Origin of the sequence: Rhizobium sp. BK251, from assembly GCF_004345245.1 — a bacterium.
Taxonomy (GTDB): Bacteria; Pseudomonadota; Alphaproteobacteria; order Rhizobiales; family Rhizobiaceae; genus Rhizobium.
Window position 1 is genome coordinate 113,122 of the sequence record NZ_SLUQ01000012.1, and the last position, 54,832, is coordinate 167,953.

Below are 54,832 nucleotides of genomic sequence, written 5' to 3' on the forward strand. Positions count from 1 at the left end.
TACCATTCAGTCAGTTTCAATATCACATCGAGGTCAGAGGTCGAGGGCCAGTGCCGGGTTTGACCCTGGCTCGGTGAATGGATCGCCTCCATCCAGAAGTCGGGTACGGCGCCCGAGACCTTCAGAAGATCGTCGAGCAACCGCGTAAGCGTTGCACTATCAATGCGTGCGCTACGATCGAATGGGGAAGCCGTATGGTGCGAAATGAACCCGAAGCGGATGTTGATGTCGCGCAACTCCTGAAGCATTGCCAGGAATCTTGTGTCGATATCTCCCAGCGTCTGGTCTCCAAACTCCGGCCTGTGCCGTAGCAGCAAGTCATCACGCTCAAAAATGACTAAGCCAACTGAACCCTCTCGTCTTTGAATGCCGCGATCGTCGAGTACGACCGTCTCCATAGCTGCTCTCATACCGGCTTCGCTTCCTTCAAACGCTGCAATCCGCAGTCGGTGGCCGTGGAACATTGGGTTAGTCCGAACCGCGACTGAGTTGCGAGACGCCTTCCAGTTTTTGATAATTGATAAAAACGACGATTACCGCAGATTGCACGATATGATGCGAAACCAACCGAAACGAAACGAAATGGCGCCAGCAAGTCCTTGTTTATATTTTTCGAATTTTTACAGAGACGGCTCGGGGCGTAGAAGAAGATTTCCTTTTTTGGGCCTCGAGTCTGGCCCCCAGATGAAATTCTTGGCTTCCGGGCTTGGCAGGAAATTCGCCGGGTAAGGGGATTCTCCAAAGTTCATGCAAAAGACGGGTCGCTAAAACCAACCTGCTCATGTACGTGGGCGTCTGGACGTCTCAATCTATGATGTAGCGGCGCGCGACAAAAAACGCTTCAGGCTCCAACCTGCCAAGAAAATGTACGGGGGCGTCGCGAGCGAATAGTGACCGCAGTTCAGCTTCAGAACGCTCGGCTTCGCTCCTGCTTGTTGCAGTTTTCGGATGAAGCTTTTGGTTAGCGCGGGCAACACTACTTTGTCTCTTGTTGCGAAGACCACGTGAAGCGCGAGTTCGGGCCGTGCCAATTTATGCGTGAAATTCTCCAAATTCAGCGGACCCCATGCCCTCCGCAGATCCGTGAGTCCAATGGCCGGTTCTAAGCTCTCGCGGATCGAGCGCGTCGCGCGTCCAGTCCAAACCATGTCTGCAAGACTTCCAGCCGTCAAAAACAGCGAAGCTTTCGATACGGCCGGTTCATGCGCTGCGATCAGACCCGCCACCCACGAACCCAGACTCATGCCAAGAACCGAGATCTCTCCGTAGCCTTCGCTCTTCAGCCACCGGATGAGTTTCCGCCCATCCCATACAGCCTGCCTTACAGATTGGATCGTGCGGCCGAGATTTGAGCTGAGCATATAATCGGCGTACAGCGCGCCGGGTCGGCTGCGTTCGAAATGATAGGGCATAGCAATCTCCACGACCGTTACCCCACGTTTCGAGAAGAATCCGGCGATCTGGCGTTGTCGGGCGCGGGCATTCCAATGATGGAAAATGACCAGAACCTGATCGCGCGAGCCACTTTCGGTGAGTTTTGCCCAAACGGTGTTGTTCTCGTCCACGTCGGTGGCGATCTCCGAAGGGAACGTGAGCCACCCGTCGTGCCTTTCAAACCCTTGCACGCTCCGTCCCGGCTCATCGTAAAAGCTTGGATCGGACACAGCGTGGTCCGCAAGGACACAAAACTCCTCGAGAGAGTCTGCTTCCTCCGCGCCGGGGAAGGCGCGGCCGGAGTCGAGGATGAAATCCGTTGCTTCCTTAACTTCTTCACCGCGTTGGGCTCGACGTTCGTCCCAACGATCCAGCCACCTATGATACACCCTGATTGCTCTCCGATTTGCGCGATCGCGGCAGCCCGAACTCTGGATCAAAGAGGCCGTATGTCGCAACCAGCACTCCCGCGATGAGAATGATTGAAAAGCCGTCAAAGGCATCGATCAACAAATAAGTGGCGAAGAGCAGGCCAACGACCGCCGACATCTTCCACAAAGCCTCACGGAACCGCGCTCCGACATTCAGGCGGATGGAGCCGTAGAGAAAAACGACACAGGCCGAAATGGCGACAAGGAGACTGCTGTAGTGCGTCGGCATTCTGTAGCCGAAGGTGTTGGCGGCGTGATGGTCACGATATACGACCGAAAACAAATCGTGGACTATCCAGTCTACAATATCCGCTCCGTCCGAGCTCAGGTATGAGCTTTGAACTTTCATACATATGGCAACCAGGATACCAACGATGGTGCACCGGAAAATTCCCCGCATGACTCTGATGCGGACTACGCAGTCTGGACGATGCTCCCCTCCAAGCCGCGGCATCAATCCTTCTTCTATTCTCCAGAAATCGTGGATGATCGTGTGGAGCAAAATAAGACCCGCGAAGAACAGATAGAAGCAGAGGCACATGTACAGGTATGCGAGCCCAGTGAAAACGATCTCCACCGGCACTGATATGAGATCAGGTTGTACGTTTGCCACCGTGCCCCAACTCGTGGCGTAGTCGCCACCACCTTGCAACAGTGGGATCAAGCACACGCCAATCCATTGAAAAACACCGGCGAATATCACGCAAATCACGAAAACCGCCGCGTACGAGTAAGAATAGGCCTGGACGTTGCGTGCCCAGGCGACCTTGCGTTCAAACCGGTTCGTTTGCGCCAACAGCCTGTAGCGCGCGTCCTGTTTCCAAAGGAGTAGCAGCTCTGTCACAAACGAAAAAAATAGCGGTAAAAGTACCATGAACAGGAACGTCCAGTTCGGAGCCCACAGGAAGCCGACCTGCTTTACGACCCCATCTGGCCGACTGTATGTTACGCTGTGTATCCCGACGATGTACGACAAAAATCCGAGGGCAGAGGCGCCAGCGAATGTGGACGCGGGAAGGTTCAAGGGAGATCCGCTACCAAAAAGCGCCTCCGTTCGTTGGGCCAAGCTGAAGCCCTTTTTTTGCGGAACGCGCTCGCCGTCTTGTCCCTCGTCGTCCGCATGTTGCATTTGAATTTGCCCGGTCACCGGGCCGGGATTATCTGGTGCCGCTGCAGCAGAAGTCGCTTTCTTTGAATCTCGTCTCTTGGCAGTGAGGCGGGCTTGAGCTGCGCTAAGCTCCAGGAGCCATTCGCTCGTCGCTTCCCTATCATCGCAGCCGAAGATCCGAGCCAACCAGTTGATATTGGAAGGGCTGATCCCCTTGTCGTTCTCTTGAAACCATAGTTGGACCGTCCGTAAATCGACTCCGGCCCGATTGGAGTCGATCTGCGTAATCGCCTCTGCCAGGAGCTCCGGGGTCCATGGCCCCTGCGGAAAGCCGTCAATGCCGACCGGACGGCCCGCACCCACAGCAGCTAACTGCTTAAACAGTTCTTTGAAGTCGCTGCCGTCCTTGGGCGGGGCGACAAAAATCTTCCCGTTCTTTTCCAATGGTTCAGACGCTCAAATGTGTTCAGTTTTCCCATATGCACAGCGGGGCCCTCCGCCTATGTGAAGCCCTTCCGATCGATGACGTGGAGTCCCTTCTCGTCCTCATCGAAGCCATGGGGAAACTGCCACAGAGCGACGGTTAGTCTCCGCGTCCGTCAGGGCGACGTCGGCGCTGCTGATGACAACTTTATATACGGGGAATGCGCGGGCGAAAAGAAAAAACAGCTCTTGCGTGTGCAAAATGCGCGGAAATTTGTTCCAAAAATGGTAAAGAGATCGTGATTAAAGAATAGCTTACGGCGCTTGTCGAATTTCGCGCCGCTAAAGCATGAGCGGTCGTATTTCAATCAAAGATTGAAAATCGCATAATCCTGTTTATGGAACTTGACTCCGACAACAGAGAACTTTGCCGACGAGACAGCTTCAGGCTGCAGTTACCACGATCTTCATTTCGTTTCGAGAGATGTCAGCCAGGAAGATGGTATCGGCCTTTACGGCGTCCTCCAACCTCTTGGGAATGACCGTGGCCCCGATCGCAGCCGCAGCAGATGCAATGCTCTCTGGGTCGGGCTTGGTTGCAACGGACACTTCGATGTCCTTACGGGCAAAGGCCCTCGCCAGAGCCTGCCCGATGTTGCCGAAGCTAATGATTGCGTAGCTCATGTGTCTTCCTTCAATTTCATCGCCCAGGGCGCTCCAAAAGTTTGAGTGGAGCGCCTCACCGGGCGGGGCCCCTAGAGTTGGGCGAGGCCGCCGTCTACGGCGACTTCGCTGGCGGTCATGAAGCTGCTGTCCGCCGAAGCGAGAAAGGCAGCCACGGCTCCGATCTCGGCCGGATCGGCCATACGCTGGAGCGGGGTCATCGCGCCGTAGGCCTTCTGACCCTCCTCACCAAGCGCTTCCTTCGCGAGTTCGGTGGCCGTCGCTCCGGGCGACAGCACGTTGACCCGGATTCCGGTGCCCTTCAGATCCTCCGCCCAGGTCCGCGCGAGATTGCGCACGGCCGCCTTGCTTGCGCTGTAGGCAGTGAATCCCGGGGCGCCCGTGGTGCCGGCGCTCGATCCGGTCAGGATGATCGAACCCCCTTCGCGCATCAGCGGCAGCGCCTTCTGAACCGTGAAGATCATTCCCTTCACATTGGTGTCAAAGGTTTCGTCGATGTGCTCGGAAGTGATCTGGCCGAGCGGAAGCGGGCTTCCCGTCCCAGCGTTGGCAAAGACGATGTCGAGGGTTCCACGTTCGGCCTTGACCGCCCCGTACAGGCGATCGAGGTCGGCCTCGTCGGAAACCGAGCCCTGTACTGCTCGGGCATTGGGTCCGAGGTCGGCCACGGCGGTGTCAAGCGCTTCCCGCCGGCGGCCAAAGATGAAGACGAAAGCGCCCTCCTCGACGAAGCGCTTCGCCGCAGCGCGGCCGATGCCGGTCGCACCGCCGGTGATCACGGCAGTCTTTCCATTCAGTCTGGTCAAATCTTGTCTCCTTCGTGTTTTGACTTGCACGAAGATCGGGGAATGCTTACCTCATGACAAGAATGCACCTTTTGGTAAGTATGGAAAAAATGACCGACTGCTCTGAAGTTTGTGGTGGCCGCTACTCCCACGGGCTCGCCGCCACGCTCCGCGTTATCGGAGGCAAGTGGAAGCCGCAGATCCTGTACTTCCTGCTTGATGGACCCAAGCGTTACGGCGAGCTCAAGCGGGTGATCCAGGGCGTTAGCCACAAGGTGCTGATCCAGCAATTGAAGGAACTGGAGGCGGATCGCGTGCTGACGCGCACGGACTACAAGGAAGTACCCCCACGGGTGGATTACGCGTTGACCCCGCTCGGCCGTAGCCTGGCCGATGCGATCGTTCCGCTGTGCACCTGGGGAACCGAGAACATGGCGGAGATGGTGAGCATCTTCGCCGAGCGAGACAGTTCGCCCCAGGTGCCTGCCGATGACCGCACGGTCGCCGTGGACGGATAGGGCCAAGCAACGCCGCATTCAGCCGATATCCATCTTGAGGGCGAAGTCCCAGGTGCCGGCGCCGTTTTTCGCCAGACCGATCATCATCAGACCTACCGCTTCGAGCGACTGCGCCATGTGCAACCCGCCGACGTGCAGCGGACGCAGCCCGACACTTTCCAGAAAAGTCGAGACGCGCTCTTTCACCTTCGCGTCGTCGGCTGCGAAGAAGGCATCGAGGCGTCCACCCTTGGCAAGCACGTGCCCGAAGATGGTGTTGAACGCCTTCACAACTTGTGCGCCGGCGGGGAGGGCCTTGGCGATTTCCTGCGCACCAGAACTGCCGCTTGGGCTGAGGAGGCCTGAGAGGTCGGGAGCGGCCGAGTTGGTGATGTCGATGATCACCTTGCCGTCGAGTGCGGCGCCGTAGTCGGCCGCCACCGCGGCCGCGCTGGAGTACGGTACAGCGAGGATGACAATGTCGCCGGCGGGGACCGCGCCATACGTCCCTGTCGTCACTCCGGACGCGAGCTTGTCGACCAGCGCCTTTGCCTTGGCCATGTCGCGCCCGATTACCTCGACAGTGTATCCCGCCTTGGCGGAGCGGCCGGCGATCGCAGCGGCCATGCCCCCTGATCCAATGATGCTGATAGTGCTCATATGCTATATCCTCGTGGTTGTTGTTTCGCCGAGGTCCTGATGACCTGGGGCTCTCCCGTCGGCATCAGGCGGCAGGGAAGTAATGACCGTTGTCCAGATCGGCGAGCAGGCGGGGCTGTGTGGGCTCCCAGCCGAGCGTCTGCCGAGTGATGAGGTTGGACGCCGGAAGGTCCAGCGTGACCAAATTCGCGAGGAACCCGAAGTACCCCGGCAACATCAGTACATCCAAGGGAATGCTCACGGCGGGCACGCCGAGGCGGGCGCCGATGGCCTCGGCGATCTCGCGAAACTGGATACTGTCGCCTTCCACCCCGTGCCAGGATTTACCGGCCGGTCCCTTCTCCAAGGCCAAGCGGAACAAGGAGGCGAGGTCACGACTATGCACTGCCGGCCACAGGTTCGTGCCGTCGCCGGGGTAGCCGACAACGCCCTTCTCCTTCGCCAGCCCGATCAGCACCGGGAGAAAGCCGGCATTGTCGGTCGTGCTGTGCGCAATAGGAGAAATCCGAACGACCGAGGATCGCACGCCCCGCTCCGCGAGGCCGATTACAGTTGTTTCTACGATATTACGAACCCGCAGAGTGCCCTTGTACCGATCCCCACCCGGAAGGGCCGGATCTTCCTCAGTGGCTGGCCTGCCCAGCCCTTCCCAGCCAGGCGATCCAATGCTTCCCGACACGACCAGCGGCTTTCCTGTGCCGGCCAGCGCGTCGCCATATGCGAGCATGATCTCGGTTTCCGCAGCGGCGACGGCGTCCAGGCCGCCGGACGGGAGCAGGTCTTGCCGGTGCGCGACGTGAATGACGCCATCGGACTCCTCCGCCGCCGACTTGAGGCCATCGAGGTCCGAAATATCCCCGCGACGTAACTTAGCGCCTTGGGCGGATACCGCCGCCGCCGCCGTGGCCGACCGGACCAAGGCGGTAACTTCATGGCCGGCTGCGATGAGATCGGAGATGATGTACGGACCGATGTGGCCGGTCCCACCAGTGACGAAAACGCGCATATTCATTGTTCCTTTTGGGCAGAGTGAGAAATGGGACGGGGTTTGGTCAGCCGGGAAGGCTGACACCGATCGAGAAGTTGGTGTGCTTGATGGAGTGGGTCATAAGGCCCAGCCACAACATGCAGGCGTGCTCTAGCGTCCACGCCATGGTCAGCGGTCCGACATCCATCGGGCGCAGTCCCAGGCTCTCAGTGAAGGCCGACACGCGCGCCTTCGCTTGTGGGGCGTCTCCAGCGATGAACACGTCCAACGGACGGCCCCCGACCGAGCCGACAGCCAGGGCCTGCGAAGGCACCGTGTTGAACGCTTTGACGACTTCCGCACCTGCGGGGACCGCCTTGGCGATCTGCTGCGCGCCGAAACTGCTTTTGGGGAACAGGAAGCCCGAGAAATCGGATTTGATGGGGTTGGTGATGTCCACCAGGAGCTTGTCAGCCAGCCCTTCGCCGTAATGTTTCACCACGTCCAGAACGGCTAAATAGGGAACTGCCAGGATGACGATGTGCCCGGCTGGCTCGGCTCCAAATTCGCGCGTCAAAGCGCGGGGTCCGATCCGCTCGGCCAGCGCCTGCGCCTTGGCAGGGTCGCGGCTCATCACCTCGACGATGTGCCCGGCCTTGGCGGCAAGGCCGCCGATGGCAGAGGCCATCCCGCCTGATCCGATGATGCTGACAATGCTTGTATTGGGCGTCCCTATTTCCATTGGCACACACACGCTCTATATCTTGTGGATCACTGATCCGAATCAATTGGATCACTGATCCACATATACGGATCACTGATCCGATTATCAAGAGAGCCCATGCGAGCTGACGCCAGAAAAAATTACAGCCATATCCTCACAATCGCGCGCGAGGCCGTGGCCGAGCACGGTAGCGACGTGTCGATGCGCGACATCGCCCGCCGAGCTGAAGTCGGGCTGGCCACGCTGCTGCGCCACTTTCCAACCCGAGAAGCATTGTTCGAAGCGCTTGTATGTACGGACCTGGACGCACTGACGCAGAGGGCGGACGAACTTGAAAAGTCGAATGCACCTGACGCGCTTATGTCCTGGTTCCGCGAATGGATTGCATTCGCCCGAGGATATCGGGGCGTTGTCGCGATGATGGCGAGCGCCCACGCAAACCCGGACTCCGCTCTTTATGCCTCTTGCGCAGCGGTGCATTCAGCAAGCGCACGGCTACTTCACCATGCACAGGCCGAAGGTACCGCGCGCGGCGACATGAACGGGGACGACCTGTTCGCCCTGATGACGGCTATCGGCTGGGCGGTCGACCAGCCCTCATTCGCGCCGCGGGCGGACCATCTCGTCCACCTCGTTATGGGGGCCATCCTGATTGAGCACATCGGCATCAATACGTAGGCAGCGCTATGACTCGACCGGCGTTGGACCATATTGGTGGTGCAGACTTTAACCGATATGCTTGCGCGCACCTCGCACAGTCACGTGGGTAGCACATAGATGAACGATTGGGATGACATACGTTATTTTTTGGCTGTAGCCCGCGAGGGCTCAGTCCGGGCGGCCGCTGAGCGGCTTGAGGTAAATCACTCCACCGTACTTCGGCACATCGCCCAACTAGAAGATCGGCTTGGGACGCAGATGTTCGAGAAGCTGCCCTCCGGCTATAGGCTCACTGATGCGGGCGAGGAAGTTCTTGAATTCGCCGAACAGATGGCGGCGTCGTCAAATCAACTGCAAACTAGGGTATTTGGTCGCGACCAAGGCGTACGCGGCCGCTTGCGTCTCACAATGGCCCCGACGGTGGCGTCGCATCTCCTTATGCCTGACTTCGTCGCATTTGCGGGGCTTTATCCTGATGTCGAGATGGAGATTCTGTCCTCCTATGAACCGGTCAACCTTACCAACCGGGAAGCAGATGTTGCGATCCGTGTGGTCGTTGATCGCAACACGCTCCCACAAAACCTGCATGGCCTGAAAGGGCCGGAAATATCGTCCGGAGTGTATATGTCGCGCAAACTGCTGGCTTCGTGGCGGGCCGATGCAGACGTGCCGATCCGCTGGATCGTAAAGAATAGATATGGTGATCTCGACAAGTTCCATCAAAGCAATATTCCGGCATCGGAGATACCGTTCCGGACCACAGATGCCGCAGCTCAGATCGTCGCCGTCCAGCAGGGGCTGGGTATGACCTCGCTGCCTTGCTTCGTTGGTGATACCGACCCATTGCTGACGCGCGTTCCCGGATCCGGCTTGGAGCGGCATGGCACTTTATGGCTGCTGACGCACGGCGAAACCCGCAAGACGAAGCGAGTGCGGCTTTTCACCGAGTTCCTGTCCCGGCGGCTTTCTGCCTATGCGCCGCTCCTCGCGGGCCTTGTACCCAACAACTGAGGAGTAATCACTAGAGGGTCAGTAATACTCCCTGCCCAGCAAGCGTGCTGACACGGGATGTGGTGCATATATGCACAACCGATGTCGGGAATTTGGGAATCCCGCCAATCTACGCGTCATCCCACATATCGACTCGTCAGCGAGCCGGCCTGCCATCCCGTCAGCGGGAATTGCAGCGATCGCCTCTTGATCACGAGCAATAAGAACATCGAGATCGATATGTACGAAGCAATCAAATGGCCGCCGGATATGGCCCCTAGCCGGTCGCCGATCCATTTTACAAATGAACTGGAGGTCGCGGCCTCCCCTGACACGATCTGGTCCCTGCTCGTGGATCACACCGCCTGGCCCAGCTTCTATCCTGGTGTTGAGCATGTCGAGCTACTCGACGGCCATGAGTCACTGCATCTCGGCACACGGTTCGAGACCAATCTCGCTGGCCAGGACGTCTATGCGTCGGTCCAGGAATTCGAGCCGATGACCCGCATCGCCTGGGGCGGCGGCCCCAAAGCGTCTCTCGACTCCAAGGCGTATCACGCCTGGATCATCACCCCCACGCCGACTGGCACGCATCTCTGGACCGAAGAGACGATGCAGGGGCCGCTATGGATCGAGCAGGCCAAGCAGGCGCCAGACATCTTTTGGCGCACGCACCAGAAGCTTCTGGAAGACCTCGCCAAGGTTGCAATTAAGCGCGGCAGATCCTCCGCGAAATAGATCCCGAGCCGGTGAAGATCGGCGCAATCAACACCAACACAGGTCAAAGAAGAACCATGAGTTACGCTATTATCGGTTTTGGCGCAGTAGGTCAGGCCCTCGCCACTATGTTCGCCCGTAAGAGCATAGAAGTCGCTGTCGCCAGCCGGCGATCGCCCGAGGCGCTGGCGCCGCAGGCGAGCGCAATCGGCCCGAAGGTCGTTCCTCAGTCGCTGGAGAAAGCCCTTGAAGCTGACATCATTTTTCTGGCGGTCCCGTTCTGGGAGCACCGGGAGGTCGCAAAGGGGCGAGCAAGCTGGAAAGGCAAGACGGTGATCGATGTCACGAATGCCTATGGCGTTCCCGTCGAAGACTTGGGCGGTCTTCCTTCCTCGGCCGTCATCGCACGGACACTACCCGGCGCTCGACTGGTCAAAGCGTTCAATCATCTGCCCGCAGCGGCCTTAGCGGCGGACCCGGCCATTGGCGGCGGCCGTCGGGTCATTTTCGTTTCGAGCGACGATGACGCGGCAGCTACCCCCGTGCGCTCCTTGGCAGAGCAACTGGGGTTCGCACCGGTCTGGCTGGGAAAGCTAGCGGAGGGAGGATCGCTCGTACAGGCGCGGGACAAGAGCTGGGCGCCGCTGATCTTCCAGGATCTGTTCAAGAAGGGGGCGTGAGCAATGTATGACCATGTCATCTGGCCTGAGCGATACGACCCAAAAATCTCGGCCATCTACGCACTCAACGACATCGACGTGAAGGCGCCGCCCGAAGTGGTCTGGAAGCTGCTTGTCGATGCGGAGAACTGGTCGCGGTACTTCCCCGCCGAAGATCAGGTCAAAATCCTAAGCGGCGAGCGGGAGTTGGCCCTAGGGACACGATACAGTCGGGTAACAGTCGGTTTTCCGATGAGCCTCGTCGTGACGGAATGCGTGCTTGGCCACAGGCTCGCCTGGGCAACGACGGTTGATAGCGACGATACAGGTTCGAGCGCCTACCACGGCTGGGTGATTACGCCCACGGCGGACGGTTGTCATGTGCTGACCGAGGAAACGCAGCAGGGTCCCTGGTTCCTCGAGGAGCTCGGGCGCAAGCATCCGGGCGCGCTCTACCGCTATCACCAGCTATGGGTTGAAAGCCTTGCGGCAGCTGCGGAAGCGGAAGTCGCGCGGAACGCAGGGTGACGCGCCTGTCCGCGCGACCGGGCTAAGCGCCCCAAAAATAGAACGGAGATGAATCACATGAATATCGAACTCAAAGGTCGAAAGGCGATCGTTACGGGCTCAACGGCGGGCATCGGCCGTGCCACCGCCGAAGGCTTGGCGCGCGCCGGCGCATCGCTCGTGATCAACGGCCGTGGACGCGCCCGTGTCGACGAAGCGGTGCGGCAGATGCGACAGGTCTTCCCCGACAGCGACATCACCGGCATCGCCGCCGATCTCTCAACGGCGGCGGGCGCCGAGACCGTTTTCGCGCAGGCACCCGAAGCCGACATCCTCGTGAACAACGTCGGGACAGCATACATCCGCGAGTACAACGGCATCGAGGCCATCGCGAAAATCCCCGACGAGGACTGGCTCGGCCTGTTTCAGTTGAACGTGATGAGCGGCGTCCGCATGGCGCGCCAATACCTGCCGCGCATGGTGGCGAAAGGCTGGGGTCGTGTCGTGTTCGTCAGCAGCGAATCCGCAGTCAACATCCCTAAGGAAATGCTCGACTATGGCATGACCAAGACCGCTCAGCTCGCGGTTTCACGTGGGCTTGCCGAGGCGGTCGCCGGGACGGGCGTCACTGTCAACGCGGTTTTGCCGGGGCCAACCCGGTCCGAGATCTTGTGCGACTTCATAGCGAAGCAGGCCGAGGCGAACGGAATAACGCAGGAGGAAGCCGAGCAGGGCTTCCTGGCGGCGCTGCGCCCAACCACGCTCATCAAGCGCTTCACGACGACCGACGAGGTCGCCAACATGATCGTCTACGCGTGCTCGGAGCAGGCCTCCGCGACGTCCGGCGCGGCGCTGCGCGTGGATGGCGGCGTGGTGCGCTCCATCGGTTGATACCCTGCGTTCGACCGGCTCACAATCACATCAGCACAAGCCTCAAACAAATGGCAAAGGAGAAGTTTTCATGTCGAAGAATAGCGAGCAAATCATTTTGGTGACAGGCGTCACCGGTAGGCAAGGAAGCGCCGTGTACCGGCATCTGCAGAAGAAAGGGTTCAAGCTGCGCGCGCTGGTGCGGGATCCCAATAGCGACAAAGTCCATCAACTGAGGGGACAGGGGACGGAAGTATTTCAGGGAAGTCTCGACGACCCCGACAGCCTAACGCGCGCGATGGATGGTGTGTATGGCGTATTCTCCGTGCAGCCATATTCGGCCAATGAAATTCAACAGGGAGTGGCGGTCATCGAGGCCGCGAAGCGGCAGGGCGTCACCCATTTCGTTTACAGCTCAGTAGGTTCGGCCGACGAAGAGACAGGCCTTCCCCACTTCGAAAGCAAGATCAAGGTGGAAGAGCATCTGCGATCGAGTGGCTTGGCGTACACGATCGTGCGACCCGTTTTTTTCATGGAGAACTGGTACCGAGGCTTCGGCGAGTCGATCAGGAGCGGGCAGCTCCAGCAGCCATTAAGCTCGACAGCGCGCTTGCAGATGGTAGCTGTGGATGACATTGGCGCGTTTGTAGCGCTCGCGTTTGAGCACCCCGACAAATGGAAGGACAGAATATTTTCCCTGGCGGGCGATGAATTGTCGATGCAGCAGATTGCCGATGCTTTTGACCGCGCGAATTCGCGGGAGGTGAAGTATGTTCAGGTTTCCTGGGATCATTTCGAGAAGAACATGGGAGGGGAACTGACGATGATGTACCACTGGTTCGAGGAAAAAGGATTTCACTTCAACATTGATGAGGTGCGACGAGAATATCCGCTGACCCACACCTTTGATCAATGGCTGGATACATATTGGGATAAGGCTTCGGGAGAGTAAAAGACATGTAGCTGATCGCTTTCTTTTTCGATCAGTCATCGCAGAACCTAGTCTCGAGGAGGCGCCAATATGACCGTCGACATCAAACTCCTCCCAGCCACGAAGCTTTGACGCCTGCTACTGCCCATCTCGAAATGACGGGCCCGCAGCAATTTCGCCAGCGTCATGGATGTGGCTGCTGTCCCATGGCGCTATCGCGGACTAATGAAAATTCCGTGCCTTGATCTTGAGGGTGTCGATGTGGAGATCGGGGACATACATGTCCCTGGTCTTCATCACGGATTTATCCCGCGCGTCCGGACTTCCAGGCGATCCGTGTGCGAACTCGTCGCCCCGACCAGTCGGGATCCTGACGTCGAGATCACGGTCCGCCAAAGCAGACAGATCGCCGGACAGGTCGAAAAGCTGCCGCGCGATGAGATGGACGACCTCTCCCTCCCGCTGCACTTTCCCGTGGATGCCCATCAAGGACGCCCCAAGGACGATCCGACGCTGCTTCTCGAACAATGTCGGCCAGACGACGACGTTCGCTGGCCCAGTCTCGTCCTCCAAGGTGATGAACATCACGCCCTTCGCCGAGCCCGGCTTCTGGCGGACGAGGACGAGGCCGGCGATCATCATGAAGCGGCCGTCTTTTTCATTCATGGCGTCAGCACATGTGACGATCCGGCGCGCTTCCAAGTCCTTGCGGAGGAAAGCCATCGGATGCTGGCGGAGCGTCAGCCCCGTGTGACCATAGTCCTCGATCACATTGTGGCCTTCCGTCATCTGGCGAAGCACGACCTCCGGCTCCTGCTGTTCGGCCACGGCGTTCTGCTCGCGTTCGGACGCCGCGGCGAACAATGGCAGGGGTTCGTCCCGTAAGGCTTTGATCGCCCATAGCGCATCGCGTCGCTCGAGCCCGAAGGCGGGCTTGAAGGCGTCGGCCTCCGCGAGTTGGTTCAACGCCTCAGCCGGAACCTCCGAGCGGCGCCAGACGTCGTCTACGGATTCGAACGCGCGGTCCATGCGGGCGGCGGCGATCCGCGCGGCGTCGAGGTTGGCGAGGCCTGCAACAAGGCGCATGCCCAGCCGGACGGCATGACGCTCGGTACCCGGAATGGGTTCAAGGGTGCAGTCCCAGCGCGAGTGAACGACCGATACCGGTCGGATTTCGACGCCGTGTTTCTGCGCGTCCTGCACAATCTGGGCGACCGCGTAGAAGCCCATCGGCTGGCTGTTGATCAGCGCGGCGCAGAACGCGTCCGGGAAGTGGCACTTGATGAAGCAGGAGGCATACGCGATAAGCGCGAACGACGCCGCGTGGCTTTCCGGAAAACCGTAGCTTCCAAACCCCTCGAGCTGTTTGAAAGTGCGTTCGGCGAAGTCTCTCGAGTACCCGTTGTTGACCATTCCCTCGACGAGCTTGGTCTGAAACCGCGACACGCCGCCGGTGAATTTGAAAGTCGCCATGCTCTTGCGGAGTTGGTCCGCCTCCCCGCCCGTAAACCCGGCGCAGACCATTGCGACTTTCATGGCGCTTTCCTGGAAGAGAGGTACGCCCAAGGTCTTTCCGAGGACGGCCTCCAGTTCGGGCGTCGGATATTCGACCTTCTCCTTGCCCTCGCGACGTCGAAGATAAGGATGGACCATATCGCCCTGGATGGGCCCCGGCCGAACGATCGCCACCTGGACAACGAGATCGTAAAACGTTCGTGGCTTTAGTCGCGGCAGCATGCTCATCTGGGCGCGGGATTCGACCTGGAACGTCCCCAAGGTGTCGGCTTTTCGGATCATCGCGTAGGTCGCCTGATCCTCGTGGCGGATCTTGGCGAGATCGAGATCCTCGCCCTTGTGCTCGCGGATAAGGTCGAAGGCCTTGGACATGCATGTCAGCATGCCAAGCGCCAGGACGTCAACCTTCATCATCTTAAGCGCCTCGACGTCGTCTTTGTCCCACTCGATGACCTGCCGGTCCTCCATGCGCGCCGGCTCGATGGGAACGAGGTCGTCCAGGCGCGATCGCGTGAGGACGAAACCACCGACATGCTGGCCGAGATGTCGAGGGGCCCCTATCAGCTCGCGGGCCAGCCGGAGCGTCATGACGAGCCGGTAGTCGTCCGGATTGAGATTAAGGTCCCGAACGTTCTTCTCGGTAATCTCCTCGCTCCACGACCATAGGCCTGCCGACAGGGCCTTGGCCACGTCCTCAGGCAGGCCCATCGCTTTCCCGACATCGCGGATCGCGCCTTTCGCCCGGTAGCGTGTGACGGTGCAGACGAGGGCGGCGCGCTCACGCCCGTATGTCTTGTAGATCCACTGGATGACCTCTTCACGTCGGGCGTTTTCGAAGTCGACGTCGATGTCCGGCGGCTCGTTACGCTCTTTGCTGACGAAGCGCTCGAATAGAAGGTCATTCGTCTCTGGGTCGATACTCGTGATACCGAGGATGTAGCAGATCGCTGAGTTCGCAGCACTTCCTCTACCTTGACAGAGAATGCCCTGGCTACGGGCGAACTTGACAATCGAGAACACCGTCAAAAAATAGGGCGCATAATCCATCTCCTTGATCAGGTCGAGTTCGTGCCGGACGGCGCGCAACACCTTTTGCGGAAGACCCTCCGGGTATCGGTCCGGAAGATATTCGCGAACGTAGTGCTCAAGCGACTGCTGGGCGTCCATCCCTTCGACGATGGCTTCCTCCGGATATTCGTAGGTCAGTTCTTCGAGTGAGAACTTGCAGCGGTCGACGATCTCCATCGTGCGTGCGAGTGCTTCCGGGTAGCGGGGAAACAGGCGCTCCATCTCCTCCGGGGGCTTTAAGAAGCGGTCGGCAAACCGCTCCCGGTCGAATCCAACCTCGTCGATGGTTGTCCCTTCCCGGATGCAGGTGACGACATCCTGCAGTTGGCGGCGAGACGGCTCATGGAACAGCACGTCGTTGGTGACGACCGTCTTTACCTTGTATCGCGTCGCCATGTTCGCCATCTCGTGCAGTCTCATCTGATCGTTCGGCCGACGGCGAAGGCAGAGCGAGACGTAGGCGCGGTCAGCGAACACGTCCTTCATGCGCCGCAGATGCACCGCGCAGAGGTCGTCCGGCATGTCGGGAACGAGGATGCCGATCAGGCCCTCGGCATAGGGCGGCAGGTCGGCGAAGTGCAGGATGCAGTTGTTTTTGCCACCCCTCCCCTTGCCGAGCGTGATCAGCCGCGTCAGTCGCGAGTAGGCCGCTTTGTCGGTCGGATAGACGAGAATGGACATGCCGTCCTGCAGGTCGAGTCGGCAGCCGACGACGAGGTGCAACCCGGTTGCGCGCGACGCTTCGAGCGCGCGAACAATGCCCGCCAACGAGTTGCGGTCGACGACGCCGAGCGCTTCGATGCCCAACTCCTTGGCGGTCGCGAACAGTTCGTCGGCAGACGACGCGCCTCGTAAGAAGGAGAAGTGGGTGGTCGTCTGGAGCTCGGCGTACCTCATGCGAACAGCCCGTGCATGAACCACTCGTGGCTGCCGGTCTCGAGGTCGACGCCGTCGCCCGCGCGGAAAATCCAGAAGCGCTCGCCGCGCTCGTTCTCGATCATGAAATAATCTCTCACCGCTTCTAGCTCGGCCGGCCTGCGCCACCATTCTCCGAAGATGCGCTCGGGCCCATCGGCGCGCACGACCTTGTGGCGGTTGCCGCGCCAGGTGACGCTGCGCGGAGGATGGTCGGGCATTAGGGCGATCGCTTCGATCACCTCCGGCCGAGCAAGCAACCGGACGGGACGACGCCAGTGGCCGACCCAGGTCTCGGCCGTCTCTTCCGCCGCCGCGGAAATGCGCTGGACGCTGCGCTCAGGGACGTCCGACGCGATCGGGGCAACGCGGAACACGCGCTGGCCGCGGTTGCCGAAGGTGTCGATCAACGGCGTTATGTCGGTCGTCTCTTCTTCAACGAGCGAGGACGACCGCTGCTCTTCCTCGAGGAGTTCGGTGGCCGCGGCGGTGAGCGTCAGCTTCTCGATCCCGAAGCCGGGTTCGATCTTCTCCGTCCTATCCTTGAACAATTTCGTCAGCCAGGCGACGTCGCGGGCTGGCTTGGCAGTTCCAGCCCGGATGACCTGCCGGGTATTGTCGACTTTCTCGACGAAGAGATCGGTGCGCCGGACGCCCAGTCCTCTTTTTTCGAGTTCCGCGACGAGCTGGACGACCAACCTGCCGACATACTTGTCGATGGTCTCGGCGGCACCGATCGGTTCCTGAAAATTGCGGGAGACCTCGACGATCTCGGCAGTCCGGATCGGGTCGATCGGTTCCGGCTTCAAGCCGCGCATCTGGTCGAGACGACGGCCGGGCTCCGGTCCGAAACGCAGGGCGAGCGGTGCGCGCGGCGTCGCCGACAATTCGCCGATGGATTGAAAGCCGAGCACGCGAAGATCAGCGACGGTCTTTTCCGGGAGGCGGAGGAGCGAGATGGGAAGCTTTTCGACGGCGCGGAACGTCTCGCCTGAAGGGACGATGACGGTTTCGCGCTTGATCGCACGGGCGCAGGCATGTGCGGCACCCCAGGTGCCCGCGACGGCGACGCGGGCTTTCAGCCGTTTCGCGTGGAAGCTATTGAAGATCTTCGTCACCATAGGCTGCTCGCCTCCTTGCAGATGATCTGCGCCCTCAGTGTCGAGAACCAGACCATCGGTGCCGTCGAGGGCGACAATCGGCGAGTAATGCTGCAGCGCCCAGAGTGCGATCCGCTCCAGCGTCAGCGCGTCGGCGGCGGGATCGGCGTCGACGAGCTTCAGGCCGCGAAACAAAGCCTGAGCTTTCGCCGCGGGCATCCCTACGCGGACGCCGACTTTCCTTGCGGCGGCGTCGGCCGACGTCACCCAGCGCTTCGATCCGCTCTTCGCGATGACGGCGAGCGGCTGATCGTCAGGTATGGACGGATCGTCGCGACGTATCCGATCGGTCGGCAGATCCGGAAGAAATATCGATACGACCCTGCTCATCACATGCTCCTACGCAAAACTCAGCACACTCCCCCGCTTTCACTCGCATCAGTTCCACAAGCCACCGCGCCCTGCCGACGCCGGGAACGGGCAGCTCTTCCGAAGGCAGGACGCTGACCCGCCAACGTGTCGTGCTGGCCGTAGGCTGACCGAAATCGTTGGCTTCCGTTTGCCGTCTCCAGCGCCGCACGACGATACCCATCGTGCCGGTCCTCTCGGCCGCAAGCTGCAGCCGGCGAGAGGCGACCATGGGAAGCCGGACAAGCTCTCCGACCACCGCGCCTAGGCCTCCATACGAGAGGGCCTCCTCCATACTTGCCAGGACGTCCTCTTCCTTGTCGCCTTCCACGAAAACGACCCGCTGCGGATGGAGGCCAACCTGGGCAAGGGCTGGAAAGAAGAGGTCCGGTCGCGTCATGCACCAGACGACGGGACCCTTCGTCCGCGCGGCTATCCCCGCTGCAAAGAGCGCGGCCGCCGCGCCGTCGACCGTCCCGGATCCGCCGCCCGCGATTTCATGCAAGGCGCCGTGAGCGAGACCGCCCGCGGGAAGGACCGCATCAATGGCCGGCGTACCGAACGGCAGGCACTCCCTTCGCTTCGCGACGCCGCCTTCCAAAGCGGAGATGCGTTCGCGCAGTTCGGCGATGGCTAGCTCGCGCGCAGCCGAAGGCATTCACGAATCCTTTGAAATCGCGGTGGATGGGACGACATCATGTCGCTTGGAAACTTGATTGTTCTCTTTCTGTTCCGTATGGATCTTGGCGTCAAGGTACCCTTCGAACAGGAATCTATTCCTGAAGATTAGTGATTCGAAAGATTAGCGAGATGAATCAAAACCGTAGCCGCGAGTCGTAAGTAGTTGCCATCATCGAAAATATTTTTGTCATGGTGGACGCCTTGCCTGTGGAAGACCCCTTGAATATTGAGCCGCGCCCGGCCTCAAACGGGAGCATCGGAGAAGAGATTGGGAAGACGACGACCGCAACCGGACAATTCTTCCGGCCCCAAACTGAAAGACGTCACTCTGCCGACCATCGAGGTCGAATGCAAAGCTTGCGGATTAAAGGGCGCGTACGACCGCGCCGTATTGGTGAAACTTCACGGCGCGAGCCTCTCATTTGCGAGGCTGCGAAGGCAGGCCGCGCTGGGGTGTGAAAGAATGACCGGCCCTGACGGCGACAGGTGTCAGACCCGATTTCCGTGCCTTGAAACCCGATCGGTCGAATGAACCAGTCTCGAATTTGCGCATAGAGAGGTAGGACAATCCATGGAGAACACGGAGGATTGGATGGACGGCGCACAGGTGATCGCAGTCGCGACGGACGAAAGCCATCGCTTCTCGAAGGTGACGGCGGACGAAATCCATGTGCTTGCTGGTCTGGGGGTCGCAGGTGACGTGCACCAAGGGGTGACGGTCAAGCACCGCTCACGCGTCCGGGTTGACCCGACCCAGCCGAACCTTCGACAGGTTCATCTGATCCAGGCCGAATTGCTCGACGAGCTTGCCGACCATGGTTTCGACGTTGGTCCTGCCGACCTGGGAGAAAACGTCACCACCCGCGGCGTCGACCTTCTCGCGCTACCGCGCGGCACGGTTCTTAAACTGGGCGCGGACGTCGAGCTTGAGGTGACAGGCCTGCGAAATCCCTGTTCACAAATCGAGAAGTTTCGGCCTGGCCTCCTGAAAACTGTTCTCGGGAAAGGGCCGGATGGTGAGCTTGTGAAGAAGACCGGCGTCATGACCATCGCCCTCAAGGGTGGGATCGTTTCGCCAGGAGATACCATTGTGGTCAAACTTCCCGCTCCGCCATTGCTCTCGCTGGAAGTCGTCTAAGCCCCGACATGAGATCCCGACTACCTGGTCTCGCCTTCGTTCATGTCGGCTGGATCGTAGTTGATGTCCCAGTCCTTGACGGGCTTTTTGCCAGGGGGCGTCTTATGCTCCGTCGCATCTTCCGATCCGGTGACGACGGTCGGCTTGGCGCTGGCCACGCCAGTTGCCTTCCGGTCGCCGACCGATTTGGCGTACTGACCCTTCGCGTCCTTTTCGACATCCGTCATCTCATTCGCCTTTCTGTTTGAGGCCGTCGGAAATTTTTTTGACCTCAGGGTCGGCGTTGGTCTCGCCGTTCGCATCTTTAGTCCGGTCTGGATCATCCTTTGCCGGCATGTATCCCGGCGGCGTGTTTTCTTGTGGACCCTCCCAACGGGGAGACTGGTCGGTGGTGCCCGGTGCACCGTCTTTCGGCTTGTTCATTCCCATGATGCTTTCTCCTTCTGCGAGGCTAACCCTCGTCGCGAGGGGATGTTCCGTTCTCTCGCCTACGTCGGGCCTTCGAAAATGACTGGCCACACCACGATTTCTTCTGGATGCGACGGCCGAGACGGAACTTCGGCCCTTCGGCGGACTTCCTGAGCACACAGGAGAACGACAATGCCCCACCCGAAGAATTCCCCGGCAGTGCAGTCCATTGAAATCGAACAAGCCGAACAGCGCGAGGGCCCTGCTAAGGACGATCTCGACACCGGACTTGAAGACAGCTTTCCGGCATCGGATCCGGTATCCTCCACGCATTCGACGGTTCCCTCCGGCAGAGCCGACGCCGACGAAGCCGATCGTGTCCGACAGCAGCGGTCGGAGACCGACGAAGAATTCCCGCTGGTTGAAGAGGCCCTCCGATCGACCGGGGAAGGCAGTCACTCGGATCGCGTCGACGACGGTCGCAATGCGCTCGGCGCGCTTCGACGAGATGTGGACCGCATGGCCGGCACCGCGTCGGAGGTCGCGTCCGGTGCGACGTCTCTCGCCAAGTTCGGGGCCAGCACATTTGTGAAGAGCGTCGAGGACAAGATCCGCGAGAGGCCGATTGCAGCAGTTGCCGTCGTTGCAGCTCTCGCCTTCGTATTTGGTGCGACACGCTAGAACCGCTCGCATCACAGGGACGGTTGTCACTTCATCGCGGCCGGGAGGTCTGCCTCCAGGCCGTCTTACAAGGTAGGAGGTGGCGATGGCGGAAGACCTGCAGCTCGGCGCAAGTGGTTCAAGACGCTCCAACCCGTGCTGCCGGAAGAGATGATCGGTCTCTGGCGCGGATCCGAGATCGCCGCCGATCATCCGCTGGATGGCGTGCTCGAGAACCTCGCGTGGTTCGGCAAACGCTTCCAATCGGATCTGAAGGCCGACGCACTGCTCTTCCAGTTCAAGCCCGGCAGCCTGGTGCCCCTCGAGCCCGCGGCCTTCCCTGTAAGACTGGCAATCCGTCTCGCGCCGCTCGGGCGGGCCAAGCTCGCGCGGGCCATCTTCCCGCATCTGCAGCAAGTTCTGCATGCTCGTAGGACGACGGCGATGCTTACCCTGCGCATGATCGACGGCGAGGAGACTGCGGCGATGGTCTATGACAAGCAGCCGATCGCCGACTACTTCCGCAGGATCGATGAAACCGAAGTCGCTGGAATGATGGTCGTCGACGACGACGAGCGCCGCTATTTCTTCCGGCTCCGGAAAGTTGACCCCTCGAACCCGAGCTCGGTGTTTGACGATCGGGCGGCATCCCTTGACGCGGGCTAGCCGCAGTTATTGTCGGCACTCTAGCCGACAAGCCGAGGCCGAATGGAAGTGTTCGAAAGAGGTTTGACACGAAAGGTGCCAGCGGGAAGAGGCCGGAGAATTTCATCTTCGGGCACGAGCCCGTCTAGCCAATCCATCCGGCGATTGCGCTCCAGCACTGCCATCTGCCGGTCGTGGTAGGCCGAAATATCGGCATTGGCTTCGATCGTCAGGATGGCATAGGCTTCCGGCCAAGAGTCCGTTGCGGGTCGCCAAATTCCTGCGAAGTAAAACCAGTCACCACTCGCCAGCGAAAAGCTGAAATTTCTCCCACCACTGCGGTGTCGAAACTCGGATGCCGGCACCAGGCAACGGTGGGTCGGAAATGTCCTTCCTTCAAAGCGCACCACGTTGACGGCACGGGGACCGCCATCGAGGGGGGCGCAGCCCCCAAGGCAGTTCCACCATCTCCACATCGCTTTCGTGTCGTCTTATGATGACACGGCGCTCGTCGAGCGGGGCGTCGGACTGGAAAACCTTTGCGTTCATCATATGTAGAACATAGCAAGAACCAAGCTTCACAACAAGAACTGCGAGAAACGCATGTGCAATGATTACCGCCTGATGGTGGACGTGGCATCGATCGTCGAGGACTTCGCCCATCTCAAGATCAAGATCCGTTTTGGTGAGGGTGCGCCCAATCTTGCCGTGCGCGAAGACATCAAGATCACCGATATGGGTCCGATCGTGCGCGCGATCGATAGGGGTCGCGAGGAAGCGGAGCTTGTTCAACGTCGATGGAGTTGGCCCCAGAACAAGCGGCCGGTCTATAACTTCCGTTCCGACGGACGCGATTTCAACTCCAACCGCTGCCTGATCATCGCCGACGGATTCTACGAGTTCACCGAACCGACGGATTCGAAGAAGAAGCGCAAGGACAAATGGCTCTTCACCAAGAAGGACGAACCAATCTTTTGCATCGCCGGCATCTGGCGCGAGACCCCGGACGTCGGAGAAGCCTTCACGATGCTGACGATGGAACCGGGGCCTGACATCGCACCCTATCATGATCGACAAATCGTCATCCTCGAACGCGACAACTGGGCGGACTGGCTCGACCCATCTGTCTCGGCGAAGTCATTGATCAGGCCGCTTCCCGCCGGCACGCTGAATGTCGAGCAGGTCGGCTGACCGGTACGTAAGCTGCTGCGGGAGTCGATCGGGAACAAAATATCCGCTGGACGCTTCTCCGTTGCGAGGTCGCGTGCCGTGTCAACCGGACGTGACAGGGATGACGAACGCGAGGATTTTTCCGGTTTCTCCTTGCGGCCAACGAAACGGCAGTCGAGCGTCCCACCTGTCCGCCCGCGACCTCAGCTCCGTCGTCGTTCGACGCGGAAGGCGGATATGTACCGGGGACTGCCATGGCCAGCGACAAACTCTCGACCTACAAGCAAAAGCGCGACTTCCAGAAAACGCAGGAGCCGAGCGGCCAGGCGAGGCTGAAGGCATCGAACCGCCGCCGCTTCGTCATCCAGAAACATGACGCAACGCGCTTGCATTACGATCTCCGGCTTGAGCTGGATGGGGTGTTCAAATCCTGGGCGGTGACCAAGGGACCGTCGCTCGATCCGCACGACAAGCGGCTGGCGGGCGAGGTCGAGGATCACCCGCTCGATTACGGCGACTTCGAAGGCACGATCCCGAAAGGCCAGTATGGTGGCGGCACGGTGATGCTCTGGGATCGCGGCTACTGGGAGCCGGAAGGCAACAAGACCCCTGAGCAGGCACTGGCCAAAGGCGATTTCAAGTTTACCCTCGAGGGCGAGCGGCTGCATGGCAGCTTCGTGCTCGTTCGAATGCGCAACGACCGTGACGGCGGCAAGCGCACTAATTGGCTGCTGATCAAGCATCACGACGACTTTTCCGTCGAAGAGAATGGCGCTGCAGTCCTTGAGGACAACGCGACGTCTGTTGCGTCCGGCCGGACGATGGAAGTGATCGCCGCCGGCAAGGGTAAGAAGCCGAAAGCGTTTATGATCGAAAGTGGCGAGGTCCAGGCGGACGCGGTCTGGGACAGCAGCCACGGGCTTGCCGCTGACAAACGCAAAGCCGAAACGAAAACCAAAAAGAAGCCGGCATCGACCAAGGCTGCCAAGTCCACCATGCCCGACTTCATCGCGCCACAACTTTGCGAAACGCGCGAGCGTCCACCTTCCGCCGATGGCTGGATTCACGAGATCAAGTTCGACGGCTATCGCATCCAGATGCGCATCGACGGCGAGGTCACGCTCAAAACGCGAAAGGGCCTCGATTGGACGGCCAAATATCCGGCCATCGCAGCCTCGGCCGCAAGTTTGCCCGACGCCATTATCGACGGCGAGATCTGCGCTCTCGACGAACACGGCGCGCCGGACTTCGCCGCGCTGCAGGCGGCGCTGTCGGAGGGCAAGACCGACGCTCTGGTGTATTTTGCGTTCGACCTTTTGTTCGAGGGCGACGAGGATCTCCGGCAACTGCCGCTGACCGAGCGCAAGGAACGGCTGCAGAAACTGCTTGAGGACGCTGGCGAGGATCCACGTCTGCGGTTCGTCGAGCATTTCGAGACCGGCGGCGACGCCGTTCTGAAGTCGGCCTGCAGGCTCTCGCTTGAAGGGATCGTTTCAAAGCAAGCCGACGCGCCCTATCAATCCGGTCGCACCGAGACCTGGGCCAAATCCAAATGCCGCGCCGGCCATGAAGTTGTCATCGGCGCCTATGCCAAGACCAACGGCAAGTTCCGATCGCTGCTGGTCGGCGTTAACCGTGGCGACCACTTCGTCTATGTCGGCCGCGTCGGCACGGGTTATGGCGCAAAGGTCGTCGATACGATTTTGCCGAAGCTTCGCGAACTGGAAACCAGCAAGTCACCGTTCACGGGCATCGGCGCGCCGAAGAAGGATCCCGATATAGTCTGGCTCAAGCCGGAACTCGTCGCCGAGATCCAGTTCGCCGGCTGGACGACCGATGGTCTCGTGCGTCAGGCGGCGTTCAAGGGCTTGCGGGAGGACAAGCCGGCAGGGGAAGTCGTCGCCGAGAAGCCCGCCTCGCCTGTAGAAGCTGACGTCGCTGATCCCGAGGTCGAGGCCAAACAGCTGTCGCCGCCCAAATCTTTCCGGAAGGGCGGAAAGGCAAATGTCATGGGCGTTCTGATCTCCAATCCGGAGAAGCCGCTGTGGCCGGATGCCGGCGACGGGAAAGCCGTCACCAAGCTCGACCTTGCGCAGTATCACGAGGCGGTCGGCTCATGGTTGATTGAGCATATCAAAGGGCGCCCATGCTCGATCATTCGCATGCCCGATGGGCTTGGCGGCGAGCAGTTCTTCCAGCGTCACGCGATGCCGGGCGCGTCGAACCTGCTTGAGCTGGTCACAGTGTTTGGCGACAAGAAGCCTTATATCCAGGTGGATCGGATTGAGGGCCTCGTCGCCATTGCGCAGATTGGCGGTGTCGAACTTCATCCGTGGAACTGCGAGCCCGGGCAACCGGAGGTTCCAGGCCGGCTGGTCTTCGATCTCGATCCTGGCCCGGATGTCCCCTTCTCCACCGTTATCGAAGCCGCGCGTGAAATCCGCGATCGTCTCGACGAACTCGGCCTCGTCAGCTTCTGCAAGACAACAGGCGGCAAAGGGCTGCATGTAGTGACGCCTTTGGCCGTCACGAAAGGCAAAAAAATCGGTTGGGATACAGCAAAGGGATTCGCGCATGATGTCTGCTTGCAAATGGCCCGCGACAATCCCGAGCTCTACCTGATCAAGATGGCCAAGAACCAGCGCGAGGGTCGCATCTTCCTCGATTACCTTCGCAACGACCGCATGGCCACAGCGGTGGCACCCCTCTCGCCGCGGGCGCGGCCGGGGGCGACGGTGTCGATGCCGCTTACCTGGACCCAGGTGAAAGCCGGGCTCGATCCAATGCGTTTTACGGTTCGAACCGTTCCTGGGCTTCTCGCCAAGACCACCGCCTGGCAGGACTATTGCGACGGCCAGCGCTCGCTGGAGCAGGCGATCAGGCGTCTGGCCAAGTCCATGAAGGCGGCGGCCTGAACGCGCCGGCGATCAAATACCGTAGCGCCGATCGAGTTCGTCGAGAGCAGCCTGCACCTCATCGATTGAAACCGGCTCGGTCATTCCGGGCAGTTGACGAAGGACGGGATTCGATTCCACAGCGTAAAAGTCCGAGGCCCAGGCCGCCAGGATCGCCCGCTTGTCGTCAACTGAAAGCGTAGGTGCTCTCACTAACTCGATCGGCCGCCGAAGCTGCATGCCCTGAAGAAAGACCGTTGGTCCCATCACCATCGCGCTGCTGACCGCCTGCTGCAACATATCGCGCATCATCGATCCTCATCTCACGTGCGGATCTTTGTCTCGCCGCAAGCGCGAGGCGGCGATCACGTTGGTTTCCGGCATCAGCAGGTCGTGTTTTTCGGCAAAAGCGGCAAACAGGCCGCGAGCTGTCTCCGCTTCGATCTCACCGCGCAGCGCGGCACTGCAGGCCTTGAGCGCGACCGAGTGCGAGGTGTCTCGAAGGGATTGCGGCCATTCGACGAGATGTCGGTACGCGTCCATCAAGCCGCGAACCTCTGCCGGAAAGCCGAGGCCGACAAGAATGGAAACAGGCTGTCTGAACATATCGGGTTTCATCGCTCTCTCCTTCCCAACCCAAAATGTTGATGGGCGCCGTCGCCACGGCGCCCTCGTTCTGCAGTCAATGCGAGTTACGCTGCCTTCTGCGCTTCGATCTGCGCCGGAGCTGCAGATGTCAAAGCTGGAGCGCTTTCGATGGTAATTTTTCGCGGCTTCAGCGCCTCCGGGATCTCACGAACGAGATCTATCGACAGAAGACCGTTGCTTAGATCCGCCCCGTTCACTCGGACATGATCGGCAAGCTCGAACCGGTGTTCGAACGGCCGGCCGGCAATGCCGCGATGCAGGTAACCTTCATTGGCTGTCTCCTGCTTCTTGCCCGTCACAGTCAGCAGATTGGACTGGAAGGTGATGTCGAGATCGTCCTGGGCGAAGCCTGCCACAGCAATCGAGATCCGGTAGCTGTCATCACCGGTCTTGACGATGTCATAGGGCGGCCAGTCGCTGATCGAGCGGGCGCGCTGGGCGTTTTCGAGAAGATTGAAAACCCGGTCGAATCCGACGCTCGAACGGTAGAGCGGTGCATAGTCGTAAGATGTTGCCATAGCCATATCCTCCTTGAAGCAACATGGGTACGGAAGCGCCGAAAGACGGCGCCTCCAGCAAGGCCAGCCCTTTCACCAGCGGCTGGCAGGAATGGATTTGGTTTCTGAGATTTTCGGTTTCAAGAGTACCGTCAGGAAAAAATTCTGGCCTTTTTTGGGGCTGCGGAAGCCAGTTAATCTAGCTGATAAACCGCAGCATTATCCTGGACTTCGCGAAGCCCTTTGTAGGAGGCGTGACGGAGGTTTCCGTCGTCCGTCCAGCCGCGGAACTCGATCTCGGCGATCAGCGTCGGCTGGGCAAATACGTAGTCCTTGCCCTTGAGCGGCACGACGGGTGTTTTCGTCTTCAGTGTATCGAGCGTCTTCTTCAGGTATGCGGCGTCCTTTTCCTTGAATCCCGTGCCGACGGCGCCGACGTAGATCCAGCCATGGCCGTGACGAGCTGCAAGAAGCAGGCTACCAATGCCGCCGCGCGCAACGGCCGACTGCTCGTAGCCGACGATCATGAAACTCTCGCTTTGGACGCACTTGATCTTCAGCCAGTCGCCGGTCCTGCCGGAGCGATATGGCCGATCGCGATGCTTGGCAATGATGCCTTCCAGTCCAAGCGACCGGGCGTTTTCGAGAAGCTCTGCGCCGTCACCCTGCACCTCCTCGGAAAGCTGTATCGCGCCAACCGTACCGTCGAGCAGATCCGTCAACAGATGCCGCCGCACCGAGAGTTCGGTTTTCGTTAGATCGTGACCGTCGAAGTATAAGAGATCGAAGGCGAAGAGGACGGATTCCGTCGAAGGCCGTTTGCCGCCGCGCCCGCCGAGCGAGCGCTGCAATGCTCCGAAGTCGGACCGGCCTTGGCCATTGAGAACGACGGCTTCACCATCGAGGATGGCGGTCCCGACCCCAAGCTCTTTGGCGGCCGCCGCAATCGCGGGAAACCGATGCGTCCAGTCGTGACCGCCACGGGTGATGATCCGCACGCCTGATGGTTGGATATGGATAGCGAGCCGATAGCCGTCCCATTTGATCTCGTAGGCCCAATCCGGGCCGACCGGCGGCGCCGCCTTCAGCAAGGCAAGGCACGGTTCGACCCGATCGGGCATCGGATCGAAGGGAAGGTTCGGCTGTGCCGGATCACGCTTGCGTCGCGGCTGGGATTTCGCGGTAAAGGCTTCGTCCTGCAAAAGCGGCTTGGCGGGTCTTTTCATTTGCCGGTCCGGGTTTCAGCCGCCACAGACTTCTTCAGCGCATCCATGATGTTGATGACGTTACTCGGGGCGGGTGCCGAGGCAGGCGCTTTGGCCTTGGACTTCGATGGCTTCTTGAGCGCTTTCTTTTTGTCGGCGATGATATCGAGAAGCCGATCCTGCACCGGATCGATGACCATCTTGGGATTCCAGTGCTGGGTCTGCTTTTTGATCAGTTGCTGCACCAGGGGCATCATGTCGCTATCCGCCGTCTCATCGCCGATCCCGGCGAAATAGGGATCCTCGTCACGGACTTCATCCCCATAACGCAAGGTCCAGAGCACGATACCCTTGCCGCGTGGCTCCAGCATGACGGCGCGCTCGCGGCGGGTGATGACCAGCCGGGAGATGCCGACCATATCCTGCGATTCCATCGCATCACGGATGACCGAAAAGGCCTCCTGGCCCACTGGGTCGTTCGGCGACAAATAATAGGGGGTGTCGAGCCAGATCCACTCGATGCTGTCTCGCGGTGTGAAGGTCGAGATATCGATGGTCTTGGTGCTGTCGAGCGCGACGTTTTCGAGCTCCTCGTCTTCCAGCATGACATAGTCGTTCTCGCCACGCTGGTAGCCCTTGACCTCGTCTTCGTCTTTCACCTCCTTGCCGGTGATGGAATCCACATAGTGGCTGACGACGCGGTTCTGGGTCTCGCGGTTCAGCGTATGAAAGCGAACCTTCTCGTTTTCGGACGTCGCCGGCATCATCTGCACCGGGCAGGTGACCAGCGACAGCTTGAGATAGCCTTTCCAGTAGGGGCGTAGTGCCATCATATTCTCCGATCAACCGGCCCGGCGGGTTGGGGCAACGGCCGGTTTCGCCTTGGCCGCGGCAGCAGGCTTTGACGCCTTCTGCCGGGTAGCACCCTTGTTGGCGTTGGCGGCTGTGGGCTTCGATCCCGCCTTGCCGCCGATGCCGGCGCTCTCGCGCAGGGCCTGGAGCAGATCGCTCTGTTTGGAAACCGCCGGCGCCCTCTTCTTTGGAAGCGACCGACCCTCGATCTTGGCCTTCACCAGTTCGGCGACGGCCGCCTCATAGCGGTCGTCGAAGGTGCTGGCATCGAAGCTTCCCTTCTTGGTGCCGATGATATGCTCGGCAAGCTCCAGCATTTCGCCTTCGATCTTCAGGTCGGGCAGCTCCTCGAAGGCCTCCTGAGAGGAGCGAACTTCGTAGTCGAAGTTCAGCGTCGTGGCGATCAGGCCCTTGCCGTGCGGCCTGATCAACACGGTGCGCATGCGGCGAAAGAGGACCGTGCGCGCGATCGCCGCGACCTTGGCCTTCTTCATGCCGTCGCGCAAAAGCACAAAGGCATCGGTGCCCATCTTGTCCGGCGCCAGGTAATAAGGCTTGTCGAAATATACCCCATCGATTTCATTGCAGGGGATGAAGGCGTCGATCTTCAGCGTCTTGTCGCTATCAGGAACGGCTGCTGCAACCTCGTCCGGCTCAAGGATGATGTACTGGCCGTTTTCGATCTCGTAGCCTTTGACCTGGTCGTCGCGCTCGACGGGATCGCCGGTCTCGCTATCGACGAACTCGCGCTTGACGCGGTTTCCGGTTTTGCGATTGAGCGTGTTGAAAGCAATGCGCTCGGAGGATGAAGCCGCGGTGTAGAGGGCCACCGGACAGGCGACCTCTCCGAACTTGATGAAACCCTTCCAATTCGCACGCGGGGCAACCATGACGCAGACTCCTGACACAACCAATGCGATTCAAGCGAATCGACATGTAATTGTTCCGAGTCGAAACGAATCATTTTTCAATGACTTAGCCGCCCGCCCCTGCCCGTTTTGCGAGTCATCCCTAGGCATCTGATTCACATGCATCTTTTGGTGAAGACGCGCGTTTCTTCCAGCAGCAACCACAAAGGAGTCCTGCCGTGAGCAAGCGCGAACTAATCGATATCGGGACCGACAAACGTTACGTCCGCCGCGATGAGGCGGGTAAGTTCAAGGAGAGCGTCGACGTATCCCGGTCTCTATCGGCCGATGCCCGGCGTGACGCGAAGAATGATGCGAAACCCGGCCAGGGCGACAAGGGCGACCACAAGCGCCGGTAAAAGCGGTGAAGCTCGCCACCTACAATGTCAACGGCATCAACGGCCGCCTGGACGTGCTGCTGCGCTGGCTTGACGAAGCGCAGCCTGATGTCGTCTGCCTGCAGGAGTTGAAGGCGCCGGATGAGAAGTTTCCGCGCCGCGAGATCGAGCGTGCCGGCTACGGCGCGATCTGGCACGGTCAGAAATCCTGGAATGGCGTTGCGATCCTCTCCCGGGATCAGGAGCCACGCGAGACCAGGCGCGGACTTCCTGGCGATCCCGATGATAGCCACAGCCGCTACATCGAAGCGGCAATCGACGGAATAGTCATCGGCTGCCTCTATCTCCCGAACGGCAATCCAGCCCCTGGCCCGAAATTCGATTACAAACTCCGCTGGTTCGAGCGGTTGCACTCCTATGCTGCCGAACTGTTCGAACTCGACGTGCCGGTCGCCCTTGTCGGCGACTTTAACGTCATGCCGACGGATCTCGATGTCTACGCGCCGGATCGGTGGCGAGACGATGCCCTGTTTCGTCCGGAGGTGCGCGCGGCCTATGCCGAGCTGATCGTCATGCGCTGGACCGACGCGATCCGTCTGCTGCATCCCGAGGCGCGTATCTATACGTTCTGGAAGTATTTCCGGAATGCCTTCGTGCGCGACGCCGGCCTGCGCATCGATCATTTCCTGCTTAGCCCTTCCCTGCGTGAACGGCTCCAGATCTGCGGCGTCGATAAGTTCGCCCGCGGCTGGGAGCACACCAGCGATCATGCGCCAGTCTGGATTGAACTCGATGACGACTAAGTCGTTATCGCTGAAAGCACATGAGGAACGAAACGCCATGGCCGAGCGACAGGATTTCGATGCAGCGGACTTCGCGGACGACCTTGCAACAATGACGGATGATGAGCTGTTTGCTCTCATGCAAACGCTCGAACAGGAGAGCGAGGACGTCGCGGTCGATGTGCGGGAGACAAGCGACGTGTTCGCCAAGATCGCGCTCGTCGAGACCGCGATCGAAGATCGCTTTGCCGGTCAGTTGCTGGCACCTTACAAGGAATGGCAACAACGGCGAACCACGGTTTGAAACGGGCGGTCCATGACCAACGATCCTGACACCTCCGAACGACTGTTCAAACAACTCGACGATCTCGTGGCCGATGTCATCGATCAGTTTGCCAGCGAGGGACATGGGACGGCCGTGGTGATCGAGACGCTTCAGGACGTGCTGGCAAAGCGCCAGCTTGCTTATGATCGGGACCCCGACCCAGAGGAAGACTCAATTGATGAGCCCTCTAATGACTGGCCAGCTGCCGATCGACCGCGTCCCGACCAGAAGGGATGACCGCATGCTCGACACCGAACACCTCAACGCAAGCGAAACAGTCAAAGCCCTCACCCGGGCGCAGCGCGAAGCGCTTGCGGCCATCGGCTTTTTCCGCCGGCAGCGCAAAGCCGGCAGGGGCTGGCTGGTCGGCGACAAGCGGCTCTCCGAAAAAGTTATCGAGCGCTTGGAGCAGATGCAGCTTGTCGAAGAGAGCTTCCTCGGTGGCGAGCCGAGGTTGCAGCTTACGATCGTCGGTCAGGCGATTGAGGCGAAGATGCAGTGATCTAACGCACCGCTCCTGTACTAGCCCATCTCGCGCAGTTCGCGCGTTGCACTCGCGAACACGGTCGGGACTTCCTGCGGCACGTTGTGACCGACACGCGGCAGCATGCGACGGGTGTGTGGCCCCGTGAAATGCTTGGCCTCCTCGTCCTGTGATGGGGGAGGATCGACGCCGTCGTCTGCACCGAGCAGCACGATGGTCGGAACCGAGATCGGCGGCTGCTTCGCCAATAGCGCTTCGAGGGGCGCGTAAGCGGGATCACCCGGCACCACGCCGTAACGGTGCCGGTACGAATGAATCACCACGTCAACATAGTCAGGGTTATCAAAGGAAGCCGCGCTTTGCTCGAATGCGTCCGCATCGAAATGCCAAGATGGCGACCATGTCTGCCAGAGAAGCCGGCTATCTCGCTTCGCTTTTGCTCAAGGCCCTTCCGCCCTCGATCGGTATGGAAATAGTACTGGTACCAGTCCCGCGCCTCCTGATCCGGCGAACCCGGATTCGCGGCGCCGGCGATATCCTGGATGTTATAGGTAGCCCCGGCGCTGACCAGCCCCAACACCCTTTCCGCCCGTAAGGCGGCAACGATGCAGGCAGCACGTCCGCCCCAGTCGTATCCTGCGAGGATCGCCTTTTCGATCAACAGACTGTCCATCAATGCCAACAGATCCGCCCCAAGCGCCGCCTGCTCCCCGGAGCGCATCGTGTTTGAAGACAGAAACCGGGTTTGACCATAGCCGCGCAGGAACGGCACGATGCAACGATGGCCAGAGCCGGCTAGCCGAGCCGCGACCTCGTCATAGGCGTGAGCATCATAGGGAAAGCCATGAAGCAGGATCGTCGGAACGCCATCCGCGGAACCTGAATCGTAATACGCAATATTCAGGACCCCCGCGGAGACATGTTTCAAAGTTGGTGCTTGCGCCATGGACAACCTCGAAGTTGGTTCGATCAAGCGACGCCCTTACCGCCGGTGACACCGTAGACCTCGCCGTTGATGAAGCTCGCTTCCTGCGAGGCGAGGAGGACGAAGACCGGAGCGAGCTCGACCGGCTGGCCGGGGCGACCGAAATCGCTGTCCTTGCCGAAGTTCTTGACCTTCTCGTCCGGCTGGCCACCGCTTGGCTGCAGAACCGTCCAAACCGGACCGGGCGCGACGACATTGGCGCGAATGCCGCGCTCGATCAGTTGCTTGGCGAGCGCCTTGGTGTAAGCGACGATACCTGCCTTGGTGGTGGCATAATCGAGCAGGATCGGCGACGGCTGATAGGCCTGGATGGAGGCAGTCGTTATCACGGCGGAACCCGCCGGCATATGCGGTACAGCGGCTTGAGCGATCCAGTGCAGCGCATAGAGATTGGTCTTCATCGTCTTGTCGAAATCTTCGGTCGACAACTCTTCGATCGTCTCGCGATATTGCTGCCGGCCGGCATTGACAACGAGGATGTCGATACCGCCAAGGCCAGACACAGCTTTCTCGACCAGTTCGCGGCACCAAGTTTCGTCTTTGATGTCGCCGGGGAGCGCGACGGCCTTGCGCCCCTCGGCTTCGATCAAGTCAATGACCTCCTTGGCATCCGCTTCTTCGTCCGGGAGGTAAGCGATGCCGACATCGGCGCCCTCGCGAGCAAAAGCGATAGCGGCGGCGCGGCCGATACCCGAATCTCCACCAGTGATGAGCGCCTTGCGGCCAGTGAGCCTTCCCGATCCGCGATAGCTTTGTTCACCATGATCCGGGATTGGATCCATCTTACGGGCAAGGCCGGGCGCCGGCTGCGGTTGGTCCGGAAAAGGCGGCGCCGGATAAAGCTTGCGAGGATCGTTCAAGGACGTTTTGTCGTTCATGGTGACACCCAATGGTTTCGCGGTTGCGTGGAAATGCATGTCTGCGAACGCCCGCTTCCCCCCATTGTTCCTGGAAGCCTGCTGCCCGAATGGATTTTCTGAGCCGTTACGCTCAGTCCTGGCTTCGACAAAGGCGGAATGTCATGTCCGCATAGACAAGCAGGAACCTACAGGCTGCCAAATTGGCGAAAAACTGTGAAGACCGGAGCGTTTAAGCAAGGAGGCCGAAGACCGAGCGTGCCTGCTAGGCGGCGAGCAAATGCAGTAAATCCGGAGTAGCGGAAGTCGGCACGTACCCAGCCCATCATCAACAGACACTGGATTTCGGCGCGGGGTCATAAGGCGCCAGAGTGCGGTCGGGCCGGTACAAGCGGCGACAGTATCAGGAGTAACCAGGAAGCGAAAACACCACGTGGAAGGATGGAAAGTGGAGTGGCGCGCCTGCACCCGGAGCACCTCCTCGAGCCAATTCTTCTACGATCTTATACGTTCGAAGGATCCAAAGGGGAACTTCGACGCGCCATGGGTGTTATTCGGGTCCCCACTCTCGAAATTGTGATCGGAGCCCAACCATGGCCACTGAAAAGACCTTGAATGACCTTTTCCTCGACACTCTGAAAGACATCTACTTCGCCGAAAAGCAGATCCTGAAGGCTCTGCCGAAGATGGCCCGCGCTGCCCAGTCCGAAGAAGGCAAGGCCGGTTTCCTGCAGCATCGCGACGAGACCCAGGGCCAGATCGAACGCCTCGAACAGATCTTCGAGCTCATCGGCAAGCCGGCGCGCGGCAAGACCTGCGAAGCGATCCAGGGCATTCTCGCTGAGGGCGAGGAAATCATGGAGGAGTACAAGGGCACTGCGGCGCTCGACGCGGGCCTTATCTCCTCTGCGCAGGCGGTCGAACATTATGAGATCGCTCGCTACGGTACGCTGAAGTCCTGGGCCAAGCAGCTCGGCCTCAAGGATGCCATTCCGCTCCTGGATGCTACGCTCCAGGAAGAGATTGCCACCGACCAGAAGCTAACCGCCCTTGGTGAAGCCTCCGCAAACCCGAAGGGTTCGCAGAGGAAAGCCAGCTAAAACATCCGTTGTCACTCACCAGGCCGCCCTTCGAGGCGGCCTTTTTGCTTTTCGGTCTGCTGACCCTTCTCCATTCACCAGGAGCCACACATGGCCAAGAAAATCACTCCGGCGTCACCCGCCCCGAAACTTGAAACTGCGACCATCCACGACCAGAAGCTCCAGCGCGGCGCTGGAGGAGAACTTCACCAGTTTGCGGAAGGCGATACACCGGTGCTGACGACCGCGCAGGGCGGGCCGGTGGCCGATGACCAGAATTCGCTGCGTGTCGGGCCGCGCGGCCCGCTTGTCGTTGACGACTTCCACTTCCGCGAGAAGATCTTTCATTTCGATCACGAACGTATCCCCGAACGGGTCGTCCATGCCCGGGGTTATGGAGCTCACGGCTATTTCGAGACGTATGAATCGCTGGCCAAATACACCAAAGCCGACCTTTTCCAGCGGGCGGGTGAAAAGACGCCGGCTTTCGTGCGGTTCTCCACCGTTGCCGGCAACAAGGGTTCGGCCGATCTGGCGCGCGACGTCCGTGGTTTCGCCGTCAAGATCTATACGCAGGAAGGCAACTGGGATCTCGTCGGCAACAACATCCCGGTCTTCTTCATCCAGGACGCCATCAAATTCCCCGACCTGATCCATGCCGCAAAACAGGAGCCGGACCGGGCGTTCCCCCAGGCGCAGACAGCCCATGACAATTTCTGGGACTTCATCAGCCTGACACCGGAAAGCATGAACATGGTCATGTGGATCATGTCGGACCGTACCATCCCGCGTTCGCTTCGCTTCATGGAAGGTTTCGGTGTCCACACCTTCCGCCTTGTCAACGCCAAGGAAGAATCCACCTTCGTCAAGTTTCACTGGAAACCGAAGCTGGGCCTTCAGTCGGTTGCCTGGAACGAAGCAGTCAAGATCAACGGAGCCGATCCGGATTTCCACCGACGCGATCTATGGAATGCGATCCAGTCCGGCAATTTCCCGGAATGGGAGCTGCAGGTCCAGCTCTTCGACCAGGCCTTCGCCGACAGCTTCGACTTCGACGTGCTCGATCCGACCAAGATCATCCCCGAGGAAGTCCTCGCACCGATCGCCATCGGCCGGCTGGTGCTCGATCGCATGCCCGACAATTTCTTCGCGGAAACCGAGCAGGTGGCGTTCATGACCCAGAACGTGCCGCCGGGCATTGATTTCAGCAACGATCCGCTGCTGCAGGGCCGCAACTTCTCCTATCTCGATACGCAGCTGAAGCGACTTGGCGGCCCGAACTTCACGCATCTGCCGATCAATGCGCCGAAGTGTCCCATGCACAACTTCCAGCAGGACGGCCATATGGCGATGCGCAATCCGGTTGGACGGACCAACTATCAGCCGAACTCGCGTGGCGAAGGCCCGCGGGAGTCGCCGACGCGGGGTTATCGCCATTTTCCGGCCGATGAACAGGGCACCAAGGCACGCCTGCGCCCGGAAAGCTTTGCCGACCATTACAGCCAGGCCCGGCAATTCTACATCAGCCAGACAGGCGCCGAGCAGCGCCACATCGCATCTGCTTTGACCTTCGAGCTGAGCAAGGTCGAAGCACTCGTTATCCGGGAGCGGATGGTCTCACATCTGATGAACATCGATGAGACGCTGGCAACCACGGTTGCGCAGAAGCTCGGCTTCAAGTCCATGCCCAAGGCGGCCGATGCGGCGATGCCGACCCGCCAGGACCTGGAACCGTCGCCGGCGCTCAGCATCGTCGAACGCGGTCCCAAACGCTTCGAAGGGCGCAAGCTCGGCATTCTGATCACCGATGGTGTGGATGCCAAGCTGTTGAAGGGGTTGACCGACGCCATCACCAAGGAGAAAGCAGTCTTCGAACTGATCGCGCCGAAGGTCGGCGGCGTGACGGCGTCTGACGGTACATTGATAGCGGTACATCATATGATCGATGGCGGTCCCTCGGTTTTGTTCGATGCTGTTGCCATTCTGTCTTCGGCCTCTGCCATAGAGGATCTCGTCAACGAGGCGGCGGCGCGCGACTTCGTGGCGGACGCCTTCCAGCACTGCAAGTTCATCGGCTACGATCACTCAGCAGTCCCGCTGTTGAAGAAGGCCGGGATTGCCGATTCACTTGATGAGGGCGTTCTTTCCCTGCCGGGGGAAGAAGGACTTTCCGCCTTCGTTGCCGAACTTGGCAAATTGCGTGTCTGGGGCAGGGAGCCGTCGGTCAAGCTCGGCAAGGCATCGCCTCCGATCAAATAACATTGAAACAGTGCGTGGGAGCAATTCCACGCGCTTTCACCTCTCCGATCACCTTTCAATGCTACAAAACGCCTCGGCAGCACGCACGCTCGGAGCCGGTACCCATGGTTGACACCTAGCCGGGCCGTATTTCGAGCGTGACCGCCAGGCTGTCGTCTCGCCAATCGCGGGTAATCGAGCCTCGAAGTTGTTTTTCGATAAGCGCTCCAACGATAATGGTTCCGAAGCCTTTGATTAGCTCCTGCGGCCTGGGAGCACCCCCACTTTCGGTCCATATCATGATGAGGCGACCGTCCTCCGGGCTTGGCTCCCACGCTATCGCGAGACGTCCGTGACCGTGCCGTGACAGAGCTCCATGGGTTACGGCGTTTACGGCGAGCTCGTGGATGACCAGCGACAGCGGCTGGACGGCTTCGGGAACAACGAGATACTCTGGTTCACTCATTGTGATGTGGCTGTTTGGATAGCGTGAGATCTGCGCCTCGATGACATTTCGTATGTCGATCGCCTTCCAGGAGTTCTCGGACAGCAGCGCGTGCGCCCGCGCCAGCGATTGAACACGCTCCTGTACGGCGGAGGCGTAGGCCGCAGGATTATCAGCGTTGCTGAGCCGCACGATACTGTCGACGATCGCGAGAACATTTTTGGCTCGATGGTCGACTTCCATCAGCAGCCGATGTTCAGAGGCTTCCAGCGCTTGGACTTTTCGGTACTTCGTCACGTCGATCTGAGACGCGAAGAAATAAGCGACTTCTCCGTCGTCGTCGAGGATAGGGCTAACGTGGAGCTGGTTCCAAAACGAAGACCCGTCCTTCTTGTAATTCAGAAGCTCTACATCCACGCCCTTGCCGGCCGTCAACGCGTAACGGACTTCGGCCACTGCAGCAGGCGAGGTCCCCGTCCCTTGCAGGAACCTGCAGTTTCGACCGACGATCTCGTCCGCTGCATAACCTGTCAGATCGAGGAATGCCTGGTTGGCGAGAACGATCGGATATTCGGGTTGTCTTGCGTCGGCAACGACCATCGGCATCCTGGTGCGCTCGAACGCTGCCGCGCTAAGCTCCTTGTGATCCCGCTGGCCCGTAGGGGATGCGACGGTCGGCTGATCACCGTGGACCGGGGTCTCTGATACTGCCAACTGCTTACCTCATTGTCTCGGTGAGCAGGTAACATCTTTGTCGGGTAAAGGTTTCACTGTGCAGATGAATGGCGATCCGGCTTGGGAATAGCTGACGCCGTAATATGCCCGCTGCACGCCGACCTCATGCCGCGCTGTTTAGTTCGCGGAAGGTGATCGAATAACGAAGCTGATCGACCGGTGGGATAGAATGCTCCCAAAGGGTCCTGGCCTCGCCGGCCATCACATAGGCCGATCCTGGTTCGACTATGACCGAGCTGCGCTGCCACTTGCCGCCCTGGCGCCGCCTTAGTCTGAACGTGCAGGGTGAGAGAAGCGAAATACCGACCACGCGACCGAAGACGAATTTGTCTTTGTGCCAACCGATCGGAGCGCCGGGACCATATTCGGTCACCAAGGCCTGTTCCAACCGGTTGGGGTCGATTCCAGCGAAACTGCCTGCCATCGCGCGGACGGGAAAAAGAAACGGCGGGATGTCTTCGCCTTTTCGGACACGCTCCGTATCGAAGTCGTATTTCCAGCCATACGAAACTGTCCTGCGTTTGCCCTCGAAACCGTGGAAGTCGAAAGCTTTAAACGGCAGCCCAGGCATCTTTTCGAGAAGCGCCTGCTGCAGATCGTCGGGGACGACATCGGGTGCATAGCGAAAACCGTCCGGAAGTGCCGGCTCGATCGCGCCGAAGAGGTCATGCTGTTCCATCTCGCTCATATCTGGTTCTCAAGCTACCTGTCGTCTCAATGCACGCTCGGCGTTTTCATCACGGTCGCAAAGTCCTCGGCGACCAGTTCGCTGACCGCAATCAGGATTTCTTCGCGCGAGAAACCCGCCCGCAGCGCATCCCGGATCAAATCCTGCAATTCGGGTTCGATGACGTCACGACAATCCTCCAGGCGCTCTTCGGAAATTGTTATGCTGGTAAGCTCTTCCATCTTTTACCCTTCACGGAATCCCGCTCCGCCCATGGCAGAGCGATTTCGAATGTACTAACGCACGGAGGCTTTCCGCTTTGGCGCGGCGATCAGGCCTTCGCGCTGGATCTTCTTACGTGCGGCCTTTCGGTGGCGGCTGATTGCGTGCGCCTTTTCCCGCACGCGCCGTTCAGACGGCTTTTCGTAAGCGCGCCGTTCCTTCATTTCTCGAAACAGCCCTTCGCGCTGCATCTTCTTCTTCAGCACTCTGAGGGCCTGGTCGACATTGTTGTCTCTGACGAGCACTTGCATCGAATTCTCCTTTTTGATCCAGCCTTCTCCCGTCAGCCGAGCTGCTCAGCGATCAGCTCCTGCAGTTCGCGACGGGTGAGGAGACAGGGAGAGATTTTCCTATTCTCTGTCGGCCGAGTGACGGCCTCATCGCGCTCGCGCGGCTTCGCCGCCGCGGGCGCGGAAGCGATGTTTGTTGTGTTCAATGGGTTTCCTTTGCCGGCCAGCCGGCTGGCATCATCAATTTGATTGGGATTCGCCCGTCACAAAACATGGAGGGCAAGCGTTTGCTGCTGCAGGCAAACCCTGCAGACAAACCCTAGGGCTTGCTCAGCAAGTCTCGCATATGGGGATTCGCAATGACTATTACAATCTTCCGAGGAATGTAGCTCCAGCGAAAGCGGCAGGGAGCCTCAATCAGGTGAGGCCCTCAATTGCACCAGACCTCCCGAAGCCGAGCAGTTGGCGTCTGCTCAGTTCTTTGCCGTTCCCGGCGCCGCCATCTTCGCATGCTGAGCTGCCAGAACTGACGCCGGCGTGACGTTGGCCATCGCCGCTTGGAATTTGTTCTTCCAACCGGCCACCACATCGCCCGCCCCATCCATCATGGCATCGAACCCGACCTTGGCAACGTCGGCCGGATCGTCCTTCTCGGCCTGGCCGACGTCCGTATCCAGCATATCGGCGCGCTCGAAGAAGCGCGTGTCCGTCGGGCCCGGCATCAAGCACGAGACGGTCACGCCGGTATCCTGGAGCTCGTTGCGAAGGGCAAACGAGAAGCTGTTGAGGAAAGCCTTGCTGCCGTTATAGACGGCTTGATAACTGCCCGGAATGAACCCGGCGATCGATCCGGTGATGAGGATTTTGCCAGCGCCCCTTGCCCGCATCTGGTTGCCGATCTGCTGGATCAGATAGACCGTACCGACGACGTTGGTATCGATGACCCTGCGAGCCTCTGCGAAGTCCTGGTCGAGGAAGCCCTTGCCCAGCCCCCGCCCGGCATTTGCGAGCAGCAGATCGACGGAACGGCCGTCGGCCTCGATGCTCTCGGCAAGCCGATCGACGCCCTCGACAGTCGAGAGGTCCGTGACGACAGCATCGACGTTTGCTCCCATCCGGCGGAGTTCCGCCGCCGCGTCCTTGATCTCCTCCTCGTCGGCAGCGATGATCAGGTCGTAGCCCTTCGACGCAGCGATCTTTGCGAGTTCAAAACCAATACCGCTCGAGGCGCCGGTGACGACGGCAAGGCCGGTTTTCTGTTGTGCGCTTCCCATGATCATGCTCCTCTTCCTCAGGGTTTCAGAACGACCTTGATGCAGCCGTCCTGTTTGTCGCGGAATGTCTTGTAGAGATCGGGGCCTTCTTCGAGTGTGGCCCGGTGGGTGATGATGAAGGACGGATCGATCTCGCCGTTCTGGATACGCTCCATCAAAAGCGGCAGATAATGCTGAACCGGCGTCTGGGCCATGCGGAAGGTCAGGCCCCGGTTGATCGCCGAGCCCATCGGGATTTTGTCGAGGAAGCCGCCGTAAACGCCGACGATCGAGACCGTGCCGAAGTTACGGCAGCAGTGGATCGCCTGACGCAGCACATGCGGCCGATCAGTGCCCATAAAGGTCGCGACCTTGATGCGATCGAGCCGCGAATCCCAGCTTGCGGAGGGCTCGGCTTCAGTTCCGACGGCGTCAATACAGGCGTCTGCACCGCGGCCGTTGGTCAGCTCCATGATTCTGTCGTAAATATCCTTGTCCATGAAATCGAGCGTGATCGCTCCGGACTTTTCGGCAAGCGCTAACCTTTCCGGAACAGTGTCGATGGCGATGACCCGCTCGGCGCCGAGAATGAACGCGGACTTGATCGCCATCTGTCCGACGGGACCGCAGCCCCAGATGGCGATCGTATCACCCGGCTGGATGTTGCAGAAATCGGCCGCCATGTAGCCAGTCGGGAAGATATCGGACAGGAACAGAACCTGCTCGTCGGTCAGTCCCTCGGGCACTTTGATCGGACCGACATCGGCATAGGGCACGCGGAGATATTCCGCTTGCCCGCCGCTATAGCCGCCGAGCAGATGCGTGTAGCCGAACAGCCCCGCAGGTGAGCTTCCCCAAAGCTTCTTCGCTTTCGATGGATCGGGATTGCTTCGTTCGCAGCCAGAAAAGAACCCGCGTTTGCAGAAGAAGCATTCGCCGCAGGAGATGGTGAAGGGAACGACCACGCGGTCGCCGACCTTTAGCTTCTTATTGTCCTTGCCGACCTCGACAACCTCGCCCATGGTTTCGTGTCCCATGATGTCGCCGCTGTGCATGTCCGGCATGATGCCGTTATAGAGGTGAAGGTCGGAGCCACAGATTGCACAGGCTGTAACCTTGATGATCGCATCGCGACCTTCCTCGATTTTCGGATCGGGGACGCTTTCGCAGCGGATGTCGTGCTTGCCGTGCCAGGTTAATGCTTTCATGTCTTCCTCCCGCGGGGGCGATCATTGCAGTCCTGCGACGGAAACCACGACTTCCAGAAGTTGTTCCCTTTTTGAATGGGTGTAAGTGCGCGAACCTGGAGGTAGCCTGCGCATTCTCCGCCCATGGCCGGACGATCACGATTTCTTCGGATATCAGAGAGAGCCGTTGCACTCGCGGGACATCGTCATGATGTCGCGGCTGCGGTCTTGGTGGCAGCGTGCTGGTGCGCGGTCGGTGTCGGGCTTGATTTTCCGGAGGAATGGTTTCTTCTCACGAACCTGCTCTGCACGCTTGTCGTTTTGCTCCTCCTGCTTCTGATGCAGCATTTCCAGAACCGAGACATGCGAGCGCTCCGGGCCAAGGCTGACGAACTAATCCGTTCAACCGATGGCCAACGCAACCGAATGATCGGCGCAGAGCAGCGTGAAGCGCATGAGATCGACGGGAATTGGGGTTAGACGGATTGCAAAAACTCCTCCGTCATGAGGAGTTCGAGCTGCACCGAAAAACGGTCGCCCAGCAGTTCGAGCGACGCATCATGAGTGTCGTCGGCGCCGGAACAGACGGCGTCACGAAGGACAACAACCTGGTAACCCAGGTCGATTGCTCCTAGTGCCGCCGATAGAACGCAGACGTCAGTCTCGCCGCCGGTCAAAACCACGGTGCCGACGCCCTCGGCCGAAAGTATCCCATGAAGCGTGCCGCCCATCCACGGCGAATAGGTCATCTTGTCAAAAACGCGCGCGGGAGGGACCAGTCGTTGCAGGATGGGCAGAAGATCGAGCATCTGGGGGTCTAGACGCTCGCGCGTCATTTGCGACCACTTTTCATAATAAACCCGCCACATGCCGGGCATGTCACTGGAGCGCGAGGGGGTAATGAACCGGGTGAAGATGGTGCGCTCCGGGAAGCGCCCTGCAAGTTCCTCGATTTGCGCACAAACTTCCTTCATCCACGGCACGTGCCAGGGCGTTTCCTCTCCAAAGATCCGTTGCATGTCGATGCAGAGATGGATCCAGGGCCCTCTCATTCGGGTCTCCCTACGCAGCCATCGCCACAAGCGTTTTTGTGACAGCAATTGAGTCACAGGGTTTGGCGAAAAATACGCCTCGCGACGGCAGGTCGTCTGGGCGCGGCATTTTCATGCCGGAGCCCACGATGATCTCCATCGGCGGCCAGCAGTCGCGGACGGATACGGCGAGGTTCAGGCCGTCCATCCCGCCCGGCATGTCGATATCGGTGAAGAGTATACAGACTTCTGGGACAGTCTCCAGGATCGGCACCGCATCCGCAGCGTTCGATGCCTCAAGCGCCTCGAACCCGGCTTCTTCGACCAGATCCACGGCGGCCAGAAGCAAGAGGGGTTCGTCTTCGACGACCAGGACTTTCCGCTTCATGCTACTTCCTAATTTTACAATTCTACGGCAAAATTCCCGTCGGCGGCACAAGTTCCGGAGCCACTTTTTACAGCCCCGGCCTCATATGTACGTATGGCGGTGTCAGGAGATTCATATGTCCACGATCCTCATCCTCGAAGACGAACCGTTTATCGCGCTGGACCTTGAGGAGACGCTGGTTGAAAGCGGCCATCGAGACCATGTGACACTTTCGACGTGCAAGGACGCCTCGGCCTGGTTGGACGCCCACACACCAGTCGCCGCGATCATCGACCCGCGACTGTCGGACGCGATCTGCACCACCGTCGTTCGACGCCTTTCAGATCTTGGCGTTCCCTTTGTCGTCTACTCCGGAGAACCGGATTCGCTGATCGAAAACGAGCCGGTCTTCGGCAAGGGCGAAATGCTCGGAAAACCGGCCTCGCCCGACCAGGTCATTGCGGCCGTTACCCGAGCTCTACAAACGGAATAGCCTCTGCACAGATCCATCGATTGAGGTGCCAGATGGCCGTGCCAGGACGTGGTCTCATAAACACTACCCGTCGCTCTTTCCGGGAAGCACTGAGCTCAATACCTGCCGCACCGTGCCGCGGATAATGCCTCCTTCATTGGGATCACCTTTTACCAGCGCCGACGTGAGGTTCTTGACCTGCTCGAACGTCAGATGCGGCGGCATCGGCGGGACTTCGGGGTCAGTCTTGACTTCGAGTAGCACGGGACGGTCGGAGGCAAGCGCTTCCTCCCAGGCAGGCCCCAGGTTTTCCGGGCGATCGACAAACAGACCTTTGAGGCCGATGAGTTCGGCGAACCGGTGGTATGGCACGTTTGGAATGCCTTGCGAGGCCTCGAACTTCGGATCACCCTCCATGACCCGCTGCTCCCAGGTCACCTGATTGAGATCCTCGTTATTGAAGACGCAGATGATGAAGCGGTGGTCGGCCCAGTCTCTCCAGTATTTTGAAACGGTGATCAGCTCTGCCATGTTGTTCATCTGCATGGCGCCGTCGCCGACGAGACCGATCACCGGTCGGTCTGGATGGGCATATTTAGCGGCGATGGCATAGGGAACGGCGGCGCCCATCGATGCCAGTCCGCCCGAAAGGGACGCCATCATCCCGGGCCTAATCTTGATATCGCGCGCATACCAGTTTGCACACGAGCCGGAATCGCTCGTCAAGATGACATTGTCAGGCAGGCGTGACGACAGCTCCCAAGCGACCAGTTGCGGATTGACGGGATTGGCTTCAGCGTGGGCGCGTTCCTCAAGGAGCTTCCACCAGGCGGCGACGTTCTTTTCTACGCGGTTGCGCCATTTGCTATCTTTTTGCTCAAGCAGGGGAAGCAATGCGTTCAGCGTTTCCTTGGCGTCGCCGACGAGATTGACGTCCATGGGATAGCGCAGCGAGAGCATGCCCGGCTGGATATCGATCTGGACCGCCTTCGCCTGTCCTTCCTCGGGCAGAAACTCCGCATATGGAAAGCCGGAACCGATCATCAACAACGTGTCGCAGTCGCGCATCAGGTCCCAGGAGGGCTCGGTTCCAAGAAGACCGATCGACCCGGTAACCCAGGGCAAAGTATCCGGAAGAACGGCTTTCCCGAGTAGCGCCTTGGCAGCCCCTGCCCCTAGCCGATCGGCGATGGCGACCACCTCGTCGGTCGCGCCGAGCGCGCCGGCACCAACCAGGATGGCAACCTTTTCGCCGGCGTTGAGGACATCCGCTGCGGCTTGCAGGTCCTCTTGATATGGCACGATCTTGGGTGCCCGATAGCCGAAGCCGGAATGGAGGGTTCCGTGCGCCCGCGCCGGTTCTTCATAAGGCATTTCCTGCAAGTCGTTGGGCAATATCAATGCCGTCACCGTCCTGTTCGCCAGCGCGATCCGCACCGCACGATCGACAAGATGTCGGACTTGCGCAGGCGTGGAGGCCTGATGGACGAAAGCTCTGGCGACATCCTTGAAAAGGGCGGCGAGATCGACCTCCTGCTGATAATGCCCGCCAAGCGCGCCGCGCGCCTGTTGCCCGACGATCGCCAGAAGCGGCTGATGGTCGGCGCGGGCATCATTCATGCCGGTTACGATGTGCCGCCCCTGGGCCTGAGGTCGCGATACAGACGCCGAGCTCGCCGGAAAATTTCGCGTAGGCAGACGCCATGAACGCGGGCATCTCCTCATGGCGTGACTGGATGAACTCGATCTTGTCGCCGGCACGGTTTAGCGCGCCGAAGACGCCGTTGATGCCATCGCCGGGATAGCCGAACATGCGGCGCACGCCCCAGACGTGAAGACGGGAAACGACGAAATCGCCGACTGTCTGTGTCATATCGATGCCTCTTGGGTCACATCAAAATAGGTCTGAACAAACCCTTGTTTCCGGGTGTTGGTTCCGCAATTGCGGCAGATCTCTTCTGCTCTGAAGAGCCGATCTGGAGCGGTTCGATCCGGACGTCCTGAGCGTCGGTCGCAGAGACGCGATCACAATTCAAAGCCAGCGGAACTTTGGTCGAAAACCACAGTTTTCCCTGCGTCAAATCTCATGCCAGTCAAGGAGATGTTCCATGCCCCAGGGTGACAAGTCCGCCTATACCGACAAGCAGAAGCGCACGGCCGAGCATATCGAGGAAGGCTACGAAGATCGTGGCGTTTCTGAAAAGGAAGCCGAGCGCCGCGCCTGGGCCACCGTCAACAAGGAAAGCGGCGGTGGCAAGAAGTCCGGGTCCGGTCGCGGTCATGCCGAAAACCATGAGTCCTCCGAAAAGGGAGGGCGCAAGGGAGGTGCCGCTGCTGCCTCGCGGACGAAGGAAGAGCGTTCCGCTTCGGCCAAAAAGGCCGCTGCCACTCGCAAACGCAATGAGCACCACGCCCATCATTGACCCCTGATACGGCGCCCGACCCAGGGCGCCGCTTCCCAGGCGGAGGATCCGATGCCGAAAAAGAAACCCAAGCAGAAATGGTCGCAGGACGTGACCGACAACAGCGATGCGATGGACCTCGAAGGCCGGGTCTTCAAGCAGCGCAGCGCCAAGAAGATCGCGGATTCGCTCAAGCATTCCGCGGAGGAAAGCCCCCGGCGAAAAGCCAGCCCTTTCCAGTCTGCGATGTCGATGCTCACCTTCTATATCAATCGTGCCGGCAAGCAGCTGTCACGATCACGTCTAGCGACCCTCAATCGCGCCAAGGACGAGTTGCGCAAGGACTTTGGCAAGCAGCCGAAACGCTAAAGAGCGTCGGCTGATGCCTGCGCTAGGACCGACACGGCGATTTTGAACGATGCGCCGCGGACCGAATTTCTGCGGAACACTCAGGTCGAAAATCCGTTTTTATGCCGAAATCAATCCAGGAGATTCCTATGAAACAGCTCGCTATTTTATCACTGGCCGTAGCGCTCGCAGGTCCGGCATTCGCACAGTCTGCGGCGGAAAAGACCGGCGTCAACTCCCTGATCGGTGTTGCGCCCAAAACCGAGGATTTCGTCCAGGAGGCTGCGACAAGCGACATATTCGAGATCGCGTCGAGCAAGCTTGCCCTGGAGCGTGGTGACGAAGCAACGAAAGCCTTTGCCGAGCAGATGGTCTCCGATCACCAGAAAACCACGGATGAACTAAAGGGCTTGGTGACCAGCGGCAAGGTCAAAGCACCGCTTCCGGCAGCGATGACATCCAGTCAGCAAAGCATGCTCGACAAGTTGAACGGCCTTCAGGGCGCCGACTTCAACAAGCAATACCACTCTGATCAGGAGTCCGTGCATGAAGATGCGGTCGATCTGTTCAAGCGGTATGGCGACGAAGGCGACAATGCCGATTTGAAAGCGTGGGCCGCCAGTACGCGTCCGGCTCTGGAACACCATCTGATGATGGCAAAGGACCTCAACAAGTAGTGCTGTGAAAAAGTCAGGAGGCAAGTCATGATCGACGAAAGGAAAGAAGACTGCGCGCCTATCAGATCTGGGAAAGCGAGGGGCGGCCGGTAGGACGGGATCTTGCGCACTGGTATCAGGCGGCAGACGGCGAGGCCAGCGCTACCGGCGAAGGAGCTCACTACATGCTTTACTCTGCTTGCGCGGCGTCTGCCGGGTCACTGGTGATCAAGTTCTATCGTTCCGGCGATCAAGTTCGCGGATATGTCCGCAAGATCGCCGAGACCGGCGAAGACGATTCGATATTTCCTGGTGAGGAGATGGAGCCGGAGGCTGCTTTCGATCTGGCCCAATCCCACAATGGAGGTAGCGGCAAGCCGATCTTCGTGGAGCTGACAGAAGGCGTCGAATGGGATCCGTCATGGGGGGCACTCGGAAATAATGATCTCGAGACGGTTCCAGCTGAAACGGATGCTTCTCGCGCTGCGGATAATCCGACCGCCTCCCGGCGTCGCACGCGTCTGGCTCGAGAGGCTGAAAAGGGACTGCGCCGCGCAGTGGGCGAGACGCAGGGTGAGGAGGATGTGAGAAACCGCCGGTCCGACCGCCCAGGAGCCCGATCATGACAACAAATGGCAGATCGTCCAAAGCGCAGATTGCAATGGACGCCAGAGGGCAGTCCGAAAGCAACCATGCAGGTGGCACCAACAACGGTGTCAGCAGTGCCAAGCCGCGCGTGATCACCCATTCCGACGACGCGACGGTTAACAAGAAAACGCCGGGCAAGGGCAAAGACACCAAGGACTGGGACATCAATTACGACGAGCGCGACATGAACGAGGGCGAGTGTCAAGGATAGAGCTGAGAAGCAGAGCTGCGCCCTTCCGGCGCAGGCCGGAACATGGTGCGACATCGAAGGTTTAGTGTGACCGGGGAGCCTCAACCGAGATGGCTCGCCTCGTCGTATCGCTTGAGGCATCCATGACGTCGAAAACACGCTCTCCCAAAATCAAACCCTACTCCGGACCTGCGGGCGGATGGGGTTCTGCAAAATCCGTCGCCGAGATCGCTCTGAAAGAGCATGTGGCGCTGCGTGGGCCCAAGCTGCTATCGACGCAGAACAAGCCGGAAGGCTATATGTGCGTGAGTTGCGCCTGGGCGAAGCCGGCGAAAACCCATCCGCTCGAATTCTGCGAAAACGGTGCAAAAGCGACGGCCTGGGAGATCACATCAAAACGGGCCGACCAGGCATTCTTCGACAAATATCCTCTTTCCGAACTGGAGCTTTGGGACGATCACGACCTCGAGGAACAAGGTCGTTTGACGCATCCGATGCGCTGGGACGCAGCCACCGATCGATATGTTCCGGTCACCTGGGCCGAGGCGTTCGAAGAGATCGGTCGGGAGCTACGCGCTCTCGACCCGCATCAGGTCGATTTCTACACGTCGGGTCGGGCATCGCTCGAAACGAGTTACATGTACCAGCTGTTTGCGCGCATGTACGGCAGCAACAACATGCCCGACAGCTCCAACATGTGTCACGAGAGCTCATCGGTCGCTCTTCCGGAAAGCATCGGGGCCGCTGTTGGAACAGCCGTCCTTTCGGACTTCCAGAATACCGACTGCATCTTCCACATCGCGCAGAACGTTGGTACGTCGTCGCCGCGCTTGCTGCACGATCTCCAGGATGCCGTCGATCGCGGCGTCAAGATCGTCACCTTCAATCTGTTGCGTGAACGCGGCCTTGAGCGGTTCGTCAACCCGCAGTCGCCGACGCAGATGCTCACCGGCAATGAAACGAAGATTTCCTCTGAATATTATCAGGTCAACAATGGCGGCGACATTGCCGCTCTCTTCGGTGTCTGCAAGGCGTTGATCGAAGCCGACGATGCGTTGCGGGCTTCCGGGGAAAGCCGTGTCGCCGGTGACGACGGCAAACCAAAGGATCCAGACAACGCTGCAATGGTTGCCTTTGCGGCCTCGATTGCGGCGGCCGACAAGAAGCATGTCCTCGACCATGACTTCATCAAGGAGCACACCACCGGCTTCGAGGAATTCGCCAACGCCGCACGCGGCCATCGGTGGGAGGAGCTGGAGCGGGTTTCGGGCCTCAGCCGTGATGAGATGACGCGGGCAGCGGCCACCTACGCCAAATCCGAGGCGGTGATGCTGGTTTATGGCATGGGTTTGACGCAACAGCTCATGGGTGTGCAGAACGTCCACATGGTCTGCAATCTGGCACTGTTGCGCGGCAATATCGGCAAGCCCGGCGCCAATATCTGTGCGGTCCGCGGTCACTCCAACGTCCAGGGACAGCGCACCGTCGGCATTACCGAGAAACCGGGCCTGGCGCCGCTCGATAAGCTCTCTGAACTCTACGGCTTCGAACCGCCGCGGTGGACGGGCCGCTCGACAGTCGAGACCTGTGAGGCGATCATGAGCGGGCACTCGCGAGCCTTCATTAGTCTCGGCGGCAATTTCCTAAGAGCCGTCCCCGACACGACTGCCATGGAAGAAGGGTGGCGTAGGCTGCAGCTTAGCGTGCAGATCGCCACCAAGCTCAATCGCAGCCACGTGGTTCATGGCGAAATTGCTTATCTGCTGCCCTGCCTCGGTCGCATCGAACTGGACGAGCAGGCGAGTGGCCCGCAGGCCGTATCGATGGAGAGTTCCATCGCCCATTTCCACGGGTCGCGCGGCAAGACGAAACCGGCAAGCCCGGAGCTCCTTTCGGAGCCGGCAATCGTTGCCGGCATCGCCAAGGCGACACTCGGCAAAACCAAGGTTCCCTGGGACAGCTGGGTCGGGAATTACGCGGAGATCCGCGATGCGATCGAGCAAACCTATCCGGAAACGTTCAAGGATTTCAACAAACGACTGTTTACGCCGGGTGGATTCGTGAGACCGCTGCCGGCGCGCGAACGCAAATGGGTGACGAAGAGCGGCAAGGCGAACTTCCTGACGCCGGAGAAACTGTTTCCGGACTTTTCGACGGCGCAGAGTACCGACGTGCTCCACCTTGCGACTCTCCGGTCGAACGACCAGTTCAATACCACGATCTACGGGTATAGCGACCGCTTTCGCGGTGTCGAAGGCACGCGGAAGGTGGTCTTCATGAACCCGGAGGATATCGTTCGGTTGGGTTTCACGGACGGCGAGAGCGTGGATGTGAGCACCGCGATCGATGCCAACAACGTCCGCAGAGTGACGGGGTTGCGGATCGTTCCCTACGATATTCCCAGGGGCTGTTGCGGGGCGTATTATCCTGAGACGAACCCGCTCTTCCCGCTGGCTCACCATGATCCGAAATCAAAGACCCCATCTTACAAGCTCCTTCCGGTGCGTCTCAGCCGATCGGCGGAAATCCCACATGATTGAGGGGGCCGCTAGGTGAGCACATGATGTTCGGGGGGATCAGGGACGCAAAGTGGCCGTATCTGGCAGCCCTTCTTCTACTGGCCGCCGGGGGCGCCCTGCTCGGTTGGATGCGACAGCCACGGGAACTGCGTACCGATCCACCTGGTACCGCCGATCTTGACCGAATCCGGCTGATGTCCAATGGCATCAGTGGCGCGCCGCCCGAGAGTTATTTTGCTGAAGGGAAACCTTACGAAAGCGACGCTTATAATCTCAGCCAGGGTCAGCGCCTCTATGCCTGGTTCGGGTGTTCAGTCTGTCACGGCGACGGGCGCGGAAACATAGGTCCGTCCTTCCTCGACGGTTGGTGGCTGTATGGTCCGGAGATGGTGTCGATTGTCGTGTCGATCCGGGATGGCCGGCCGCACGGCATGCCGGCCTTTCGCGACCGGATGACGATCGAACAAATCTGGCAACTGGCCGGTTATGTCCAGACCATCGGCGCCTATTCGGCCAAAATGGCGGCGACGGGTCGCAGGGACGACCGCCACACGCGGCCGGCCGAAAACCGGGCGCCGGCGAAGATCCTGTTCAACGAAGGACCGGTCGGCGTCCATCCAGACCAGGGACCCTCCCCTTGAGAGCGGCCCGCATCCTTCTGCTGCCGATCATTGCTGCTGTCGCTGGCTGCAGCGGCAACCAGTCGGCATTGCATCCCCAGGGCGCTCCCGCGATCCATATCGAGCACCTGATCATCGGCATAACCGTCATCTGCACGGTCGTCTGGCTCCTGGTCATGATCGTGCTCGGCTGGGCACTGCTGCGGAAACGGTCCGACGACAGCGGCGAGCCCCGTGAACGGCCCTTGACGATGATCGTTGGCAGTGCCGTTGCCGCGACGGTTATCATTATCGCAGGTCTGACGATCGCAAGCTTTTACACCACACGGGGCATCGGTTTGCCGGAAAACGCAGCGCTGACGATCACCGTCAGGGCACAACAATGGTGGTGGCAGGTCATCTATGCCGACGCCGATCCGGCGCTCAGCTTCCAGACTGCCAACGAAATCCATATCCCGGTCGGTCAGGCTGTTCGGATCCAGCTCGAAAGTGCCGATGTCGTGCATTCGTTCTGGGTACCCAGCCTTGCCGGCAAACAGGATCTCGTGCCGGGCCGCAGGAACAGTCTGCTCCTAAGGGCGGAACGCCCCGGCATCTATCACGGTCAGTGCGCCGAATTTTGCGGGCTTCAGCATACCCATATGGCGATGATGGTCATCGCCGATGAGCCGGCGGACTATCAGCGCTGGATTGCGGCACAACGCGGGAACAGCGTGATGCCGACCGACCCCGACGCTGCCGCCGGAAAGCTCGCTTTTCTGTCAAAACCTTGTGCTGCCTGCCATACGGTGCGCGGTACTCCGGCCACCGGCACCACCGGCCCCGACCTGACCCATATCGGCAGCCGTCATACGATCGCAGCCGGACTTCATGAAACCACACGCGGGTCTCTTGCGGCATGGATTGCCGATCCGCAGACACTCAAGCCCGGTAACAACATGCCGATGGTTCCCCTTACCAGCGTCGAGCTGCGGGATATCTCCGCCTATATGGAGAGCCTTAAATGACCATCAGGGAGGACGGCCAGGATCTGCGCGATACCGGATTGGGCGAGATCGAGCTCGACCACCGTCTTTCAGCGACCTGGTCGACACCCAGGGGATTGTGGGGCGCCCTTTCGACCGTCGACCATAAAATCATCGGCCGCCGCTACATCGTGACGGCCTTCGTGTTCCTGGCGCTCGGTGGAATCCTGGCGATGGCGATGCGGCTGCAACTATCCGAGCCCGAAGCGCGGTTCATTGGTCCGGATCGCTACAATCAGATATTCACCATGCACGGCACCAACATGATGTTTCTGTTTGCCGTGCCCGTGATGGAGGCGATGGCCGTCTATCTGGTGCCGCTGATGGTCGGCACCCGCAACATCGCTTTCCCGCGCCTCAACGCGTTCTCCTACTGGATGTATCTGGCCGGCGGGCTGCTGCTGTGGATCGCCTTTGCGGTCGATACCGGCCCTGACGTCGGCTGGTTTGCCTACGTGCCGCTATCTGGACCGCAATATGCTGCTGGAAAACGCGCCGACATTTGGGCGCAGATGATCACGTTTACCGAAGTCTCGGCGCTGGCCGTCGCGGTCGAGATCGTCGTCACCGTTTTCAAGCAACGCGCACCCGGCATGTCGCTCGACCGCATCCCATTGTTCGTCTGGTCGATGCTGGTCACATCGTTTCTGATCATCATGGCGATGCCAGCGATCATGATCGCCAGCTCGGCGCTGATCCTCGACCGGCTTGTCGGCACCCACTTCTTCAATCCGGCCGAGGGCGGCGACGTATTGCTGTGGCAGCACCTGTTCTGGTTCTTCGGCCACCCGGAGGTCTACATCATCTTCCTGCCAGCGGTCGGTATGGTCTCGACGATCGTCGCGACCTTTACGCGGCGCCCCGTGTTCGGCTACCTCGCCATGGTGATGGCCCTGGTAGCGACCGGGGTTCTGGCCTTCGGGCTCTGGGTGCATCACATGTTCGTCGCCGGGCTGCCGCGTCTCGGCGAAAGCTTCTTTACGGCGTCGAGCATGGCGATCGCCATTCCTGCTGGTCTGCAGATCTTCTGCTGGCTGGCGACGATGTGGGCCGGCAGACCGGTGTTTAAGACCCCGTTCCTGTTCGTCATCGGCTTCATGGTAATATTCGTCATTGGCGGGATGACCGGGGTCATGGTGGCCTCCGTTCCCTTCGACACGCAGGTTCACGACACCTATTTCGTGGTTGCGCATTTCCACTACGTTCTGGTCGGCGGCGCGGTCTTTCCGCTGCTCGGGGCGATTTATTACTGGTTCCCAAAGATCACCGGCCGAATGATGAGCGAGAGGCTCGGTCGCTGGGCGTTCGGCCTGATCTTTACCGGCTTCAACCTGACCTTCTTTCCTATGCATATCCTCGGGCTGCAGGGCATGCCGCGCCGCATCTATACCTATCAGCCGGAAATGCCGTGGTCTGGCTTGAACATGTTCGTTAGCCTGAGTGCCGTGATCCTTGCGGCGGGTTTCCTGCTGTTCTTTATCGATGCCATCCGTAGCGCCGTCTCCGGTGCGGCCGCGCCTGACAATCCCTGGGACGCATCGACGCTCGAATGGTCGACCTCGTCGCCGCCGCCATCCTATAATTTCTCGCGCTTGCCGGTGGTCAGTAGTCTCGCGCCCTTGTCAGAGAAATCAGAAACGCTTCGCGTTGCCTCCGGCCTGTCGGTCGACCGCCGCGAATTGATCGTCAGCAGTGTCGTCGACGCGCTTCCAGAGGCGCGCGAGTCGTCACCTGACAACTCTATCTGGCCGCTCTGGTCGGCACTCGCAACCACGGTGCTGTTGATCTGGTCGATCTTCACTCCCTGGGCAGTCGTCTGGGGATCGATCCCTGTGTCGATTGCCCTGATCGGATGGTTCTGGCCGAAAGGCACTCCGGAGGACGACGCATGAAACAATCCGTCGTACTCGATCTCACGAAACTGCCCCCGCATGGGCTTGGCACCGCAAGCCTGACCTGGTGGGGAACGCTTGCCTTCATGCTGATCGAGGGAACAGGCTTTGCGCTTTCGATCGTTGTCTACCTCTACCTCATGAGCCTGGCACCGCACTGGCCGTCGAATGCACCGCCCCCCGATCTGCTGCCCGGAACGGCCTTGACGGCGTTGCTGATTGCCAGCCTGCTTCCCAACGTCCTGATTGCCCGCTGGGCACGGCAGCAGCATTTGGTGAAGGTCCGTGTCGGACTGATCATCATGTCCCTGCTAGGGGTGGCGCCGCTCATCGTTCGTATCTTCGAATTTCCGGCGATGCACGTCTCGTGGGACCAGAATGCCTACGGGTCGATCGTTTGGGTGATGCTTGGACTGCACACGACCCATATTCTGACCGACCTGATCGACACGCTGGTGCTGATGTGCCTGATGTTTTCCAGGCATGGCGACAATCCCCGCCGCTACGGTGATGTCAACGACAACGCGATGTATTGGAACTTCGTCGTGGCGACCTGGTTGCCGATGTATGTCTGTCTCTACTGGATACCGCGCCTATGACAAGAACCTGGATGCGATATTGCGGACTTGCCGTCCCGCCGCTGGCCTGGGCCGTGGGGACACAGCTTGGGCAGATCACCCCCTACCTCGATTGCCGTCGACAGATGGTTTGGACACCCGCCCTTTGCTCGGCCCTCTCGTTGATTTCGATTGCAGGAGCTGCTGCCTCTCGTCTCGCGCCAAGACGAGTGGGCCGGACTGAGCGGTTTGTCATCGATGCGGGATTTCTGATCGCCTCCGCCTTTGTTTTTGCGCTGGTATTGCAGGGAGCGGCGTCGATGCTGCTGGACCCATGTCAGCGCTGATCTGCACCTTGATCTCACTGATGATGGCCGCTCCGGCGCTGGCCCATGGAGACGATCCTCATACGGCTGCGTCGGTTTGGACATTCGATCCGTTGATCGTGCTACCAATCGC

At 59.8% G+C, this 54,832-nt stretch carries 60 protein-coding genes and 6 pseudogenes (2 of these 66 running past the window's edge); 35 read left to right on the plus strand and 31 right to left on the minus strand.

Annotated elements, in window-relative coordinates:
• The 5 genes and pseudogenes from EV286_RS27315 to EV286_RS27335 all read right to left on the minus strand — a co-directional run.
• Positions 1 to 398 carry the 5' portion of a hypothetical protein gene (locus tag EV286_RS27315; protein ID WP_132960398.1) on the minus strand. It extends 187 nt beyond the left edge of the window, so only the first 398 of its 585 coding nucleotides appear in the window; it begins with the start codon at positions 396 to 398; its stop codon lies beyond the left edge, outside the window.
• Positions 399 to 809: 411 nt separating this feature from the next.
• A complete protein-coding gene (locus EV286_RS27320; RefSeq protein WP_132960399.1) occupies positions 810 to 1,823 on the minus strand; it encodes an alpha/beta hydrolase family protein in 1,014 nt (337 codons plus the stop codon).
• Positions 1,813 to 3,417 carry a hypothetical protein gene (locus EV286_RS27325; protein WP_132960400.1) on the minus strand — a complete coding sequence of 535 codons (1,605 nt, stop codon included), beginning with the start codon at positions 3,415 to 3,417 and terminating at the stop codon, positions 1,813 to 1,815. Before EV286_RS27325 ends, EV286_RS27320 begins: the two co-directional genes overlap by 11 nt.
• A gap of 468 nt (positions 3,418 to 3,885) precedes the next feature.
• Positions 3,886 to 4,080, minus strand: a pseudogene (locus tag EV286_RS27330) (NAD(P)-binding domain-containing protein); the annotation flags it as partial.
• A gap of 71 nt (positions 4,081 to 4,151) precedes the next feature.
• Positions 4,152 to 4,886, minus strand: a complete 735-nt coding sequence (locus EV286_RS27335; protein ID WP_132960402.1) for an SDR family oxidoreductase — start codon at positions 4,884 to 4,886, stop codon at positions 4,152 to 4,154.
• 62 nt (positions 4,887 to 4,948) lie between these two features.
• Here EV286_RS27335 and EV286_RS27340 point away from each other — a divergent pair, with 62 nt between their 5' ends.
• Entirely contained in the window at positions 4,949 to 5,383 is a 435-nt protein-coding gene (locus EV286_RS27340) for a helix-turn-helix domain-containing protein (protein ID WP_245500852.1), read from the plus strand.
• An 18-nt stretch (positions 5,384 to 5,401) separates the two neighbouring features.
• On the opposite strand, the gene EV286_RS27345 is transcribed toward EV286_RS27340, so the two are convergent.
• The 3 genes from EV286_RS27345 to EV286_RS27355 form a co-directional block, all read right to left on the minus strand.
• The gene (locus tag EV286_RS27345; RefSeq protein ID WP_132960403.1) at positions 5,402 to 6,022 is read right to left on the minus strand and encodes an NAD(P)-binding domain-containing protein; all 621 of its coding nucleotides are present in this window, start codon (positions 6,020 to 6,022) and stop codon (positions 5,402 to 5,404) included.
• A 64-nt stretch (positions 6,023 to 6,086) separates the two neighbouring features.
• Positions 6,087 to 7,034 (minus strand): SDR family oxidoreductase, encoded by a 948-nt coding sequence (locus tag EV286_RS27350; RefSeq protein WP_207909936.1) that lies wholly within the window; start codon positions 7,032 to 7,034, stop codon positions 6,087 to 6,089.
• Between the two features lie 40 nt (positions 7,035 to 7,074).
• Positions 7,075 to 7,731: an NAD(P)-binding domain-containing protein gene (locus tag EV286_RS27355; RefSeq protein WP_132960404.1), complete on the minus strand. Its 657-nt coding sequence runs from the start codon at positions 7,729 to 7,731 to the stop codon at positions 7,075 to 7,077.
• A gap of 99 nt (positions 7,732 to 7,830) precedes the next feature.
• Here EV286_RS27355 and EV286_RS27360 point away from each other — a divergent pair, with 99 nt between their 5' ends.
• The 7 genes from EV286_RS27360 (at position 7,831) to EV286_RS27390 (ending at position 13,068) form a co-directional block, all read left to right on the plus strand.
• Positions 7,831 to 8,391, plus strand: coding sequence for a TetR/AcrR family transcriptional regulator (locus EV286_RS27360; RefSeq protein WP_132960405.1), 561 nt, complete (start codon positions 7,831 to 7,833; stop codon positions 8,389 to 8,391).
• Between the two features lie 99 nt (positions 8,392 to 8,490).
• Positions 8,491 to 9,384, plus strand: coding sequence for a LysR family transcriptional regulator (locus tag EV286_RS27365; protein ID WP_132960406.1), 894 nt, complete (start codon positions 8,491 to 8,493; stop codon positions 9,382 to 9,384).
• 219 nt (positions 9,385 to 9,603) lie between these two features.
• Positions 9,604 to 10,101, plus strand: a complete 498-nt coding sequence (locus EV286_RS27370) for an SRPBCC domain-containing protein (RefSeq protein ID WP_132960407.1) — start codon at positions 9,604 to 9,606, stop codon at positions 10,099 to 10,101.
• A gap of 56 nt (positions 10,102 to 10,157) precedes the next feature.
• Positions 10,158 to 10,760, plus strand: a complete 603-nt coding sequence (locus EV286_RS27375; protein ID WP_132960462.1) for an NAD(P)-binding domain-containing protein — start codon at positions 10,158 to 10,160, stop codon at positions 10,758 to 10,760.
• A 3-nt stretch (positions 10,761 to 10,763) separates the two neighbouring features.
• Positions 10,764 to 11,267 carry an SRPBCC domain-containing protein gene (locus EV286_RS27380; RefSeq protein WP_132960408.1) on the plus strand — a complete coding sequence of 168 codons (504 nt, stop codon included), beginning with the start codon at positions 10,764 to 10,766 and terminating at the stop codon, positions 11,265 to 11,267.
• A 57-nt stretch (positions 11,268 to 11,324) separates the two neighbouring features.
• Positions 11,325 to 12,137 (plus strand): SDR family oxidoreductase, encoded by an 813-nt coding sequence (locus EV286_RS27385; protein WP_132960409.1) that lies wholly within the window; start codon positions 11,325 to 11,327, stop codon positions 12,135 to 12,137.
• Between the two features lie 70 nt (positions 12,138 to 12,207).
• A complete protein-coding gene (locus EV286_RS27390) occupies positions 12,208 to 13,068 on the plus strand; it encodes an NmrA/HSCARG family protein (RefSeq protein ID WP_132960410.1) in 861 nt (286 codons plus the stop codon).
• Between the two features lie 201 nt (positions 13,069 to 13,269).
• Here EV286_RS27390 and EV286_RS27395 read toward each other — a convergent pair whose 3' ends face one another.
• The 3 genes from EV286_RS27395 to EV286_RS27405 are packed head-to-tail and all read right to left on the minus strand — an operon-like array spanning position 13,270 to position 18,711.
• Positions 13,270 to 16,527 carry an error-prone DNA polymerase gene (locus EV286_RS27395; protein WP_132960411.1) on the minus strand — a complete coding sequence of 1,086 codons (3,258 nt, stop codon included), beginning with the start codon at positions 16,525 to 16,527 and terminating at the stop codon, positions 13,270 to 13,272.
• Positions 16,524 to 18,035, minus strand: a complete 1,512-nt coding sequence (locus EV286_RS27400; RefSeq protein ID WP_132960412.1) for a DNA polymerase Y family protein — start codon at positions 18,033 to 18,035, stop codon at positions 16,524 to 16,526. The genes EV286_RS27395 and EV286_RS27400 overlap by 4 nt, the downstream gene beginning before the upstream one ends.
• Complete coding sequence (locus tag EV286_RS27405) at positions 17,959 to 18,711, minus strand: ImuA family protein (RefSeq protein WP_132960413.1); 753 nt, start codon at positions 18,709 to 18,711, stop codon at positions 17,959 to 17,961. Before EV286_RS27405 ends, EV286_RS27400 begins: the two co-directional genes overlap by 77 nt.
• Positions 18,712 to 19,326: 615 nt before the next feature.
• Here EV286_RS27405 and EV286_RS27415 point away from each other — a divergent pair.
• Positions 19,327 to 19,872, plus strand: coding sequence for an MOSC domain-containing protein (locus EV286_RS27415; RefSeq protein ID WP_132960463.1), 546 nt, complete (start codon positions 19,327 to 19,329; stop codon positions 19,870 to 19,872).
• 20 nt (positions 19,873 to 19,892) lie between these two features.
• On the opposite strand, the gene EV286_RS27420 is transcribed toward EV286_RS27415, so the two are convergent.
• On the minus strand, positions 19,893 to 20,099 hold the full coding sequence (locus EV286_RS27420) for a hypothetical protein (protein WP_132960415.1): 207 nt from the start codon (positions 20,097 to 20,099) through the stop codon (positions 19,893 to 19,895).
• A 1-nt stretch (position 20,100) separates the two neighbouring features.
• Entirely contained in the window at positions 20,101 to 20,301 is a 201-nt protein-coding gene (locus tag EV286_RS27425) for a hypothetical protein (protein WP_132960416.1), read from the minus strand.
• A gap of 171 nt (positions 20,302 to 20,472) precedes the next feature.
• On the opposite strand from EV286_RS27425, the gene EV286_RS27430 reads away from it, so the two are divergent.
• Both EV286_RS27430 and EV286_RS27435 read left to right on the plus strand, forming a co-directional pair.
• The gene (locus EV286_RS27430; protein ID WP_132960417.1) at positions 20,473 to 20,961 is read left to right on the plus strand and encodes a hypothetical protein; all 489 of its coding nucleotides are present in this window, start codon (positions 20,473 to 20,475) and stop codon (positions 20,959 to 20,961) included.
• Positions 20,962 to 21,075: 114 nt separating this feature from the next.
• Positions 21,076 to 21,606, plus strand: a pseudogene (locus EV286_RS27435) (GXWXG domain-containing protein); the annotation flags it as partial.
• 20 nt (positions 21,607 to 21,626) lie between these two features.
• On the opposite strand, the pseudogene EV286_RS27440 reads toward EV286_RS27435, so the two are convergent.
• A pseudogene (locus EV286_RS27440) lies at positions 21,627 to 22,137 on the minus strand (SOS response-associated peptidase).
• A gap of 51 nt (positions 22,138 to 22,188) precedes the next feature.
• Here EV286_RS27440 and EV286_RS27445 point away from each other — a divergent pair.
• Together EV286_RS27445 and ligD (EV286_RS27450) are read left to right on the plus strand one after the other, a co-directional pair.
• On the plus strand, positions 22,189 to 22,776 hold the full coding sequence (locus tag EV286_RS27445) for an SOS response-associated peptidase (protein ID WP_132960419.1): 588 nt from the start codon (positions 22,189 to 22,191) through the stop codon (positions 22,774 to 22,776).
• 233 nt (positions 22,777 to 23,009) lie between these two features.
• Positions 23,010 to 25,670, plus strand: coding sequence for a DNA ligase D (gene ligD / locus EV286_RS27450; protein WP_132960420.1), 2,661 nt, complete (start codon positions 23,010 to 23,012; stop codon positions 25,668 to 25,670).
• 12 nt (positions 25,671 to 25,682) lie between these two features.
• Here ligD (EV286_RS27450) and EV286_RS27455 read toward each other — a convergent pair whose 3' ends face one another.
• From EV286_RS27455 to EV286_RS27480, 6 genes are all read right to left on the minus strand, one after another.
• A complete protein-coding gene (locus EV286_RS27455; protein ID WP_132960421.1) occupies positions 25,683 to 25,961 on the minus strand; it encodes a hypothetical protein in 279 nt (92 codons plus the stop codon).
• Positions 25,962 to 25,967: 6 nt separating this feature from the next.
• Positions 25,968 to 26,267: a DUF982 domain-containing protein gene (locus EV286_RS27460; protein WP_132960422.1), complete on the minus strand. Its 300-nt coding sequence runs from the start codon at positions 26,265 to 26,267 to the stop codon at positions 25,968 to 25,970.
• Between the two features lie 74 nt (positions 26,268 to 26,341).
• Complete coding sequence (locus EV286_RS27465) at positions 26,342 to 26,815, minus strand: Hsp20 family protein (RefSeq protein WP_132960423.1); 474 nt, start codon at positions 26,813 to 26,815, stop codon at positions 26,342 to 26,344.
• Between the two features lie 173 nt (positions 26,816 to 26,988).
• Positions 26,989 to 28,020 (minus strand): non-homologous end-joining DNA ligase, encoded by a 1,032-nt coding sequence (gene ligD / locus EV286_RS27470; RefSeq protein WP_132960424.1) that lies wholly within the window; start codon positions 28,018 to 28,020, stop codon positions 26,989 to 26,991.
• Positions 28,017 to 28,829: a Ku protein gene (locus tag EV286_RS27475; protein WP_132960425.1), complete on the minus strand. Its 813-nt coding sequence runs from the start codon at positions 28,827 to 28,829 to the stop codon at positions 28,017 to 28,019. Before EV286_RS27475 ends, ligD (EV286_RS27470) begins: the two co-directional genes overlap by 4 nt.
• Positions 28,830 to 28,841: 12 nt before the next feature.
• The gene (locus EV286_RS27480; protein WP_132960426.1) at positions 28,842 to 29,741 is read right to left on the minus strand and encodes a Ku protein; all 900 of its coding nucleotides are present in this window, start codon (positions 29,739 to 29,741) and stop codon (positions 28,842 to 28,844) included.
• Between the two features lie 197 nt (positions 29,742 to 29,938).
• On the opposite strand from EV286_RS27480, the gene EV286_RS27485 reads away from it, so the two are divergent.
• From EV286_RS27485 to EV286_RS27505, 5 genes are read left to right on the plus strand one after another with little or no spacing between them, the layout of a single operon-like run.
• Positions 29,939 to 30,118, plus strand: a complete 180-nt coding sequence (locus EV286_RS27485; protein WP_132960427.1) for a hypothetical protein — start codon at positions 29,939 to 29,941, stop codon at positions 30,116 to 30,118.
• Between the two features lie 5 nt (positions 30,119 to 30,123).
• A complete protein-coding gene (gene xth / locus EV286_RS27490) occupies positions 30,124 to 30,900 on the plus strand; it encodes an exodeoxyribonuclease III (RefSeq protein ID WP_132960428.1) in 777 nt (258 codons plus the stop codon).
• Positions 30,866 to 31,183 (plus strand): hypothetical protein, encoded by a 318-nt coding sequence (locus EV286_RS27495; RefSeq protein ID WP_348633586.1) that lies wholly within the window; start codon positions 30,866 to 30,868, stop codon positions 31,181 to 31,183. Before xth ends, EV286_RS27495 begins: the two co-directional genes overlap by 35 nt.
• 12 nt (positions 31,184 to 31,195) lie before the next feature.
• Positions 31,196 to 31,441: a hypothetical protein gene (locus EV286_RS27500; RefSeq protein ID WP_245500849.1), complete on the plus strand. Its 246-nt coding sequence runs from the start codon at positions 31,196 to 31,198 to the stop codon at positions 31,439 to 31,441.
• Positions 31,442 to 31,445: 4 nt separating this feature from the next.
• Complete coding sequence (locus EV286_RS27505; protein ID WP_132960429.1) at positions 31,446 to 31,706, plus strand: hypothetical protein; 261 nt, start codon at positions 31,446 to 31,448, stop codon at positions 31,704 to 31,706.
• Positions 31,707 to 31,726: 20 nt separating this feature from the next.
• On the opposite strand, the pseudogene EV286_RS27510 reads toward EV286_RS27505, so the two are convergent.
• Together EV286_RS27510 and EV286_RS27515 are read right to left on the minus strand one after the other, a co-directional pair.
• Positions 31,727 to 32,616: pseudogene (locus EV286_RS27510) on the minus strand (alpha/beta hydrolase).
• A gap of 41 nt (positions 32,617 to 32,657) precedes the next feature.
• Complete coding sequence (locus EV286_RS27515; protein WP_132960430.1) at positions 32,658 to 33,551, minus strand: SDR family oxidoreductase; 894 nt, start codon at positions 33,549 to 33,551, stop codon at positions 32,658 to 32,660.
• 572 nt (positions 33,552 to 34,123) lie between these two features.
• On the opposite strand from EV286_RS27515, the gene EV286_RS27520 reads away from it, so the two are divergent.
• Both EV286_RS27520 and catE read left to right on the plus strand, forming a co-directional pair.
• Positions 34,124 to 34,630: a ferritin-like domain-containing protein gene (locus EV286_RS27520; protein ID WP_132960431.1), complete on the plus strand. Its 507-nt coding sequence runs from the start codon at positions 34,124 to 34,126 to the stop codon at positions 34,628 to 34,630.
• Positions 34,631 to 34,720: 90 nt separating this feature from the next.
• Positions 34,721 to 36,868: a catalase C gene (gene catE / locus EV286_RS27525; RefSeq protein ID WP_132960432.1), complete on the plus strand. Its 2,148-nt coding sequence runs from the start codon at positions 34,721 to 34,723 to the stop codon at positions 36,866 to 36,868.
• A gap of 115 nt (positions 36,869 to 36,983) precedes the next feature.
• On the opposite strand, the gene EV286_RS27530 is transcribed toward catE, so the two are convergent.
• From EV286_RS27530 to EV286_RS27555, 6 genes are all read right to left on the minus strand, one after another.
• A complete protein-coding gene (locus EV286_RS27530; protein ID WP_132960433.1) occupies positions 36,984 to 38,006 on the minus strand; it encodes a PAS domain-containing protein in 1,023 nt (340 codons plus the stop codon).
• Positions 38,007 to 38,130: 124 nt separating this feature from the next.
• The gene (locus EV286_RS27535; protein WP_132960434.1) at positions 38,131 to 38,715 is read right to left on the minus strand and encodes an alpha-ketoglutarate-dependent dioxygenase AlkB; all 585 of its coding nucleotides are present in this window, start codon (positions 38,713 to 38,715) and stop codon (positions 38,131 to 38,133) included.
• A 26-nt stretch (positions 38,716 to 38,741) separates the two neighbouring features.
• Complete coding sequence (locus EV286_RS27540; RefSeq protein WP_112445837.1) at positions 38,742 to 38,936, minus strand: hypothetical protein; 195 nt, start codon at positions 38,934 to 38,936, stop codon at positions 38,742 to 38,744.
• 54 nt (positions 38,937 to 38,990) lie between these two features.
• Positions 38,991 to 39,227, minus strand: a complete 237-nt coding sequence (rpsU, locus tag EV286_RS27545; RefSeq protein ID WP_132960435.1) for a 30S ribosomal protein S21 — start codon at positions 39,225 to 39,227, stop codon at positions 38,991 to 38,993.
• Between the two features lie 452 nt (positions 39,228 to 39,679).
• Positions 39,680 to 40,480, minus strand: coding sequence for an SDR family NAD(P)-dependent oxidoreductase (locus EV286_RS27550; RefSeq protein ID WP_132960466.1), 801 nt, complete (start codon positions 40,478 to 40,480; stop codon positions 39,680 to 39,682).
• A 17-nt stretch (positions 40,481 to 40,497) separates the two neighbouring features.
• A complete protein-coding gene (locus EV286_RS27555; protein ID WP_132960436.1) occupies positions 40,498 to 41,667 on the minus strand; it encodes a zinc-dependent alcohol dehydrogenase in 1,170 nt (389 codons plus the stop codon).
• A 123-nt stretch (positions 41,668 to 41,790) separates the two neighbouring features.
• On the opposite strand from EV286_RS27555, the gene EV286_RS27560 reads away from it, so the two are divergent.
• Entirely contained in the window at positions 41,791 to 42,126 is a 336-nt protein-coding gene (locus EV286_RS27560) for a low affinity iron permease family protein (RefSeq protein ID WP_132960437.1), read from the plus strand.
• Here the strand turns inward: EV286_RS27560 and EV286_RS27565 are convergent.
• Positions 42,123 to 42,698: a cysteine hydrolase gene (locus tag EV286_RS27565; RefSeq protein WP_132960438.1), complete on the minus strand. Its 576-nt coding sequence runs from the start codon at positions 42,696 to 42,698 to the stop codon at positions 42,123 to 42,125. The genes EV286_RS27560 and EV286_RS27565 overlap by 4 nt on opposite strands.
• A gap of 10 nt (positions 42,699 to 42,708) precedes the next feature.
• The gene (locus EV286_RS27570) at positions 42,709 to 43,065 is read right to left on the minus strand and encodes a response regulator (RefSeq protein WP_132960439.1); all 357 of its coding nucleotides are present in this window, start codon (positions 43,063 to 43,065) and stop codon (positions 42,709 to 42,711) included.
• Between the two features lie 115 nt (positions 43,066 to 43,180).
• Between EV286_RS27570 and EV286_RS27575 the strand changes: the two genes are divergently transcribed.
• The gene (locus tag EV286_RS27575) at positions 43,181 to 43,537 is read left to right on the plus strand and encodes a response regulator (protein WP_132960440.1); all 357 of its coding nucleotides are present in this window, start codon (positions 43,181 to 43,183) and stop codon (positions 43,535 to 43,537) included.
• 63 nt (positions 43,538 to 43,600) lie between these two features.
• On the opposite strand, the pseudogene EV286_RS27580 reads toward EV286_RS27575, so the two are convergent.
• Positions 43,601 to 45,389, minus strand: a pseudogene (locus tag EV286_RS27580) (thiamine pyrophosphate-requiring protein).
• Positions 45,390 to 45,624: 235 nt separating this feature from the next.
• Between EV286_RS27580 and EV286_RS27585 the strand changes: the two are divergent.
• From EV286_RS27585 to EV286_RS27640, 13 genes and pseudogenes are all read left to right on the plus strand, one after another.
• On the plus strand, positions 45,625 to 45,939 hold the full coding sequence (locus tag EV286_RS27585; protein ID WP_132960441.1) for a plasmid stabilization protein: 315 nt from the start codon (positions 45,625 to 45,627) through the stop codon (positions 45,937 to 45,939).
• A gap of 51 nt (positions 45,940 to 45,990) precedes the next feature.
• Positions 45,991 to 46,287, plus strand: a complete 297-nt coding sequence (locus EV286_RS27590; protein WP_132960442.1) for a DUF3175 domain-containing protein — start codon at positions 45,991 to 45,993, stop codon at positions 46,285 to 46,287.
• Between the two features lie 128 nt (positions 46,288 to 46,415).
• Positions 46,416 to 46,943, plus strand: a complete 528-nt coding sequence (locus tag EV286_RS27595; RefSeq protein ID WP_132960443.1) for a DUF4142 domain-containing protein — start codon at positions 46,416 to 46,418, stop codon at positions 46,941 to 46,943.
• Between the two features lie 50 nt (positions 46,944 to 46,993).
• Positions 46,994 to 47,055: pseudogene (locus EV286_RS32825) on the plus strand (DUF2934 domain-containing protein); the annotation flags it as partial.
• A gap of 52 nt (positions 47,056 to 47,107) precedes the next feature.
• Positions 47,108 to 47,548 carry a hypothetical protein gene (locus tag EV286_RS27600; RefSeq protein ID WP_245500850.1) on the plus strand — a complete coding sequence of 147 codons (441 nt, stop codon included), beginning with the start codon at positions 47,108 to 47,110 and terminating at the stop codon, positions 47,546 to 47,548.
• A gap of 35 nt (positions 47,549 to 47,583) precedes the next feature.
• On the plus strand, positions 47,584 to 47,781 hold the full coding sequence (locus EV286_RS27605; protein ID WP_132960467.1) for a hypothetical protein: 198 nt from the start codon (positions 47,584 to 47,586) through the stop codon (positions 47,779 to 47,781).
• A gap of 122 nt (positions 47,782 to 47,903) precedes the next feature.
• Positions 47,904 to 50,300 (plus strand): FdhF/YdeP family oxidoreductase, encoded by a 2,397-nt coding sequence (locus EV286_RS27610; RefSeq protein ID WP_132960445.1) that lies wholly within the window; start codon positions 47,904 to 47,906, stop codon positions 50,298 to 50,300.
• Between the two features lie 107 nt (positions 50,301 to 50,407).
• A complete protein-coding gene (locus tag EV286_RS27615) occupies positions 50,408 to 50,920 on the plus strand; it encodes a c-type cytochrome (protein WP_245500853.1) in 513 nt (170 codons plus the stop codon).
• Positions 50,917 to 51,906, plus strand: a complete 990-nt coding sequence (gene coxB, locus EV286_RS27620; protein WP_132960446.1) for a cytochrome c oxidase subunit II — start codon at positions 50,917 to 50,919, stop codon at positions 51,904 to 51,906. The genes EV286_RS27615 and coxB overlap by 4 nt, the downstream gene beginning before the upstream one ends.
• On the plus strand, positions 51,903 to 53,816 hold the full coding sequence (gene ctaD / locus EV286_RS27625) for a cytochrome c oxidase subunit I (protein WP_132960447.1): 1,914 nt from the start codon (positions 51,903 to 51,905) through the stop codon (positions 53,814 to 53,816). Before coxB ends, ctaD begins: the two co-directional genes overlap by 4 nt.
• Positions 53,813 to 54,415 (plus strand): cytochrome c oxidase subunit 3, encoded by a 603-nt coding sequence (locus EV286_RS27630; RefSeq protein WP_132960448.1) that lies wholly within the window; start codon positions 53,813 to 53,815, stop codon positions 54,413 to 54,415. Before ctaD ends, EV286_RS27630 begins: the two co-directional genes overlap by 4 nt.
• Positions 54,412 to 54,720 (plus strand): hypothetical protein, encoded by a 309-nt coding sequence (locus EV286_RS27635; protein ID WP_132960449.1) that lies wholly within the window; start codon positions 54,412 to 54,414, stop codon positions 54,718 to 54,720. Before EV286_RS27630 ends, EV286_RS27635 begins: the two co-directional genes overlap by 4 nt.
• On the plus strand, positions 54,708 to 54,832 hold the 5' portion of the coding sequence (locus EV286_RS27640; RefSeq protein WP_132960450.1) for a cytochrome c oxidase assembly protein. Its footprint extends 754 nt past the window's final position; 125 of the gene's 879 nt are visible here — the first part of the coding sequence; its start codon is at positions 54,708 to 54,710; its stop codon lies beyond the right edge, outside the window. The genes EV286_RS27635 and EV286_RS27640 overlap by 13 nt, the downstream gene beginning before the upstream one ends.

Coding starts and splice junctions, on each gene's coding strand:
- EV286_RS27340 (WP_245500852.1), top strand. CDS start 4,949: ATGCACCTTTTGGTAAGTATGGAAAAAATGACCGACTGCTCTGAAGTT.
- EV286_RS27345 (WP_132960403.1), bottom strand. CDS start 6,022: ATGAGCACTATCAGCATCATTGGATCAGGGGGCATGGCCGCTGCGATC.
- EV286_RS27350 (WP_207909936.1), bottom strand. CDS start 7,034: ATGAATATGCGCGTTTTCGTCACTGGTGGGACCGGCCACATCGGTCCG.
- EV286_RS27355 (WP_132960404.1), bottom strand. CDS start 7,731: ATGGAAATAGGGACGCCCAATACAAGCATTGTCAGCATCATCGGATCA.
- EV286_RS27360 (WP_132960405.1), top strand. CDS start 7,831: ATGCGAGCTGACGCCAGAAAAAATTACAGCCATATCCTCACAATCGCG.
- EV286_RS27365 (WP_132960406.1), top strand. CDS start 8,491: ATGAACGATTGGGATGACATACGTTATTTTTTGGCTGTAGCCCGCGAG.
- EV286_RS27370 (WP_132960407.1), top strand. CDS start 9,604: ATGTACGAAGCAATCAAATGGCCGCCGGATATGGCCCCTAGCCGGTCG.
- EV286_RS27375 (WP_132960462.1), top strand. CDS start 10,158: ATGAGTTACGCTATTATCGGTTTTGGCGCAGTAGGTCAGGCCCTCGCC.
- EV286_RS27380 (WP_132960408.1), top strand. CDS start 10,764: ATGTATGACCATGTCATCTGGCCTGAGCGATACGACCCAAAAATCTCG.
- EV286_RS27385 (WP_132960409.1), top strand. CDS start 11,325: ATGAATATCGAACTCAAAGGTCGAAAGGCGATCGTTACGGGCTCAACG.
- EV286_RS27390 (WP_132960410.1), top strand. CDS start 12,208: ATGTCGAAGAATAGCGAGCAAATCATTTTGGTGACAGGCGTCACCGGT.
- EV286_RS27395 (WP_132960411.1), bottom strand. CDS start 16,527: ATGAGGTACGCCGAGCTCCAGACGACCACCCACTTCTCCTTCTTACGA.
- EV286_RS27400 (WP_132960412.1), bottom strand. CDS start 18,035: ATGAGCAGGGTCGTATCGATATTTCTTCCGGATCTGCCGACCGATCGG.
- EV286_RS27405 (WP_132960413.1), bottom strand. CDS start 18,711: ATGCCTTCGGCTGCGCGCGAGCTAGCCATCGCCGAACTGCGCGAACGC.
- EV286_RS27415 (WP_132960463.1), top strand. CDS start 19,327: ATGGACGGCGCACAGGTGATCGCAGTCGCGACGGACGAAAGCCATCGC.
- EV286_RS27420 (WP_132960415.1), bottom strand. CDS start 20,099: ATGACGGATGTCGAAAAGGACGCGAAGGGTCAGTACGCCAAATCGGTC.
- EV286_RS27425 (WP_132960416.1), bottom strand. CDS start 20,301: ATGGGAATGAACAAGCCGAAAGACGGTGCACCGGGCACCACCGACCAG.
- EV286_RS27430 (WP_132960417.1), top strand. CDS start 20,473: ATGCCCCACCCGAAGAATTCCCCGGCAGTGCAGTCCATTGAAATCGAA.
- EV286_RS27445 (WP_132960419.1), top strand. CDS start 22,189: ATGTGCAATGATTACCGCCTGATGGTGGACGTGGCATCGATCGTCGAG.
- ligD (WP_132960420.1), top strand. CDS start 23,010: ATGGCCAGCGACAAACTCTCGACCTACAAGCAAAAGCGCGACTTCCAG.
- EV286_RS27455 (WP_132960421.1), bottom strand. CDS start 25,961: ATGATGCGCGATATGTTGCAGCAGGCGGTCAGCAGCGCGATGGTGATG.
- EV286_RS27460 (WP_132960422.1), bottom strand. CDS start 26,267: ATGAAACCCGATATGTTCAGACAGCCTGTTTCCATTCTTGTCGGCCTC.
- EV286_RS27465 (WP_132960423.1), bottom strand. CDS start 26,815: ATGGCAACATCTTACGACTATGCACCGCTCTACCGTTCGAGCGTCGGA.
- ligD (WP_132960424.1), bottom strand. CDS start 28,020: ATGAAAAGACCCGCCAAGCCGCTTTTGCAGGACGAAGCCTTTACCGCG.
- EV286_RS27475 (WP_132960425.1), bottom strand. CDS start 28,829: ATGGCACTACGCCCCTACTGGAAAGGCTATCTCAAGCTGTCGCTGGTC.
- EV286_RS27480 (WP_132960426.1), bottom strand. CDS start 29,741: ATGGTTGCCCCGCGTGCGAATTGGAAGGGTTTCATCAAGTTCGGAGAG.
- EV286_RS27495 (WP_348633586.1), top strand. CDS start 30,866: ATGCGCCAGTCTGGATTGAACTCGATGACGACTAAGTCGTTATCGCTG.
- EV286_RS27500 (WP_245500849.1), top strand. CDS start 31,196: ATGACCAACGATCCTGACACCTCCGAACGACTGTTCAAACAACTCGAC.
- EV286_RS27505 (WP_132960429.1), top strand. CDS start 31,446: ATGCTCGACACCGAACACCTCAACGCAAGCGAAACAGTCAAAGCCCTC.
- EV286_RS27515 (WP_132960430.1), bottom strand. CDS start 33,551: ATGAACGACAAAACGTCCTTGAACGATCCTCGCAAGCTTTATCCGGCG.
- EV286_RS27520 (WP_132960431.1), top strand. CDS start 34,124: ATGGCCACTGAAAAGACCTTGAATGACCTTTTCCTCGACACTCTGAAA.
- catE (WP_132960432.1), top strand. CDS start 34,721: ATGGCCAAGAAAATCACTCCGGCGTCACCCGCCCCGAAACTTGAAACT.
- EV286_RS27535 (WP_132960434.1), bottom strand. CDS start 38,715: ATGAGCGAGATGGAACAGCATGACCTCTTCGGCGCGATCGAGCCGGCA.
- EV286_RS27540 (WP_112445837.1), bottom strand. CDS start 38,936: ATGGAAGAGCTTACCAGCATAACAATTTCCGAAGAGCGCCTGGAGGAT.
- rpsU (WP_132960435.1), bottom strand. CDS start 39,227: ATGCAAGTGCTCGTCAGAGACAACAATGTCGACCAGGCCCTCAGAGTG.
- EV286_RS27550 (WP_132960466.1), bottom strand. CDS start 40,480: ATGGGAAGCGCACAACAGAAAACCGGCCTTGCCGTCGTCACCGGCGCC.
- EV286_RS27555 (WP_132960436.1), bottom strand. CDS start 41,667: ATGAAAGCATTAACCTGGCACGGCAAGCACGACATCCGCTGCGAAAGC.
- EV286_RS27560 (WP_132960437.1), top strand. CDS start 41,791: ATGGCCGGACGATCACGATTTCTTCGGATATCAGAGAGAGCCGTTGCA.
- EV286_RS27565 (WP_132960438.1), bottom strand. CDS start 42,698: ATGAGAGGGCCCTGGATCCATCTCTGCATCGACATGCAACGGATCTTT.
- EV286_RS27570 (WP_132960439.1), bottom strand. CDS start 43,065: ATGAAGCGGAAAGTCCTGGTCGTCGAAGACGAACCCCTCTTGCTTCTG.
- EV286_RS27575 (WP_132960440.1), top strand. CDS start 43,181: ATGTCCACGATCCTCATCCTCGAAGACGAACCGTTTATCGCGCTGGAC.
- EV286_RS27585 (WP_132960441.1), top strand. CDS start 45,625: ATGCCCCAGGGTGACAAGTCCGCCTATACCGACAAGCAGAAGCGCACG.
- EV286_RS27590 (WP_132960442.1), top strand. CDS start 45,991: ATGCCGAAAAAGAAACCCAAGCAGAAATGGTCGCAGGACGTGACCGAC.
- EV286_RS27595 (WP_132960443.1), top strand. CDS start 46,416: ATGAAACAGCTCGCTATTTTATCACTGGCCGTAGCGCTCGCAGGTCCG.
- EV286_RS27600 (WP_245500850.1), top strand. CDS start 47,108: ATGCTTTACTCTGCTTGCGCGGCGTCTGCCGGGTCACTGGTGATCAAG.
- EV286_RS27605 (WP_132960467.1), top strand. CDS start 47,584: ATGGACGCCAGAGGGCAGTCCGAAAGCAACCATGCAGGTGGCACCAAC.
- EV286_RS27610 (WP_132960445.1), top strand. CDS start 47,904: ATGACGTCGAAAACACGCTCTCCCAAAATCAAACCCTACTCCGGACCT.
- EV286_RS27615 (WP_245500853.1), top strand. CDS start 50,408: ATGCGACAGCCACGGGAACTGCGTACCGATCCACCTGGTACCGCCGAT.
- ctaD (WP_132960447.1), top strand. CDS start 51,903: ATGACCATCAGGGAGGACGGCCAGGATCTGCGCGATACCGGATTGGGC.
- EV286_RS27630 (WP_132960448.1), top strand. CDS start 53,813: ATGAAACAATCCGTCGTACTCGATCTCACGAAACTGCCCCCGCATGGG.
- EV286_RS27635 (WP_132960449.1), top strand. CDS start 54,412: ATGACAAGAACCTGGATGCGATATTGCGGACTTGCCGTCCCGCCGCTG.